The sequence below is a fragment of the Luteibacter sp. 22Crub2.1 genome, assembly GCF_900167995.1.
Classification (GTDB): Bacteria; Pseudomonadota; Gammaproteobacteria; order Xanthomonadales; family Rhodanobacteraceae; genus Luteibacter; species Luteibacter mycovicinus.
The window spans coordinates 113,832-171,502 of the sequence record NZ_FUYT01000006.1; the positions used below are offsets into that span (position 1 = coordinate 113,832).

Below are 57,671 nucleotides of genomic sequence, written 5' to 3' on the forward strand. Positions count from 1 at the left end.
GTAAGCCGATTCCGGCCAACTTCGCCTTCATGGAGATCGGTGAGCCGATCAAGCCGGCCGGCAACGTCACCCCGCATCTGGCCTGGACCGAAGTGCCGTCGACGGCGAAGTCCTTTGCCATCGCGGTGATCGACACCGATGTGCCCTCGAAGCCGGACGACGTCAACGTCGAGGGCCGCGAAGTGCGTCGCGACCTGGCTCGCGTCGAGTTCGTCCACTGGCTGATGGCGAACATTCCGCTCGAGTGCCGGGAACTGGGCGAAGGCGCCTGCGGTGAGGGCGTCGTGCCGCGCGGCAAGAAAGATCCGGTCGGTCCTCCCGGTTCGGTTCAGGGCCTGAACGACTACACCGGCTGGTTCAAGGGCGACCGGGACATGGAGGGTCACTACCACGGCTACGACGGCCCATGCCCGCCGTGGAACGACAGCATTCCGCATCACTATCACTTCCACGTCTACGCGCTGGACGTGGAGACGGTCCCGCTCGAGAAAGGGTTCAACCTTGCCGAGCTGCGGGACGTGATCGAGGGGCACGTTGTGGGTGAAGCGGTAATCACCGGGACGTACTCACTGAATCCGAAGGTCAAGGCCTGACCTGGTCGCCGACCGGCCGGCCCCCATCGGAGCCGGCCGGTCGATCACCGATTCCATCAGCCTGAACGGCTTTTGACAGGTTGCCCCAGGCTTCACGCGCCCTGCGCAGCTCCCGGGACTAAATGGCACCGCGTCCTACCTGCCGGAGAATCCCACCATGCTGCATTACGCCCTCGTCTTCCTCGTCATCGCCATCATCGCCGCCGTTTTCGGCTTTGGCGGTATCGCGGGTACGGCGGCAGGTATCGCGAAGATCCTCTTCGTGGTCTTCCTGATCCTCGCCATCATTTCGTTCTTCCGCGGGCGTGGACCGCGCGTCTGACCGGGTGAGACCCCATGCCCTGGCGACCCGCGTGGAAGCCGGTACATCGGCGACACGCTCCCGAGTCCGAGGCGGAGAAAGGCCGGACAGCCCACCTCCGCCTCAATGACCCAACGCTCACTCTCTTTGTCGTACCGTCCCAAATCCAGCCTATCCCGGAGATGCATGCCATGAACAAGCCCGCCGACCATGTCGCCAACGCCGCGACTGCCGCCGCGAACACCGTCTCGGCTGCCGAGCGCATCGACGCACGTGCCGAGCAGGTGAAGCAGGCAACCTCCAGCGCCGTGGACCGCACCAAGGATGCCGTCGATCGCGCGGCGGACAAGGTGGAAGACACGCTGCATAGCGCTACCGACAAGGCCGCGTACGGCGCGACCCGCGCCGCTGAGAAAGCGGAAGAAGCCAAGCTTCGCGGCAAGGAAGCTTATGGTGAAGCGGTCGACACCGCGAACGACTGGCTCGACACCGCCCGCGATTACGTGCGCGAGAAGCCGGTCCAGTCGATCGCGCTGGCGCTTGCCGCCGGTTGGCTCGCGGGCCGTATCCTGCGCAACTGATCCACCACCCGCAGGGGCTTTGACGCATGTTGGAAGACGGTCCCTCGGGGCGAGAAAACATGGACGGACCGGCGCCCGGAGACGAGGCGCCGGCCGGTCCGCGGTTCGCCATGCCGGCGTGGACGGACGACGTCCGTCGCCTCGGCGTCGGTCTGAAGAACCTGTTCGCGGCGCAGATCGCGCTGGCGGGCGCTGAATTCAGCCTGGCCCGCAGTGGCATCGTCATGATGCTGTTCATGGGTCTGGCGGCCATCGTCTTCGCCGTTGCGCTGGGACTGACTTTGCTGGCGCTTGCCGGCTGGGGCCTGGCGCAGTGGTTCGGCTCCTGGGCCTGGGCACTGACCGCACTGGCGGGCGTCCAGCTGGTCCTTTTGATCGTCGCCATCCTCGTGTTCCGGCGTAGCATGCACTGGCTTAGCCTGCCCGGCACCCGTAACGAGCTGGCTCTGCTGGCGAAAGAAGCGGCCAGACAGGGCAAGGCGGAAGGCGAAGCGAAGGTAGGGGGCTGACGACGATGGGTATTTTCCGAAGCATGGCGAAAGTGACCGAGGCGCGCGCACGCGTCGTCGCCGCACGCGCCGAAGTCGTCGAGCCTGCCGCCGCGCTCATCGCGCGCGGCTACGAGAATCCCCTGACGGTGCTCGGCATCGCGGCCGGCGGCGGTTTTTTCCTCAGTAACATCAAGCTCAACCCGCTCGCGGTGCCTGGCGTCAGCGGGCTCGTCGCGGGTGGGACGGCCGATATCATCGGAAAGGTGATATCGATGGCCGCCGGCAGCTTGCTCGGAGATCTGGCCGGCGATGTCGCCGACGTGGCCGACGACGTGTCATGAGCGACTTTCCCAGTCCACTCCCTACGCCGTTGCCATCGACGACGGCGCCGGGGGCCGCCGTGTCCACGCTGATCACGCGCGGGCGGCGTAAACCCGGCAGCAGTCGCAGCACCCGGCGTATCTCCCGCCACCTTCGCGCCATACGTATTTCATTGACCGGCATGATCCTGCTGGCGGTGCTCTATACCGTCGTTCTGGGCAAGTCGTTGCTGGTCCCGCTCGTACTCGCGGCCTTTATCGGCCTTGCACTGAACCCGATCGTCGTCGCCGCGGCGCGGGTGCGTTTTCCACGCTGGCTGGCCGCGGTCATCGTGATGGTGACGCTTAACGTGGGGCTCGTTTCAGCGATCGCGACGCTGTCGACGCCCGCGTTGAACTGGTTCCACGAAGCACCGACGGCGATGCGTGCGTTCGCGCCCAAGATCAAGCCGATGACGCAGCAGATCGAAGCGGCGAGCCGGGCGACACAGAATCTGGTTGGCGGCGCCGTGACGCGTAACGCGCCTCAGGCGAACGCGGGTTTCGCGTTCACCGCATGGGATATCGTGGCCGGTGCGCCGAAGGTTCTGGCAAGCGTGCTAACCGTTGCCCTGCTGGTGTTTTTCTTTCTGGTGTACGGCGACGAGATCCTCCGCCGCGCGGTGGAGATATCGCCCACCTTCGCGTACAAGCGGCACACGGTGAGCATCGTGCGCAGCATCCAGGTCGAGGTGTCGAGCTACCTGCTGCTCACCGCCGCGATCAACGTCACGCTTGGCCTCGTCACCGCTGGCATGCTCTATCTGTACGGCGTGCCCGATCCGCTGCTCTGGGGCACGGTTGCGACTGTCGCCAACTTCATTCCCTATGTGGGTGCGATCACGACAACCACGGTGCTTGCCGTCGTCGGCGTCCTTCATTTTCAGGAAGTCGGCCCGGCGCTGCTTCCCGCCGCGACCTTTGCTGGCATCACCGCCATCGAAGGCAACCTGCTGACCCCGATGTTGCAGGGGCGCCGGTCACGGCTCAGCCCCGTGGCCATTCTTCTCTGGCTGCTGATCTGGGGCTGGCTGTGGGGTATTCCCGGCGCGCTGCTGGCCGTACCGATGCTGACCTGCGTGAAACTCGTCACCGCCAAACTGCGCGGATGGGAGTGGTTCGCGCACATCATTTCCCGGTGAATCGCAGCCGGTGCTGAAGGGTTTTGTTTCGACAGGTGGCATACGCTCCGCCGGATTTTTAGCCGACGCTTTTCTCGACAAAGGGGCGGCTACCAGGCGATCCTGAGCTTGTCGCGAAAAAACTGTCCGTGCGCGGCGTCGCGCTCAGACAGCAGTGCCGCCCACACGATACCCTCGGCGCTCTCCGCTACCGGTCGACCGCCGCTTCCGCCCATGGCCGTCGCCGTCCATCCGGGGGAGACCGCATTGATGAGCACGCCGCTGCCTTCGAGTTCGCGCGCGGCGACCTGCGTATATGCATTCAACGCCGCCTTGGAAATGCGATACGCCGGTGCGTTGTCGCCGCACATCTCATGCGTCGCGCATTCGCTCGACACATTGACGATCCGGCCGTAACCATGGCGACGCATCAGGGGAAGCGCGGCGGCCGTGAGACACCATGCCCCGAGTAGATTCACGTCGAGCGCGCCACGGATGTCATCGATGTCGGGCTTCGACGTGCGAGCTCGCACGTCGAAATGCCCGCCCGCGTTATTGATGAGAATGTCGAGCCGACCGAAGCGGCCATCGATGGTCGCGATCGTCGCTTCGATATCGTCGGCACGGGTGACGTCGAGCCGTATGGCGTGGGCGTCTCCGCCCAGTTCGCGTACCGACTTCGCGGCTTTCTCCGCCTTGGCGAGTTCACGCCCGCCGAGAAATACCGTGACACCCAGCGAAGCCAGCTGCTTCGCCACTTCAAAGCCGATCCCGCGATTGGCGCCGCTCACCAGCGCGATGCGCTGGCTGAGCGGCGGTTCCACGGCGGTCGGGTTCATACGCTTCGTCTTTACGGGCAGGCGATGAACCTTCGCGGGGCTCATGGGGCTTTCGCAACCTCGCTGCACGCGTTGTCGCCGCACGCCTGCCATCCACCGCCCAGGGCCTTGTACAGCTGCACGGCACGGGTGTTGATGGCGGCCTCGGCTTCCGCGAGCTGATCTTCGGCGGAGAGCTGGGTGCGCTCCGCGTCGAGCAGTTCGAGGTAGTCGGTGCGGCCCGCGTCATAGCGCAACTTGGCCAGCTCCGCCGCACGACGGCTCTCCGTCGCCTGGACGACCAGCTTTTCGACACGCACGCGCTGCTGGTTGAAACCGACCAGTGAGTTGTCGACGTCTTCCAGCGCGGTGAGCACCGTGCGGTCGTAGTTGGCCTGCGCTTCCTCCGCCTGAGCACGTGCGCCGCGCACGCCGGAAGCGACGCGCTGCACGTTGAGCCCGGACCAGGAGATGCTCGGCGCGACCTGGAACGCGCGCGAATCGGCACCGCCGAAGTCGTTGCTGCGGCCCGCGAGGAAACCGATGAAACCGCCCAGTGAGATATGGGGGAAGTAGTCGGCCTTGGCCACACCGATGCGCGCGTTCGCGGCGGCAAGCTGACGCTCGGCGATCCGGATATCCGGACGGCGCTGCAGCACTTCGTCGGCGCCGCCGATGGCCAGGCTGACGTCGATCGGCCTGAAGGTCGCGGGTGACAGATCGACGTCCAGTTCACCCGGTCGCGAACCGAGAAGCACCGCTATGCGGAAGGTATCGGCCTGTGCCTGGGTCTCGAGCACCGGCAGCTGCGCCTCGACCGCCGCGAGGCGTGCCCTGGCGCTGGCCAGATCCTGCTCGGCACCGGTGCCGACCTCCACGCGTGCGTTGATCACCTTCAGTGAATCGCGCTGGTTGGCGATGTCGCGATTGGCCACATCGATCCGCAGCTGCGTGCCGCGCAGGTCGAAGTAGTTGCGTGCGACTTCGGCGAACAGCGTGACCTGAGCATCCTGCAACGAGGCTTCGCCCGCGGCGGCATCGGCGCGGGCCGCCTCGACCGAGCGCCGAACGCCCCCGAACAGGTCGAGTTCCCACGATGCATCGAAGCCCGCCTGATACTGCGTCACCGTCGTGCGCTGATCGGTGAAGCCCGGCTGCTGCGCACGCGTGCGCTGGTACGAGGCAACGGTTTCCACGTCGGGAATCTGCTGCGACTTCGCGGTACCCAGCGCGGCACGCGCCTGATTCAGCCGGGCCATCGCGATACGCAGGTCCGGCGCGCCCTTCGCCGCGCGGACGATCAGCGCATCGAGCGTCGGATCGCCGAACTGCTTCCACCACTGCGCCTGCACGTCACCATGGTTCTGGTGCGTGGCGTCGACGCCTTGCAGGGTGACCGGCGCTTCCTTCGGCGCGTGGTAATCGGGGCCCACGCTCGCGCACCCGGCGAGAACGAGGGCCGCGAACAGGGCCGTACTACGGAACATGACTTTCATGAATTACGACTCCCGGGCCGCGTTGTCGAGGAGACGACGTTCGCGGCGCGCGTTGCGGCGAGCCTCGGAGCGTTCGTTCCAGGCGCGGATCAGCACATAGAAGAGCGGGGTGAAGATCAGGCCGAAGAAGGTCACGCCCAGCATGCCGGCGAACACCGCCACGCCCATCGCATGACGCATCTCCGCACCCGCGCCGTGCGAGGTCACCAGCGGCACCACGCCCATGATGAAAGCGAACGAGGTCATCAGGATCGGGCGCAGTCGCAGGCGGGCCGCTTCGAGCACCGCGTCCACACGGTTCATGCCACCGATCTCCGCCTCTCGGGCGAACTCGACGATAAGGATCGCGTTCTTACAGGCCAGGCCCACGAGAACGATCAGGCCGATCTGGGTGAAGATGTTGTTGTCACCACCGGTCACGATCACACCGACGATCGCGGACAGCAGCACCATCGGCACGATCAGGATCACGGCCAGCGGCAGGCTGAGGCTTTCGTACAGCGAGGCCAGCACGAGGAAGACGAGCAGGACGGACAGCGGGAACACCAGCACCGCGGTATTGCCGGCGAGGATCTGCTGGTAGGTAAGCTCGGTCCACTCATAGGTCATGCCGTTGGGCAGGTTGGCCTGGACGAGCTTCTCCATTGCGGCCTGAGCCTGACCCGTGCTGTAGCCCGGCGCCGCGCCACCGTTGATTTCGGCGGTGGGATAACCGTTGTAGTGCTGCACACGATCCGGGCCGTTGGTCTGGCGTACGGTGAGGAACGAACCCAGCGGCACGAGGTCGCCCGCGGCGTTGCGCGTCTTCAGCCCCACGATGTCGGATGGCTCATGACGGAACGACGGTTCGGCGGACACGTTCACCTGATAGGTGCGACCGAAGCGGTTGAAGTCGTTGACGTAGAGCGAACCGAGGTACGCCTGCATGGTCTGGAACACGTCGCCAAGGTCGATACCTTCCGACTTCGCCTTCTCGCGATCGATGTCGGCGTCGAACTGCGGCACGCTCACCTGGAAACTGGTGAACAGGTGCGCGAGCTCCGGTGTCTTCTGGCTGGCGGCGATGATGCCCTGGGTCTGCTTGTACAGCTCCTCGAAGCCCAGGTCGCCACGATCCTCGATCTGCATGCGGAAGCCGCCGATCGTGCCGAGGCCGTTGACCGGAGGCGGCGGGAAGATGGCGATGTACGCGTCCTGGATGCCGGCGAACTGGCCGTTCAGACGAGCCGCGATCGCCTCGGCCGACAGATCGGCGGAACGACGTTCCTCGAACGGTTTGAGCGTGACGAACACGATGCCCGCGTTGGTGCTGTTGGTGAAGCCGTTGATCGAAAGGCCGGGGAACTGCACCGCGCTTTCGACGCCCGGATCCTTCAGAGCGATATCGCCCATGCGGCGGATCACGCCTTCGGTACGATCCAGCGAGGAGGCATCCGGCAACTGCGCGAACGACACGAGGTACTGTTTGTCCTGGGTCGGGACGAAACCCGTCGGCGTCTTCGCGAAGCCGAGCACGCCGAGGGCGACGAGACCGGCGTAGAGCACCAGCACGACCGCCGAGAAGCGCAGGATCTTCTGTACACCGCCGACATAGCCGTGCGATGCGCGGTCGAAGCCACGGTTGAACGGCCGGAACAACCAGCCGAGGCTGCGCTCCATCCAGATCGTGAGCTTGTCTTTCGGCTCGTCGCGGCCCTTCAGCAGGATCGCGGAGAGCGCCGGGCTCAGGGTCAGCGAGTTGAAGGCCGAGATCACCGTCGAGATGGCGATGGTCAGGGCGAACTGGCGATAGAACTGTCCGGTCAGACCGCTGATGAAGGCGGCTGGCACGAACACCGCGCAGAGCACGAGCGCCGTCGCCACGATCGGTCCGGTAACTTCGGTCATGGCCTGACGTGTCGCCATCTTCGGGTCGAGACCGTGCTCGATGTGTCGCTCGACGTTCTCCACGACCACGATTGCGTCATCGACGACGATGCCGATTGCCAGCACGAGGCCGAACAACGACAGCGCGTTGAGCGAGAAGCCGACCAGGTACATCACGGCGAAGGTGCCGATCAGCGATACCGGTACCGCCACGAGAGGAATGATCGATGCACGCCAGGTCTGCAGGAACAGGATGACGACGAGCACCACGAGGACGATCGCTTCGAACAGCGTATGCACGACCGCCTCGATGGAGCCGCGCACAAACACGGTCGGATCGTAGACGATCGAATAGTCGACACCCTGCGGGAAATCCTTCTTCAGCGTCGCCATCTCGGCACGCACTTCGTCCGAGATCGCGATCGCGTTCGAGCCCGGACGCTGGAAGATCGGGATCGCGACCGCCTCGCGGTTGTTCAGCAGGCTGCGCAGCGCATAGTTGTTCGAGCCGAGCTCGACGCGGGCGACGTCGCGCAGATGCGTGACCGAGCCCGACGCGTCGCTGCGCACGATGATGTTGAGGAAGTCGTCCTCGGTCACCAGCCGGCCGCGCGTGTTGATGTTGACCTGGAACGCGTTCGAGTTCGGACCGGGCGGCGCATTCAGCGAGCCCGCGGCGACTTCGATGTTCTGCTCGCGTACGGCCTTGATCACGTCACCCGTGGTCAGGTTACGGATGGCCAGCTTTTCCGGGTTCATCCACACGCGCATGCTGTATTCGCCGGCGCCGAACAGCTGGACGTCACCCACGCCGTCGAGACGGGCGAGCTGGTCCTTGATGCGCGTACGCGCATAGTTCGACAGGTAGAGCATGTCATAGCGGTGATCGGGCGAGGTCAGATGCACGACCATGGTCAGGTCGGGCGAGCTCTTCGTCGTCGTCACGCCGAGACGCTGCACTTCTTCCGGCAGACGCGGCAGGGCCTGGGCGACGCGGTTCTGCGTCTGCACCTGCGCGTTGTCGAGGTCGGTACCCAGGGCGAAGGTGACCGTGAGGGTCATCTGGCCGTCGCTGGTCGCCTGCGAGGAGGTGTACAGCATGCCTTCCACGCCGTTGATCTGCTCTTCGAGCGGCGTGGCGACGGTCTCGGCGATGACCTTCGGGTTGGCACCCGGGTAGCTCGCCTTGACCACGACGGTCGGCGGAACGACCTCCGGGTATTCGCTGATCGGCAGTTTGAACACGGCGATACCGCCCGCGATCAGGAACAGCACCGACAGCACGCCCGCGAGGATCGGGCGGTTGACGAAGTATTGGGCGATTTTCATGGTGGATCAGTCCTGGTTCTGCGCCACGCTGTCGACGCCGGCCGGACGGTTGGCGGCGACGTTGCGCATGCCCTCCGGTACCAGCGAGGCCATCGCCACGCGCTTCGCATTCACTTCGACGCCGGGGCGTACGTGCTGGAGGCCGTTGACGATGACGACGTCGTCGGCATTGAGGCCGGTATCGACGACACGCAGGCCGTCGACCAGTGCGCCCGTGGAAATGCGGCGGTACTCGACCTTCTTGTCCTTGCCCAGCACGTAGACGAACTTGTTGCCCAGATCGGTGCCGACCGCCTTGTCGTCGATCAGCGCGCGCGGCTGGGTGTTGCCGCTGCGCAGTTCGACGCGGGCGAACAGGCCGGCCGTATAAGCGCCGTCCGCGTTCGGGAACACCGCACGCAGGCGGATCGTGCCGGCGCCGGCGCGGATCTGGTTGTCGACGAAGTCGATCTTCCCGGCGTGCGGATAGCCGGTCTCGTCGGCCAGCCCCATTTCTACCTCGGGCGCGTGACCGCTCTGGCGGCGCAGGCGATCGAGCTTGAGGAAGGTCTGCTCATCGACATCGAAGTAGACGTACATCGGATCGACGGTAACCACGCTGGTCAGCGTGTCGCTGGGCGTCACGAGGTTGCCGGCGGTGATCTGCGCGTTGCTGACCTTGCCGTCGACCGGGGCGCGAACCTCGGTGAACGACAGGTTGAGGCGGGCGTTATCGAGTGCGGCCTGCACCGAGGCGGCTTGCGCCTTGGCGCTGGCGGCCGCGGTATCGAGACGGTCGGCCTCTTCCTGCGAGACGGCATGCTGCTGGACCAGTTTGGCGCCGCGGGCCGCATTGGCGTCGGCATTCTTGGCTTCGGCGCGGGCCTGCGCGAGGTTCGCGGCCAGACGGTCGGACTCGGCCTTGTAGGGACGAGGGTCGATGGTGAAAAGCAGGTCGCCCTTCTTCACCGAGGTACCTTCGCGGAAATGCACGGTGTCGATATAGCCACTGACGCGCGGCTTGATCTGGATCGAGTCGACCGCCTGCATGCGGCCAGTGAACGCGCTGGCGTCGGACACCGGGCGCAGGAGGACCTGGGCTACCGTGACTTCGGGCGCCGGCATGGCCGGGGCGGGCTCGGCAGCGTGGGAGGGCAGGCCGCCGCTGCTCAGCCACAGCGCGGAGGCGATGGCAACAGCGAGTGCGGACGAACCGAACAGGAGTTTCTTTTTCATGACGGGGTCCTAGAGAGCATCGAAGCGAAGGCTGGAAGTCGTGCGGCGGCGCAGCGTACGACCTCAAGCGCGCTCGAGGTCAAGCCGGTTTCACCCAGGTGACGTAATCTAGGTCTTGACCGTCAAGCGAAAAATGGGTCTACAATCACCTCGCCTGTGACGCACAGTCACGAATGACGGTCCCCGGAGTTGGCGATGGAAGACTTCTCAGCGATCAGCGTTTTCGTCCGCGTGGTGGAAGCCAAGAGCTTTTCTTCTGCGGCGCAGCATCTGGAAATGACCCCTTCGGGCGTTAGCCGGGCGATCTCGCGACTGGAGGAAAGCCTCGGTGCGCGGCTGTTCTTCCGTTCGACACGTTCGCTGCGGTTGACCGACGATGGCTCCGCGTTCTACTCCAGATGTAAGGAGATCCTCGCGGACCTTACCGAAGCCACCGAGGCGCTCGGGTACGCGAAAACCAAGCCGGCCGGCAAGCTCAGGGTGGCGGCGTCGTCGGCCGTGGGCCGGGCCGCGCTGATACCCAATCTGGCCGAGTTCGAGCAGCGTTTCCCGGACATTCGGCTGGAACTGACCATGTGCGACTTTCCCTTCGATCTGAATGAGGAAGGGTTCGATTGCGCGATCCGGATGGGCGAGCTCGCCGATTCCAGCCTGATCGCGCGGAAGATCGGGCACTTCAGCAACGTGTTGTGCGCGGCGCCGTCGTATCTGGCGCGCCACGGGACGCCGACCAGCATCGAGGATCTCAAGGCCCATCGCACGGTCAACTTCGTGCATCCCAGCACGGGCAAGCCGTACCAGTGGCAGTTCGATTCGCCGAGTGGCCGGGTCGCCGTCGATGTCGATGCGCACATGCTCATCAATGACGGCGAGTCGGTGATTCAGGCGGCGGTCGCGGGCCTCGGCATCATCCAGGCACCGCATTGCCTGGCGGCCACCGCCCTGCAGAAGGGCGCGCTCGAAATCATCATGACGGACACGATCTCCACCGGTTCCAACCTGTGGATCGTGTACCCGCAGAAGCGCCACCTCTCCGCGCGCGTGCAGGCCTTCATCGAGTGGACCAGCGAGCTGTTCCAGCGGACCAGCACGCCGCAGTGCAAGCTGCTAGAACAGCAGGAAGCCGAACTGGCGCGTTTGCGTGCGGCCCCGCCGGTGGAGCGTATCGCGGCTGTTGCGTGAGGTTTTCTTGCGGGAAAGCATCACCGGCGGGGCTGGCTCCTACGGGATTCGCGGACCCGGCGGGCGTGCCGCAGCGCTGTAGGAGCCAGCCCTGCTGGCGAAAAGCCAACGAAGCGGCATAGCCATGCCCCGGCTAGCCGTTAACCTCCAGCCGGCAGAAACAGCAACAGCGCAATCCCCAGCACGATCCGGTAAATCGAGAACACCGTAAACCGGTGTGAGCGGATATACCCCAGCAGCCACTTCACCGCGACGAACGCGACAATCGTCGACACGACGAAAGCCACCGCCAGCCCGGTCCAGTCCTCGCCGGCCGCGCCGCCGTGCGTGAAGGTCTTCAGCAACTCGTAGCCGGTCGCCGCATACATGGTCGGGATGCCGACGAGGAACGCGAACTCGGTAGCGGCCGCGCGATTGGTGGTGCCGCCCAGCATGGCCACGAAGATGGTGGATGCCGAACGTGACGTACCGGGGAAAATGCCGGCGACCATCTGCGCCAAGCCGACCAGGATGGCGACACGCCAGCTGACGAACACCTGATCGGGCCGATTGGCAGCCACTTTCTCGGCCACCATCATCCAGATGCCGCCGATGATCAGCGCCCATGCGATCGGCGTGATCGTCTCGGGGAGCTTGAAGCCGAGCTTGGTGACGATCAGGCCAAGCACCGCGGTGATCAGGAAGGCCACACCCAGCTTCATGACGTAATCGCGCGTTTCCGGGCGACGCCAGTTGGTCAGCAGATTCCAGATCGTCCGCCAGTAGATGAACGTTACGGCGAGGATCGCACCGGCCTGAATGGCGACATTGAACAGGTCGGAGCGCGCGCCGAGCCAGCGTTCGGCGATGAGCAGGTGACCGGTGCTGGAGATGGGCAGAAATTCGGTGATCCCCTCGACGATGCCGAGGAGGATGTCGCTGATCAGGTCATTCACGGGCGGGGAAATCCGGTGGTCGAGCAGGTCCCCTAGCTTAGCCGCACCGCAGCACGAATCCGTGCGACTTGCTTCACTCAATGAACCGTCACGCGTTGCCCACGTCAACCACTGTTAATTTTCGGCGACGCAGCAAGGGCATGTCATCGCCTCTCGCAAGAAATTTCACACGGATTCGACATGCACACATTCCTCCGGCTCCGCCGTCGAACCGGCGGGCTACGCATTGGCGTACTTGTCGCGGCGCTTGCGGTCGCCGCCTGCGCGCCCGCCGTGCGTCCTCCGGCCTTCGTTCCGCGCGACGAAGTACCTGTCGCCGGGCTGCCCACGTCCCAGGCGGGATGGCCGCAGCCTGAGTGGTGGAAACGGTACGACGACGCGCAGCTCGATCGTATCGTCGACCTCGCCATGCGCGGCTCGCCCAACATGGAGCAGGCCGAAGCCCGGTATCGGGCGGCGCTCCGCGCCGTGGATGCCTCGAAGGCGGAACTGAACCCGCAGGTACGCGGGCTTCTGAATGGCGGGCACGGGTACAACGACGTGTCCCTGCAGGGTCAGGCACCCGGTGCCGCCGGTAGCGCCCAGGGGTTTCAGCTGAATCCCGGCAAGAGCTGGAGCAACAGCGGCGCCGCAGGGGCGCTCGCGACGTGGGACCTCGACCTGTGGGGCAAGCAGAAGGCTGCGGTCGAGGCAGCCGTCGGCCAGGCCCGTGCCGCCGAGGCCGAGCGGGCCTCCGCGGCGACGTCGCTGCAGTACAACGTCGTCAACACCTACTTCGACTGGCAGGCGCAGCAGGCGCGCCTCGCCGTCGCCCGCCATGCATCCGACAGTTCGTCGCAGTACCGCGAGCTGGTCGAATTGCGTGTGCATGGCGGTCTTGACGATCCGACCACCCTCGATCAGGCCGATGGGCAGCTCGCGCAGACGCGGCAGAACGTGGCGCAGCTGGAAGGCGCCGCAAGCCTGGATCTCGTCCAGCTCGCCGCGCTGGCCGGCGTATCGCCGAAGGACCTGGGTAGCCTCACGCCGTCGCCGCTGCCCACACCCGATACGCGGCTGCCCGACGACGCCCGGCTGGGTCTGCTCGCACGGCGGCCCGATATCGCAGCGGCGCGATGGCAGATCGAAGCCTCGTCGAAGAACATCGACCAGGCGCGCAAGGCCTATTACCCCGACGTGAGCCTGATGGCGCTGGGTGCCTTCCTGCGTACCTATCCGGATCTCGGCTCGGGAACGCGGACCGACCTGACGCTGGGCAACATCGGCGCGTCGGTACAGTTGCCGATCTTCAGTGGCGGCCGCCTGCGTGCGCAGTTCGAGAATGCGCAGGCCCAGCTCGACAGCGCCGTGGCGCAGTACGACGGGGCAGTGGTGCAAGCGGCCGGCGATATCGCGCAAGGTGTCGCCACGCTGCAGATGCTGGATAACCAGCGCGTGCAGGTCGACCGGCAGTACGACGCCAGCGCCGCGCAGAAGGCCAAAGCCGCTGACCGTCGGTCGAAAGGCCTGATCGACGACCGCACCTGGCTCAATGCCGATATGCAGCTGGACCAGCAGCGCGATGCGCGCCTGCAGCTCACCAGCCAGATGCTTTCCGCCAATCTTTCCCTCATCCACGCGCTCGGCGGCGGTTATCACGCCGACGACCTGCCCGATCTTCCGGCCGCCGCCGCCGGCAAGGACTCCCCGCGATGACCATTGAAAACGACGATCAGCGCGAAGGCGCCGAAGGCGGCCTGACGCCGCAGCCGTACAAGTACCGCTACAAGTACCTGCACAAGTACGGTGACGAATCGCCGCGTGGCGAGCGCGACGACGATGGTCGTCACGACGGCGACGATGACGAGAAGAAGCCTCAGGACAAGCCCGACGGCAAGGACGACGAGAAGAAGGACGCCGACAAGAAAGACGGCGACAAGGACGGTAAGGACAAGGACGGTAAGGACAAGAAGGACGAGGACCCGAAGGCGAAGCGCAAGAAGGTCATCATCCTTTCCATCATCGCCGCGGTCTTCATCCTCGCCGGCCTGGCATGGCTGCTTCTCTACATCTTCGTGCTGTCACAGCGCGAGACGACCGACGATGCCTATGTGAAGGGCGATATGGTCACGATCTCCTCGCGCATCGCCGGCACGGTGGTGGAGGTGGGCGTGGAAGAAACCGAGCGCGTCCATCAGGGTCAGGTGCTGATCAGGCTCGACCCCGTCGATGCGAAGGTCGCCCTGATGAACGCCGAAGGCCAGCTCGCCCAGGCTGTGCGCGAAGCACAGGCCAGGATGCAGCAGGCCAACCAGGCCGACGCCGCGATTCCGCAGCGCCGTGCGCAGTATGAGCAGGCACGTGACGACTACAACCGTCGCCATCCGCTGCTCGAGCGTCGCGCCGTATCGGCCGAAGAAGTCGACACGGGCAAGCGCCAGATGCAGCAGGCCAAGGCCGCACTGGATGCCGCGGAGCGCGAGGCCGCAGCCGCTCATGCGCAGGTCGATGGCACCACGATCGAGAACTATCCCGCGGTGATTCAGGCGCGTTCGCAGTTCCGTAACGCATGGGTCAACAATGGGCGCAACGCGATCGTCTCCCCGATCGAAGGCTATGCCGCCCGTCGTCAGGTACAGGTCGGCCAGCGTATTCAGCCGGGCCAGGATCTGCTTACGGTCGTGCCGCTCGCCGACCTCTGGGTGGATGCGAACTTCAAGGAGACGCAGCTCGAACACATCCGCATCGGCCAGCCGGTGAAGCTGACGACCGACATGTACTCGGACGTGGAATATCACGGCAAGGTCGTCGGTCTCAATGCCGGCACCGGCAGCGCGTTCTCGCTGCTGCCCGCCGAGAACGCGACCGGCAACTGGATCAAGGTCGTACAGCGTCTGCCCGTGCGCGTGGCGATCGATGCGGAAGACCTCCGCAAGCATCCGCTGCGGATCGGTCTGTCGACCGACGTGAACGTCGATACGCACGACCGCGATGGCCGTGTGCTGTCCGACACGATCCGCAGCAAGCCTCTGGCCAGCACCAACGTCTATGAGGAGGAGATGGGCGAAGCCGACCAGCGCGCCGAACAGATCATCCGCGAGAACACCGTGGATACGACGCCTAAGCCGGTCCCGGCGAAGCGCGGCGGCTGATCGATGGCTGGGCAGAACGGCAACGGCGCATCCCGGCCGCCGCTCACCGGCGGTGCGCTGGTCCTGCTCACCGCGGGCGTGGCGCTCGCCACGTTCATGGAGGTGCTCGACATCTCCATCGTCAACGTGTCGGTGCGCACCATCGCCGGCAACGTAGGCGTGAGCAGCAACGAGGGCACGATGGCGATCAGCGCCTACTCCATGGCCAGCGCGGTGATGCAGCCGCTGACCGGCTGGGTGGCACGTCGCTTCGGTGAAGTGCGGACCTTCATGGTGTCGGTGATGCTGTTCGTCGTGTTTTCCGCACTCTGCGGATTTTCCACGTCGATGCCGATGCTGATTGTCTTCCGCCTCCTGCAGGGCGCGGTGTCGGGTCCGATGGTCCCGCTTTCGCAGACGCTGCTGCTCAACAACTACCCCGTGGCGAAGCGACCTATCGCGCTGGCGCTATGGGCGATGACCGTGGTCGTCGCGCCGGTCTTCGGCCCGATCCTCGGCGGCTGGATTACCGACAATTACCACTGGTCGTGGATCTTCTTCATCAACATCCCGGTCGGCATCTTCGCGGTCGTCGTCACCTATGCGCTGCTTCGCGACCGTGAGTCGAAAGTCACGAAGATGCCTATCGACGCGATCGGCCTGTTCCTGCTGGCCGTCGGCGTGGGCTGCCTGCAGTTCATGCTCGACAACGGCAACGACGACGACTGGTTCAGTTCAACGACCATCGTGGTGCTCGCCATCGTGTCGCTGGTCTGCATCACCTTCCTGGTCGCATGGGAGCTGATGCACAAGCATCCGGTGGTGGAGCTTCGCCTGCTGGGCCGACGAAACTTCTTCGTGGGCGTGCTGTGCCTCTCGCTGGGCATGTTCGCCTTCTTCGGCGGTACGGTGGTCATGCCGATGTGGGTTCAGGAGGTACTCGGCTACACGGCCACCTGGGCAGGCTTCGTCGTCGCTCCCATCGGCATCCTGGCTATCGTGCTGTCGCCCATCGTCGGCGTGTTCCAGAGCAAATTCGACCTGCGTCTGCTCAATACGATCGGCTTCGCGGTGTTCGCTGCCGCATCGTTCTATATGTCGACGCTCAGCACGAACGCGCCGTACAGCGAGCTGGCCATCCCGCGGCTCTGCATGGGTGCGGGCATCGCGTTGTTCTTCGTGCCGGTGAACCAGATCATCCTCTCGGGCATGCCCGATGAGGAGGTCGCGAGCGCATCCGGGTTGTCGAACTTCTTCCGCACGCTGGCAGGCAGTATCGCGACGGCCGTGAGTACGACGATGTACTCCCATCGCACGACGTATCACCACGCGGTGCTGTCGGAGAACGTCGTCGAGGGCAGCCGCACGACGACAGAGTACCTCGATCGCTTCCAGGCACTTGGCGTGCAGGGCCCGACCGCCAACGCGGCGCTCAACCGCATCGTCGACATGCAGGCGGCGACTCTGGCGGTCAATGACGTGTTCTGGATCTTTGGCCTGATCTTCGGACTGGCGATGATCGCCATCTGGTTTGCCAAGCCGCCGTTCGCGTCGGGCGGTACTCCCGGACACTGAGGGTCCGGGCTGTCGCCAGCAGGCTGGCTCCTACGAGCAGACTGGCTCCCACCGCTGCCGGCGTCCCGAGGTCGGGGCTGCGGGAGATGGTCCGGTGGGAGCCCACCCTGTTGGCGATATCAAGTCGCCGAAAAGTCGAGCGTTTCGGTAAGATCGCCCGCCGCCGGCCCACCCGCCGCCACCATCGCATCCTCACGGATCTTCAGCCCCGGCAGCTTTTCCAGCTTGAACCGGCGCGTCAGGAAGCGCGCGATGGATCCGGTGTCGTAGATCGTGTGCTCGACGTGGCCCTTCTTCGCATAGGGCGAGACGACCAGCGCAGGGATGCGCGTACCCGGCCCCCAGCGGTCGCCCTTCGGCGGAGCGACGTGATCCCACCAGCCGCCGTTCTCATCGAACGTGATCACCACCAGCATGTTCTTCCACTGCGGGCTCTTGCGCAGCGCATGTACGACGTTGGCGATATGACGATCGCCGGCTTCCACGTCGGAGTAGCCGGCGTGCATGTTGAGGTCGCCTTGCGGCTTGTAGAACGCCACCGGCGGCAGCTTCCCAGCCGCGATGTCCGCAAGAAAATGATTCGTCGCCGCCGTCTCGCCAAGACCGCCATCGCGCAAATGCTTCTTGCGCGCTTCGGTTCCCGGAGCCAGCGTCACGAAGTAATTGAGCGGCTGGTGATGTGGCTGGAAGTTCGGCGTCTGCGGGAAGCTGGCGTCGTCACCGTCGCCCTTACCGTCGAGCGCGGCCTGGAAACCGCCGCCATACCAGGCCCAGTCGACATCCTTCGCCGAGAGCACGTCGCCGATGTGTTTATGCTTCTGCGGCACCAGCGTGTTGGCGCTGGTGGCGTCGGCAAGCAGCGGATTCCTGCGATCGACGTTGAAGCCCGGCGAATAGGGCGGACCGATGGTGTTCACCGCCCAGAAGTCCGGGGTCAGCGTATTGTGGTGCGCGAACTTGGGTTTGCCGTCCATGGCGCTCTTCGGCGATTCCTCGTCCATCTTCAGGCGATGGTCCAGCGGATCGCCGCTTTCGGTCACCGCGATGTTGAACTGCGCGGGGCTCTTGTCGGCGTCCGGATAGAACGGCGGTTGCGCGGCGACGAGGTACTGGTGGTTGAGGAACGAACCGCCAAAGGCCCCCATGAAGAAGTTGTCGCACAAGGTGAATTGCGAGGCGATATTCCACAGGCGCAGGTGCACGGGTGCGCTGGCGTAGTGCCCCATGGTCAGCGCGCCGTTGTCACCCCACGCGACGAAGCCGTCGTTCTTGCCGCCGTTGATCTGCAGCTGGTTGTTATAGAACGCGTGGACGAGATCGCGCGTGACCAGACCGTGCGGCAGCGGGGTGCCGTCGCCGGTGTGCAGTGCCCACGGCGCGTTCGGCAGGCCGGTAATGTCCTTTTCGCCGATCTTGTACGTTTTATGGTCGACGACCTGCTCGTGCGGCACGAGCCCGCCCCAGATGGGTGGCAGGGTCTTCAGCGGGGTGCCGTCGCGATCCCGCTGGATCAGACGTTCTGGCGGAACTTCGCTCAGCGGCTGCTGCAGACCGGGGAAGTCCCCGAACAGATTGTTGAAGCTGCGGTTTTCCGCGTAGATCACGACCACGTTGTCGATGTGTCTTTCGAGCAACGCATCCAGTGCGGCACCGGTCGGCGCTGGGCCAGCCGCCTTCTTGCCGGCTGCGGTCACCTCGCTTGCGCCACCCAGCGCGAGCATGGCGCCGGTCGTGGCCATGCCGCCCAGCAACCGGCGTCGCGCGGCGTCGGGGGTGTCGTTATCGGTTTTCTTGGTCATGGAGCGGCTCTGCGTGCGCCGGCCCGGGGAAAGGCGGCGGTGTGGGAGGGGCGAGGCCCCGCTAGGGACCGAAGCGTAAACGATGTGGGTGGCTCGGGAAAACGCGACGGCATCGGGAACGAGGCGTCAACGCTCGCGGACCTATTTACTGCGGCATGCGCGAGTCGGATGATGGCGCCGGCGCAAGGTTGCGCGACAGGGGAAATCGCGATGGCTATCAGATCTGGCCTCGGCATCGCCGTGGCTGTCGTACGGGGACATGGGCGGACGCTTTGCGCGGTCGGCGTCTTCGTATTGTCGATGACGCTCGCTGCTTGCTCCGGCAATCGGCGGCCAACAACGCCCCCGCCTCCGATGCCCGTTGAGCCGCTCCTTCCCGTCCCGCCCGAAGCGACGGATGTCACCGGACCCGCGGTCGTCGATCACCGTCCGCCGGCGGACCGGGCATACGACATCCACTCGTTGCTGATCACCAGCTGTGATTACGGGATTTATACGGTGCCCCAGAAACCGGCTTCCCTGTCGGCTGTCGCGTTGCTTCGCAACGAAATGGCTACCGCGCCAGGCGACCCATGGCACGGGCACACCATCGAGGTACGCCGTTACGCTGCCTATCTCAACGCCAAGCGCGCGTTGAAAGGCAGCGTAGGGTCGATGTATGGGGGCCTGCTTCCGATGCTCATGCTTCGAGCCGGCGAGAAATGCTCCGAGACGGAGATGCATGGCGGATGGTATGCGGGATCGGAGATTGTGAATGCGCTGTCGCCACTGATCGTCGAAATGATCGTCAGTGTCGACGGCAAGGTCTACAACGTGCGCTCGGTGTATTCGCCGCGCGTCGGCGTCACGCCCAAGCTCAAGCAGCCGACCGATGACAGCGAACTGACGCAGGCGATGATCAAGGCGGATCGCGCATTGCTCGCGCGGATGGGAACCGCGGTGCCGACAGCGCAGCCGGTGACTCCCGGTCCGGTCGCGCCGCCGACCTCGACGGCGCCCGCAAAGTCGTCGGACGACGATGGCTTTGTGAACTTTCCTTCCCACCAGCCTTGAGCGACGACGCTGGCGGATCGGCCGAAATGGTGCGTGAGCGAGAACGATGCACCATGATGGTGCATTTGCACATCTTCCTCACACCCGTTCTATGATGGGAGAGCTTGATTCCGGCGCCCCGTCGATGGCGGATACGCTGGCATAGCGATTGCTACACGCATTCCGCCCACACCCATTTCGAGGTTTGTATGTCCGCCGCTTCCAAAGTGCTGAACCTGATCCAGGACGAGGAAATCGAGTTCGTCGACCTGCGCTTCGCCGACATGCTCGGCAAGCACCACCACGTCACGTTCCCCGCCCACGCCATCGACGAGAGCACGTTCGAAGACGGCAAGATGTTCGACGGCTCGTCGATCGCCGGCTGGAAGGGCATCAACGAGTCCGACATGGTTCTCATGCCGGATCCGGAGACCGCCCACCTCGACCCGTTCAGCGCCCACAAGCAGCTGATCGTGCATTGCGACGTGCTCGAGCCGAGCACCATGCAGGCTTACGGTCGCGACCCGCGCTCCATCGCCAAGCGCGGCGAAGCCTTCCTGAAGTCGACCGGCATCGCCGATACCGCCTTCTTCGGCCCGGAACCCGAGTTCTTCATCTTCGACTCGGTCCGCTGGCAGAACGACATGGGACGCGTGTTCTACGAGATCGGCTCCGAAGAAGCGGCCTGGTCGTCGCGTTACAAGTACGACGGCACCAACAGCGGTCACCGTCCGGGCGTTAAGGGCGGCTATTTCCCGGTCAGCCCGGTCGACAGCCTGGGTGACCTGCGCGCCGACATGTGCAAGGTGCTCGAGTCGCTCGGCCAGGTGGTCGAAGTGCATCACCACGAAGTCGCCAACGCGGGCCAGTGCGAGATCGGCACGCGCTTCAACACCCTGGTGAAGAAGGCCGACGAACTGATGACGATGAAGTACGTCATCAAGAACGTCGCCCACCAGCAGGGCAAGACCGTGACCTTCATGCCGAAGCCGATCGTCGGCGACAACGGCTCGGGCATGCACGTGCATCAGTCGCTGTCGAAAAACGGCGAGAACCTCTTCGCGGGCGACCTCTACGGTGGCCTGTCGCAGACGGCGCTGTGGTACATCGGCGGTATCTTCAAGCACGCCAAGGCCATCAACGCGTTCGCGAATTCGACGACCAACAGCTACAAGCGTCTGGTCCCGGGCTTCGAAGCGCCGGTCATGCTCGCCTACTCGGCGCGTAACCGTTCGGCATCCTGCCGTATCCCGTACGTGTCGAGCCCGAAGGGCCGTCGTATCGAGATCCGTTTCCCCGATCCGATGCAGTCGGGCTACCTGACCTTCACCGTGCTGATGATGGCCGGCCTCGACGGCATCCTGAACAAGATCGACCCGGGTGCACCGGCCGACAAGGATCTCTACGATCTGCCGCCGGAAGAAGAGAAGAACATCCCGCAGGTCTGCGCCAGCCTCGACGAAGCGCTCGCCGCGCTCGACAAGGATCGCGACTTCCTCAAGGCCGGTGGCGTGTTCACCGACGACTTCATCGACGCGTACATCGCGCTGAAGATGCAGGAAGTGACCCGCTACCGCGCGAGCACCCACCCGCTCGAGTTCCAGATGTACTACGCGATCTGATTGCGAGAGCGATCATCGGGTAAAAGAAAGGGGCGCTTCGGCGCCCCTTTTTCTTTGGTTCTCTCGCCGTGTTCAGCGCGTCATTCCCAAAGGCCCGGCGTCCAGTCGGCGCTGATCTTCCCGATTCTTTTCCGACGTCTGTATCTCGTTGCGCTTCCGCTCGTAAAAGGCCTCTATTCGCGCCATGGTTGCCGCATCGGAGCATCGGGTCGTATCGGCCAACATGAATCCACCGATGTTCACTAAGCGTCGTCCCGTCTTACCTGTATCTCCGCAATCGACATAGTCGAAGGTGGATGAGGGATCGTAGACGATGGTCTCACCGAGAAAGGCCCCGGTGCTCGCTTCGTATGCGCGATCAAAGACAGCGGCGTGCCACCGCTTCGCAAAGCCAACTTGCAGCGATGGATCGGGATGAGGAATACGGTGAAAAACTGAGGGCAGTACGCGGAAAGCGCTGTACGTGTCGACTCGGATACAGCCGTTCGGGCTGATCTCTGATGACACATACGTAGCGAAGGCTCGCTCCTACCAAACTGACCCGCTAAGGAGCACAACGGAGGCGGAAACCACGAGAGCAATAAGGAATCCTTGCGATCTCATTGCTCCGGTGCCGAGAGGGTACGCCTGATCGGGCGCCCGTTTTTCCACTCCGTCTGTATTCGTTGGCTCTCCTCCCGCTCTCGCTCGTAGAACGCTTCTAGCTTAGCGAGAGTGGCTTCGTCAGAGCAGCGGTCGGTATCCGTGAGTGAAAACTGATTGGCAACTACAACACGCCGCCCGGGTGTTCTCGTGTCACCCCAGTACATGATGCTCGTGGACGCCGATGGATCGAAAACGACAGTCTCTCCCAGGAAAGTGCCAGTGCTGGCTTCGTAAGCGCGTTTGAATATCTCGTCTTCCCACGACCTCCCGAGCGCATACCTAATCGTCGGATCAGGATCCGGAATACGGTGAAATACTGACGGAAGTACGCGGAACGCAGAGTACGTGTCGATGCGCAGACAGCCGTCTGGACTCGTCTCTGAAGATACGAGGGTTGCATATGCGCGTTCCCAGCAGTTCGACGCATGATAGAGCGTGACTCCGGCCGCGACCGCCATAACGAACACGACTGTCTTCGTCTCCATTAACACAGGTCCAGAAGAAGGCTCACAGGTTCCCAATGAACATCGGAATAGATGATGAAATCACCGCCATAGCCGGTCTGACAACGATAAGTATCGAAGTCCTTGTTGAATATGTTTCCGATCGGTTCGCCGCCCCAACGAAAGACCATGCCGTTCGACGCCGCATTCATGAGCATCTGGCCCTTGCTGAGAACGCCATCCTTAGTCCATGTGCCGAGGTATTGAAAGCCCTCAAAATCATAAGTGTCGCGTATGTAGTAGCCGGCGTGCGTAACCTGTAAGGAAATTCTTCCTGTTCTAGCGTCGCGCGTAGCTTCGCCAATGAGTACGACTTTCATGGCGGCCTTTCCCAGGCTTCCATACAGATCGTCCATCGTGCCCAGGTTGTCCCCAAAAAGTTCGATATTCGACTGGCAAGTAGCCTCGAGCTGGATAGCTGTGTGATCCTTACTTCCAAACGCGACTCGATTGCTTGTGCCCCATGCAGCTCCACTCAGACGCTTGCGAAGCAGTTCTCTGGCCGGACCATTCGCCATTTTCGCGCGCAATCTGGTCATGGCCATGGCTACATGCCCGTGCGAAAGCGCCCAGCTCATGCGAACGGCGTGCGTGTTCACTTGACTAGGCGACAGGGTTCGCGGATCTGGTGGGTTGATCGATTTCCATTCGTGCGGAAGCACCCACGCCGCACCATGCAGCCAATGTTCCATCAATTCGGCGGAAACTGCCCATCCCATGTGACGCATCGCTCGGGGAATCGACTCGATCTTGTCTCTGATGCCAATGACCCTCTGGCAAGACGATGTGTTCTCAATCATGGTGACGCTCCTTGTTAGTTCGCGTGAGCGATCGCGCGTTCCGTAGCGCGCGATGCTTCCTTCTCCAATCATGCCTCGGTCTTGGGCCTGACCATCCGGCGCGGATAGTAGTCGTACCGGCAATCGCCATGTACCAAACGCGCGCCACGCATTCAGCAAGCGAAGCATCTTCATGAACGAACGATGTGCGGGAAATTGCGCTGTCCCTCAGTCTCAAACATTCGTCGACGAATTCCGGTACAACGCATGCCCGCACGCCGATGCGAGGCTGCGGATCGACATTATCGACATCATCAAGGAATCCGATGAAAAGCATCTATCTGAAACTGAGTGGCCCTGACATCGCGGGCGTCCACTGACAAAGAACATGCGCAGTGGATCGAGTTGAGTCGGCTACATCACCAGATGCAGCAGCCCGCGTCCCCGGTAGCCTCGACTGCAGGCGGGCATGCCGTAGGCCGTACCTCGCACGGTGACTTCCTCGTCGTGAAAGAGATCGACTTGTCGAGTCCCGTGATGTACCAGGCTTTGTCCGGCGGGACGACCTTTCAGTCCGCGCAGATAGACCTCTACAGGGACGCGGGGGATGGACGACGCGTCAAGTATCTCGAGGTGCAACTTAAGAATGTTCTGATATCGAGCATCACCCTCAATGTTGACGGGGCCCCGCTACCCACCGAAACCATCGCTTTGCGATATGCGGCGATCCAGTGGAAGTATCAAAAGCAGAACACCGATGGCGGTCAGGGCGGGATGACGCTGGGAGCATGGAGCCTGACGAAAAACGACAAAACCTTCAGTGTTTAAGCGAGAATAAAGGTCAGACTAGATCGTCACTCATTTCCGGCTGATTCCTGCGAACTTTACGGGACGCCTGAGCGCTGTCGAACAGTGCACTGACGGTAGCGAAGTCTTCGGTGGGGTAATGCGTAAAGAATCGGTACGCTTTGCACATTGTCGTCTCGATCATGCCCGCCCCGGTGCCGGAAGGTAGCCTCACTCATGGGGGCGGCAGTCTGGACACGGCCGCCCGGACGCATCGCGACAGCGTGAACCGTCAACGGCGACCGGTTCCTTCTCGACCTGACGGTGCCGTCTGGCAGCAGTGCCGACGCCACGTTGCCGGACCCGACCTATCGCACCCTCGGCTCCCGCAGCCACGGGGTGGGTGCGATCTTGCGAGCCGCCGTCGCCCCTTGATCGTGGCGAAACTGCCGTTAGGATGCCTGCAATTCACACACAGGTATCCCGGCATGACAACCTCTCCGATTCGCGTGGCGGTCCTGGCCGCGTTTGCGTGGCTGGTCGGGTGTGGCAGTGTCGCGACGGCCTCCGATATTCCCGTGTACGGCTACACGGTGGTGCGCACCTACCCGCACGACCCGAAGGCTTTTACGGAAGGGCTGTTCTACGACGGCGGTTTTCTCTACGAGAGCACGGGCGAATACATGGGCTCGGGCGTGCGCAAGGTCCGGCTCGATACCGGTGAGGTCGCGCAGCATCTCGACACCCCGCCCGGATACTTCGGCGAAGGCATCATCGTCTCGGGCGACCACCTGTTGCAGCTGACCTGGCGCGATGGTGTCGGCTTCATCTACGACCGCAAGACCTTCGCGCCCGTTGGCAAGTTCAGCTATCCCGGCGAAGGCTGGGCGATGACGCGCGACGCGAAACATCTCTACATGAGCGACGGCACGCCCACCATCCGGGTTCTCGATCCGGTCACCCTGGCGCAGACCGGTCGCATCGACGTGACAGCAGACGGCGTGCCGCTGCGCATGATCAATGAACTGGAGTGGGTGAAAGGGGAGATCCTCGCCAATGTCTGGCAGACCGAACGCATCGCTCGTATCGATCCGAAAACCGGACACGTGACCGGCTGGATCGACCTCTCGGGGCTCGTCGACACGAGCCGCATGGATGACCCGGCCGATGACGTCCTCAACGGCATCGCCTACGACGCGGCCCACGATCGCCTGTTCGTGACCGGCAAGCGCTGGCCCACCCTCTTCGAGATTCGACTGAAACCGAAACGTCCCCGCTGAGTGGCAGCGCGGTAAACAGCGACCGCCTTCAAGTAAATGCGATTCAGGCCGATCATGTTCGCAAGATCTGAGGATATTCTTATATCCGTTGTATAGTCTTACGAATAACGCCCGGCTGTCCGCCGGGAGCCTCGGGAGGGGACCCGCTTGAAGACCATCATCCTCGGCGCGCTGGCGCTGATCGCTCCCGCGTATGCGCTTGCCGCCGACGTACCCGCCACCAGCTACGACTGGCGAAGCAACTGGCCGACTCATCACGTGTTCGCCGATGGCACGGATCTCGGCCTCACGCTGAAATACCAGTTCGACCTCGACCGCTTTTCGCACGATGAAGGCACCTACGAAGACGCGCAGACCAATCGCCGGAAAGAGTTCGGGTTCTTCGTACGCAAAAAAGGTGTCTACGACGCGACGGTCGTCTTCGACTTTCAGGCGAAGACGTGGCTGGATACGTTTTTTCGCGTACAGAGCAAGGCGCTGCTCGGCGACGACTACGGCGCGCTACGCGTCGGTTTCATGAAAACGCCCGTCGGTTTCGAGGGCAACACCAGCACGGGAACGACGTCGTTTCTGGAATCCTCGCTGCCGATGCAGGCGGTGTACGCGAACCGACGCCTCGGTATCGACTGGGCTCTGACCCGCAAGCAGTACCTGATACAACTCGGTTACTACCACGGCGGCAACCTGCAAGGCGATCTCGACGGCCGCATGGTGGCAGGGCGCGCCGCATGGACGCCGCACAACTCGCCGGGCGACGTGGTGCACCTTGGCCTGTCCCTTTCGCGCGAGACACCTGACGGCACGACGGATGGACGCGGGCGCTACACCCCGCCGAACATCCGCCTGCGCGCCTTGCCCGAGGCCGGCCTGATCACCCAGCGACTCATCGATTCCGGCACGCTCAGCGTGGCCGACCATGTCGATCGCCGCGGTCTCGAAGGCCTGTGGATCGGAGGGCCGTGGTCGGTTCAGAGCGAATACCTCGACGCCCGCGTCAAGCTGGTCGACAAGCCCGCCTTCATCGCACACGGCTGGTACGCGTTCGGCAGCTGGGTGGTCACCGGCGAATCGCGCACCTATAACAGCGGCAACGTCGCCGATGTCGTCCCGAAGGGGCCCTGGGGCGCACTCGAATTCCTCGTTCGTTACAGCACGCTCGACCTCGACGACGGCCCGGTGCTGGGCGGCACCGAGCACGACTGGACGTTCGGTGCGAACTGGTACATCACGAAATACCTGAAACTCCAGGGCAACTACGTCAGGGCGACCAGTGACCGGCGCGATCTGCGCATCGACCCGCACATCGTCGAGGTGCGCGCTCAGATCATGTTCTGAGCGCGCTTTCCCGATCAGAGCCGTGCGTCATCCCACTCATACGACGCCGTGAGATCTTGGTAAGGCTCGCCGGGCACGAAAGCGCATGCCGTTTCCCTGTCCGGGCCTTCGGGGAGGCGGCCCTCCAGGAGATAGGCCATGGCGGCTTTCTCCACACATGGTGTCGCGGACTGAGCCAGCAGGCCGTGCTGTGAGCTGCCCTTCGCGACGACGAGCCGACTGGAAGGGAATCGGTCGAGCATGGCGCGCGCACCGACCAGTGGCGTCGATGCATCATGCTCGGACTGGATCAGCAGGAAGGGAGCACGCGTTTCGAGCACGCCGAAGTCGGGGCTGCGCGCGACCCGCGACGGCCACGCCGCACAGGTCAGCTGGTCGAAAATCTGCGAGCCGTCAGCCTGGGTGTAAGTGAATGCATCGCGGTCCGCGCGGGCGCGAATCTTCTCCTGCATCGGCTCCCAGGATTCGTCGTTGCACATCACCGCGAGGTTGAGCCACTCGCCGTGACGGTCGACCAGCGAGTCATGCCGATGTGCGTTGCCGTGGCGCCGCCGGACCTGGCCCGCCACGGTGCTCGCACCACGCTGGGTGAGCTCCAGCGCGGCCTGTCGTATCGCACCGTCTGTCGCGGCATCGAGGCTGAACCGGTTGGCAGCCGCCAGACTCTGCAGGCTTCGCCAGTTGCGCCAGCCGGATGCCTTGACCCACCTGTCCATCGTCATCGCGGCGGCGAGATGGGCGGGACTGATCAGCGCATCGTGCCATGCGGGCCTCAGCTCGTCGGCGAAGCCACGGATCGCGCCCTGGAGTTCGCCGGCATCGCTTACCTGCCCATAGCGCCATGGCTCGTGCAGGATGGGAGCCAGCACGCGTTTTTCGAAGGCGTCCTGCTGCGCGTCATTCGTCAGCTCCATGGCGGTGCGGTAGCCGCGGTGAAACATCAGAGACGAGTCGAGCAGCATCCTGCCCATGCGCTCCGGGTAAAGTGCCGCATACGTCGCACCCACCCGGCCCCCGTACGAGATCCCGTAAAAGTTCAGCGTGTCGTCGCCCAGCGAAGCGCGGACGGCGTCCATGTCCCTTACGTGCTGCTCCGTACTGAGGTACGCGGTTTCGGCGTGCACCGAACACGCGTTGGCTTGCGCGCGGGCATCGGCGATGGCGCGCTTCCAGTTGGCGTCGTCGCGATGTGCCGGCAGGAAGTGACGTGTCGGTGCGACCGCGTCGCACTCGTAGGTCCAGCCGCCCCGGAGTCCGCGAGGAATCACCGCGATGAGATCGAAGCGTTCCACAAGTCGCCTTCGGTCGCCGTGCAACGGATCGGACGCTTCAACCGCGCCGAATGCCGCGGCCATCGACGCGACGAAGGCCGCCGGTTGCCCGCCGGGACCACCCACGTTGACGAAGAGCGCTCCTTCGCGTTTGAACTGATCCCCGGCGGCGATCCTTACGACGCCGACTTCGATGGTGCGTCCATCCGGCCTGAGATGATCGAACGGCATTCGCGCCTTCCCGCAGTGCAGCCGCTCACCCAGTTCGGGCCACGTGCCGCCGGTAAGTTCGGCCGGACAGCTGGCCCACGTGATGAACGGCACGCGCGCCAGCAGGGAAGGCGACGCGACGGCGCCGAGCAGCGCCAACGTCAGAGGTAGCAGGGTTTTCATGATCGTCCTTGATCCGTCATCGGAATTCGTCGTGCGTCGCGGGCGTGGCTGGCGTCGACGCGGGCGCCGGCGTGTGTGGCAGCGCGGACAGGGGATTCTCGTTGGTACCCTCGCAATACGACTCGCGCGACTCACTGTCGGGGAGGCTGCCGTCGAGGAGATACCGGGCCACCGTTCGCTCGATGCATTGCGATGTCGTGAAGTTGAACACGCCGTGCACCGATGAGCCGCGAGCCGTCAGAAGCCGGGCATTGGGATAGCGGTCGAGGAGATTTCTCGAACCCTCCGCCGGCGTCGCCACGTCATGCTCGGACTGGAGCAGGAGAAACGGCGGTGCCTGCTCCACACGCGTGAGGTCCGGCAATCGTGCGGTGGCATGGGGCCAGCGGGAGCACACCAGTTCCTCGAGAATGTCGTCACCGTTCGAGTGCAGGTATCGCGCGGCGCCGTTTACAGCGCGTGCGCGGATCTGGTCATCGGAGAACGCCCATCGCGAGTCGTTGCAGCCGACGGCAAGACGGACGGAGTCGCCGTCCTGTCCGGCGTCGAAGCGGGGGACGGTGGGTGTCGGCGCGAAGTAATGTGCCGCCAGTTGCATCGCGGCCCAACGGATGCCGCGATCCAGCGAGGCGTCCGCGCTGAAGGTCTGGCGGCGGATACGGCCTTCGAGCTTCGACTGCGACTCAGGCTCCGCTTCGCGGATCCAGCCCGCGATCCACAACGCGGCCGCCAGCCGTGGCGTCGAGTCGAGGAAGGGATACCACATTTCCCTCGTGCGTCCCGGAAGGTCGTCGAACGACGAGGTGATCGCGGACGGGTCGTCCGGAAGGCCATAAAGAACGGGATCGGCGACGATGGGCGCGAGTGCCTTCTGGAATTGCTTTCGCCGCGCCGTCTGCGTCATCTCCATCGCCGCACGGAAGTCATGGGTGAAAAGCATGGTCGAGTCGAGCAGCATGCGACCGATACGCGTCGGGTACATGGCGGCATACCAGCCACCGACCCTCCCGCCATACGAGATGCCGTAGAAGTTCAGTGAGTCGTCACCCAACGCACGGCGGACCATGTCCATGTCGTGGACGTGTTGTTCGGTACTGATGAAGCGTGCTTCGGGTGGCGCGGCGCACGCCGACGATTGTTCGCTGGCCTCCTCGATGACTTTCCGCCAGTTGTCGTCGTCCAGGTGGCTGGGCAGGAACGCATAGCGGGGTGGTAACCCGGTGAGGCACCGGTACTCCGTCCCACCGCGAAGCCCGCGGGGAATGACGGCGATCATGTCGAAGCGCTGCGCCAGGCGATATTTGTCTGCGGTGTCGGGATCTTCAGGGTCTTCCTGGCTCCACCCGCGGGCGATGGCTAGGAGGAGCCTTCCCGGATGGGCTCCGGGCCCGCCGGTGTTTACGAACAGCGAACCTTGCCGCTGGTCGGCGGCGGCGGCGCGTATGCGCACGACGCCGACATCGAAAAACCGGCCATCCGGTGCCATGTGGTCCAGAGGCGCCCGCAGCGTGCCGCACTGCAGCCGATCACCCAGGGCCGTTCCGCCGGATCCCACCAGATCGGTGGTGCAATCGGTCCAGGCGATCTGCGGGTTCGCGAAGCTGGCCAGCGGAAGCAGGGCCAGTGCGAAGGCCGTGAATCGATGTTTCATCGTGGTCGTCCTTTACGGATGGAAAACGGGCCGTCATGGCCTTCAGTGAGATGTCGTGCGCAGGGACGGGTAGAGTCTCGGCTTCTGCCCGAACAGGCGATCGAGCCGGTCACGCCACTGCTGTACGCGAGCGGTGTCCGTGAACCTCGTCACCTGTGGGGTCGCGGAGGTCGGCGCCGGCGCGCTCGCGCCATCCACCTGGCATTCGGTCAGCTGTTCGGTGGGCTTTCGCCCATCCAGCAGAAAGCGGGCTCCGGTACGCTCGATGCAGGCTTCGTCGGTCAGCGTGAATACCGAATGGCGGTCGCTGCCTCGCAGTACCAGCAACGAAGCATTGGGCAGAGCGTTGACCATCCGCAGTGCGCCGGACACCGGCGTCACCGTATCGTGCTCGGAAGCGATGATGAGGATCTGGCCCGCGCGCGCCAGTCGCTCGACCGGGGGCTTCACCGCATTGGGACCTGGCCAGAACACGCATGCGTTGACCAGGTCGCCACTGCGCGCGGCGGGGTAATCGCGCGCGTAGCGCGCAATGGTCTCGTGCCAGATACCGGCGTCGCGCGTTCCAGGCGTGTCATTGCAAGGCACGGCGACGAGCATCGCGGACATGGCCGTAAGTGGGGAAGGCGTGTCGTCGGCCACGGGGGTGTAGAGCGCCGCCAGCATGCGCGACGCTTCGGCGCGGATTCGCTGGTCGACCTCCGCGTCCCGATGAAGCACGTCCGTCGCGATTCGCGTGGCCATCGAGTCGCGGTCGAGCTCAGGCTGGACACGCAGCCACTCGGACATGGCCAGCGCCGCTTTAAGGCTTTCAGGCGAGCGGTATTCTCCCGTCCATGTCCGCTGTACGCGATAGGGCATCGTCGCGAGAACGCCGCGGACGGCGGCCTGGTCCTCGCCCAGGCCGTAGAGCGCGGACGCGGCCACCGCGGGTTTGACGACGAGCCGGTCGAAGCGCTCCTGTTCCGCCTGCGCGGTAAGCAGGAAGTTTTCCTCCATGGATGAGGTGTAATCCATGGACGAGTCCAGCAACATCCGACCCACCTTGTCGGGATAAGTCGCTCCGTACCACGCGCCAAGCCACGTGCCGTACGACATGCCAAGGTAGTTGAACGTACGCTCGCCCAGGGCCCGACGAACGAGGTCGAGGTCGTACACGGTCTGTTCGGTACTGATGTACGGGTGGAGAGGGTCAGCGCGACACGCGTCCGCGAGCCGGCGTTGCAACAGGTCCCACCGGGCGATGTTGCGCGTCGTGCGGTCGAGCAGGATGGAGCGGGCGTCGGGAAATTCTCCCGCGCAGGTCAGAGGCGCACTGCCCGGCATTCCCCGGGGCACGACGGCGACCAGGTCGAACGCATCGGCCATGCGTCTCTTCTCGCCGTGCACGCGGTCGTCCGGCTTCGCGTGCATCCAGATCGCGGCCAGCATGGCGGCGAATTGCCTGGGATCGCCGCCGGGACCGCCCGGATTGACGAAGAGCGTGCCCTGGCGTTTCGCGGCGTCCGCCGCCGCGACGCGGAAAACGCGAAGATGGATGCTGCCGTCGGCAGGACGGTGGTGATCGCGGGGAGCGCTCACCGTACCGCAGCGCAGCCGCTCGCCGAGAAGGGTCTGGATCGCCGGGTCCGCATCCTGATCCGTGCATGCCGACCACGTGATGCCCTGGGTGGCGACCGACGGCACCTGATAGACCGGTGACGGGGCGACTTGTGCGGCGGCCGGGAGCACGAACGCGGCGAGCATGCCGGCCGATGAAGCCAGCGAGCGTAATGGTGTCATGAGGACGTCCTTGGCCTGGATGGCGGAAAAGGACGCTCACGTTAGTAAAGCGGGGTGTCGGGTCGTATCAGCCTCATGCCTGCATGGGGCCGGTGCTTCCCGACGGATCATGTGGTTGCCGGCCGTCGTTCCGCTTACTGCATATGCCAGCCGTGCGAGACGAGGAGCGACTGACCGGTCAGCGCATTCGACCCGAAGCCCGCAAGGAACAGTGCGGTGTCGGCGATATCTTCCAGCGTCGTGAATTCACCATCCACCGTGTCGCGGAGCATGACATCGCGAATGACGGCGTCTTCGCCGATGCCCAGTTCCTTCGCCTGCTCGGGGATCTGCTTTTCGACCAGCGGCGTGCGCACGAAGCCCGGACAGAGGACGTTGGCACGGATGCCGTGGGTGGCGCCTTCCTTCGCGACGACACGCGCAAGCCCGAGCAGGCCATGTTTTGCCGCCACGTAAGGTGCTTTGAATTTCGAGGCGACATGCGAGTGAGCCGATCCCATCAGGATGATGGATCCGCCGCGGCCGGCATCGATCATGTGGCGCATGGCCGCGCGCGTGGTGAGAAACGCACCGTCCATGTGGATGGCGAGCATCCGCTTCCAGTCGGCGAATGCAAAGTCGACGATCGGCGCGATGATCTGCACGCCCGCGTTGCTGACCAGGATATCGACCGGACCCAGTTCACGCCGCGTGCGCGCGAAGCCCTCGTCGACCTGTGCCTCATCGGTGACATCCATGGCCATGCCGATGGCGCCGTGGCCCATCGCGTCGGCCGTCTCGGCCGCCTTGTCGGCGGCGATATCGGCGACCACGACACGCGCCCCCGCGTTGGCATACGCCGTGGCGATGGCGCGACCTATACCGCTGGCGGCGCCGGTGACGAGGGCGATCTTGCCGGTAAGGTCGTGCATGGCGCGCTCCGCTTCGAGGAAGAGGGCGCCATTATGCCGATCAGGCTGGGTCGAGCATGAACGTGGCCGGTTCGCCCTGGGCGGACGAGCCCGCGATCCAGACGTGGAACTCACCCGGCTCCGCTTCGAACGTCGTGCCGTCGCGATGGGTGAAAGCGAGATCGCGGCGGGTCAGCTCGAAGGAGACTTCTTCGGAGGCACCTGGAGCGAGCAGGATCTTGCGGAACGCCTTCAGTTCACGCACGGGCCGCACGCGACTGGCGACACGATCGTGGATGTAAAGCTGCACCACCTCTTCGCCGGTGACGCCACCGGTATTGGTCACCGTGGCGGAGACGACGATGGTTTCGTCCCAGCGCACGCGGGCCTTCACGCGTGGCGCGTCGTAACCGAAGGAGGTATAGCTGAGCCCGTGGCCGAAGGGGTACAGCGCTTCGAAGGTGACTTCGCGATAGCGCGCCTTGAACGCGGGCGGCTGATCCGCCAGTTCCGGGCGGCCGGTGCGCAGGTGATTGTAAAAGTACGGCTGCTGGCCCGCGTCCTGCGGGAAACTCACCGGAAGACGCCCCGCCGGGTTGTAATCGCCGAACACGACATCGGCGATCGCCGGGCCGGTCTGCGTACCGAGGAACCACGTCACCAGAATGGCCGAGGCGCTGCGCACGGCACCGGTAAGGGCCAGCGCGCGACCGTTCTTCAGCAGGACGACGACCGGTGTGCCGGTGGCGGCGACGGCCTCGGCCAGCGCCTGCTGGGCGGGCGGGACGATGATCTGCGTGCGCGACTGCGCTTCACCGGAATAGACCTGCGGTTCGCCGATGGCGAGGAGAACGACGTCGGCACGTTTCGCCGCCGCGACGGCGGCATCGATCCCGCCGTCGATCGCATCTTCGATGCCGCTGCCGGCGACCACCTCGAGCGAGCCCGCATCGTCGAGAGCGGCACGCAGGCCGGCCTCGATGGTCACGTATCGCGTCTTGTCGCCGAACAACGTCCAGCAGCCTTCGATGTTGTCGACATCGGTACCGAACGGACCGATGAGGGCGATCTTCTGGCCCGCCTTGCGCAACGGCAACACGCCGTCGTTCTTCAGCATCACGATCGAGCGACGCGACGCCTCGCGCGCCAGCTCGTCGTGCCCGGCCCGCTTCGACGTATCCGCTTCGGCCACGGCATCGAGCGAGCGGTAGGGATTGTCGAACAGGCCGATCGCCTGTTTCACGGTGAGCACCCGACGGACGCCTTCATCCAGCACGTCCATCGGCACGTCGCCCTTCGCGACGAGGTCGGGCAGGTTGGCCGCGTAGAAGCCGCTCTGCATGCTCATGTCGACACCCGCGACGAAGGCAAGGCGCGTGGCGTCGCGCTCGTCGGCGGCAAAGCCGTGCGCGATCAGTTCCATGTCGGCGGTGTAATCGGAAACGACGAGGCCTTCGAAACCCCATTCCCCGCGCAGGATATCGGTCATCAGTTCGCGGTTGGCCGATGCGGGTACACCGTTGATGTCGTTGAACGCGCTCATGAAGGTCAGCGCACCGGCATCGACCGCCGCCTTGAACGGCGGCAGATGCACGTCGCGCAGCGTCTGCGGGGAGATATCGACGGCGTTGTATTCCATGCCGCCCGCGACCGCGCCGTAGGCGGCGAAGTGCTTCGGCGTGGCGAGCAGCGAATCGTCGGCCTTGAGGTCGGCGCCCTGAAAACCCCGCACACGCGCGGCGGAGAACGCCGAGCCCAGCACCACGTCTTCACCCGCGCCCTCGGCCACACGTCCCCAGCGCTGGTCGCGTGCGATGTCCACGGCGGGAGCGAAGGTCCAGTGGATGCCGGCGGCGGTGGCCTCGACGGCCGTCACGCGCGCGGTGCGCTCGGCGAGGTCCGGCTCGAACGTCGATGCCTCACCCAGGGGAATGGGAAACACGGTGCGCATGCCATGAATGACATCGGCTCCCAGCAGCAGCGGAATACCGAGGCGGCTTTCTTCCACGGCGATGCGCTGCGCCTCGCGGCCCTCGGCCGCGCCGACGCCGTTGAACAGCGAGCCCACGCGGCCCGCGCGGATCTGTTCGCGAACCTCCGCCGCACCCAGCGCATTCGCTTCCGGGTTGATGTCGGGCGCGAACGGACGCAGGGCATCCGCAAAGCACCCGAGCTGGCCGACCTTCTCTTCGACGGTCATGCGGGCGATCAGGTCTTCGATGCGGGGATCACGATTCATGGGTTCTGCCTTGAAAGCGGAGTGGACGCGTGAGGGCGCGTCAGGCGGGCAAGGATACCGGCATCGGCCCCGGATGTGGGCACGTAAATGCCGTTACATGTAAACGATTACGTCGTTGCGCCACAATGCGTTGAGGTGCACGGATCGGACCGCTCAGCGCACCGGAAACAGGCGGCTGACCGCCCTGGTCAGTGCCTCCGAGCCGTACGGTTTGGACAGCACGACACTGCGCTCATCGTCGGGGAGGCCGGCCGTACCAGCGTGGCCCGTGGCGAAGATCACCGCCAGGTCCGGAAAGCGCTGGCGCAGCGTCGCGGCGAGTTCGATGCCGGAAATGCCCGGTAGCCCGACATCCGTGATGACCAGATCCGCCGCTTCCTGATCGAGCAAGGCGGCGGCCCGCGTGCCGTCCCCCGCCTCGCGGACGTCGTGGCCGCGCAACTGCAACATCTCCACGACCGTGGTGCGTACCAGCCAGTCGTCTTCGACGACGAGGATGCGCAGAGCCTTCGCAGGTGGCGGTGTGGGCGTCGCGACCGAAGGCGTCGCCGGATCGGCGGCATCGCGCTGCGCCTGCGCGGCCAGGATCTGGCGCAGCTTGCGACCCAGCGTTTCCCGCGTATAGGGTTTGCTCAAGAGCTCGACCCCTTCGTCGAGGCGGCCGCCGTGCACGATCGAATTCTCGGTGTAGCCCGAGGTGAACAGCACAGCCAGCCCGGGAAGACGCTCGCGCGCCTTGCGGGCCAGTTCCGGGCTTTTCAGCGGGCCGGGCATCACCACGTCGGTAAACAGCAGATCGATCGGAATACCGCTGTCGACGATCGACAATGCGCTCTGCGCGTCGCGCGCCTTGAGTACGCGGTAGCCCAGGTTTGCGAGCAGAGCGACGACGGTATCGCGTACCGCTTCGTCATCCTCGGCGACGAGGATGGTCTCATGACCACCCGTCACCGGACCGGCATCGATGTCGACGATGATGTCCTCCGACTGCGTGGTTCGCGGCAGATAGAGCTTCACTGTCGTGCCTTCGCCCGGCTCGCTGTAGACCTTGATGTGGCCGCCGGACTGTTTGACGAAGCCATAGACCATGGAAAGGCCGAGACCGGTGCCGCGACCTTCCGGTTTGGTGGTGAAAAACGGTTCGAACACCTTGTCGACGATGGTCGCGTCGATGCCATGGCCCGTGTCGGTCACCGCAAGCAGCACGTACTGGCCCGCGGTGACTTCGCCGTCGTCGAGCGAGCTGACGTAGTGCGCGTCGAGATAGGCGTTGCCGGCTTCGATCGTGAGCCTGCCCTGGCCGTCCATCGCGTCGCGCGCGTTGATCGCCAGGTTGAGCAGGGCGTTCTCCACGTTGCCCGGGTCGATCAGGGTATTCCACAGGCCGCCGGCGACGATCGTCTCGACCTCGATGGCTTCGCCCAGCGTCCGCCGCAGCAGGTCGTCCATGTTGCGGATGAAACGGCCGATGTTGACCACCTTGGGCGCGAGCGGCTGCCGCCGGCCGAACGACAGCAGCTGCGATGCGAGTTTCGAGCCTCGCGCCACGCCCGCCAGGGCGTGCCGGACGCGTCGCTCCGCACGCTCGTTGCCACCGACATCCTCGGCCAGCAGCTGGAGATTGCCGCTGATCACCTGCAGGAGGTTGTTGAAGTCATGGGCAACGCCGCCGGTCAGGTTGCCGATCGCTTCCATCTTCTGGCTCTGGCGCAGCGCGTCCTGGGTGCGCAGCAGCTCGGCGGTGCGCTGGGCGACGCGCTCCTGCAGCGTCGCGGCGAACGCGGCGAGCTCGGTTTCGGCCGCTTTCCGCGCGGTGATATCCATGACGATGCCGATGAAGCGGCGGCGCGCCTGACCCGGGTGCGCGATGACTTCCCCCCGCCGTGCGATCCAGCGGACCTCGCCCGTGAGGGGATCGATGCGCCGGTACTCGGTGTAGTCGAGCGGATTCGCCCGGTCCAGCCGTTGCGGCGCGGCCTCGTGGCGATCGTCGGGATGAAGCAGTTCGCCCAGCATCGCGTCGGTGACGACGCCTTCGGCGGGAAGGCCCCAGATGCGGCGGTATTCCTCGGACACTTCGAGGCGGCCGGTCTCCGGAAACCACTCGAACGAACCGACGCCGCCGGCCTGCTGGGCGATGCGCAGACGCTCTTCGACCTCCACGCGCCGGGTCGTTTCCTTGATCACCACCAACACGCCACCGGCAACGCCGGAGGTATCCACGAGCGGGCTGAAGTCGAAGTGCAGCCAGGCGTCCTCCGATTCACCGGAGCGATCGAGCACGACATGCTGATCGCGATAGGCGAGCGTGCCGCCGGCCAGCACGACGTCGAGGACGTTCCGGTTGAACTCCGCCAGTTCGGGCCATGCCTGCATGATCGGCCGGCCCAGAACCTCGGGGTGTCGCACGCCGGCAATGGCGCGATAGGCATCGTTGTAGAGAAAAACACCTTCCGGTCCCTGGAAGATCGCCATCGGCGCGTCGGCGCGAAGCATCGCGGCGAGCGCATGCCGAAGGGTCGGCGGCCATCCGTCGATGGGCCCGAGCGCGGTCGCCGACCAGTCCAGATCGCGGATCAGCCGCCCCAGTTCACGGTCGAGCGGAAGAAACCAGGACGAATCGGTCGAGGGGACAGCCATGCGGCGAACCTTGGAAGGAGATCGGGGCGACGCCGGATGGTAACGCGCCGGCGCACTCAGGTCGTGGCGCGCTGGACCACGGCCATCATTGCCAGCCACATGTCGCAGTCCCCGTCGCTGGCCAGATCGACGATGAACGCACCGATCGCCAGCAGTGCGAAGCCTTTGCGCATGGCGCCGATCGCGCCCGCCATGGCGGCCGTCTTGCGACCGAGCAGGCGTCCGGCACGCTCCAGAAAGCTCAGACGCTGGGCGATGCGGCGCACTTCGGAGGCCACGGCGGGTTCCATCGCGACCGCCTCGTCATGGATCAGGCCCGTAAGGACATCCATACGACCCGTGAAATACGGACCTACGCCGGTAGTGAACATCACCCAGTCACGTGCCTGTGCCTGCGACAGGCTCATGATCTCGCTGGGATCTTCCTCGAAGTCGATGAAACCGACGCCCGAGTCGCCCACGGTGATGTTGCGCGCGAACGCCTGACCGAGATAGCCGCCGTGCCGATGGAGCTCGCCGATGGCCCGCGCGGTCTGCCTGACCAGTACATCGGCATCGTTGGCACTGGTGAGGCGCTTCAGCCGGTGCGCGAGCGTAGGACCCATATCGCTGAGGATCAGGCTGCGCGGGCCCTCGCCCAGGATGCGGGGCACCGGTGCGCCGCAGGCGCTGAGCGTCTGCAGCCGCCGGGCCTCCACGGCTTTGGCCGCCTCACCCGCGTGGCGGGGCGGCGAACGCAGTGCCTGGAGATCCAGGCGGGTGACCAGGCCGTTCCACAATGTGACGAGCGCCGGCCGCAGCCAGCCATCCGGGTCGTAGCGCTTGAGCCAGGCGACACGGCCACCAAGAGAAAAACGTTGAACCATCGAGAGAACTCCGTACCCGCGCCGTCGGGCCGCCCCGCTGACGACCCCGCGCATTCCGATTGCCGCGGAACAGACTTCCGCGTTCCTCCCCATAAGCCAATTCTAAGCTTTGTCATAAAGGAGGGCTACCAGCCCCGGGTATGAGCAGCCATTACCAAAGGCTGAGGGAGGTCGTGTCCCGTCTCGGGATCACCATGCAAATCCGGCAATACGCCCGCCATCGCTTCCATCGCACGGCTCGGTGACACGACAACGTGAAGTTGGCGCGCTAGTCTCGAAGTCCCCCGCAGGAACGCAGGAAACGCGTTATGGAACCGCGTGCGAACTCCCCCGTGATCGCTATGCGCGGCATCGCCAAGGTGTTTCGTGCCGGAAGCATCGAACACCATGCGCTCACCGACATTCACCTCGACGTCCGCCCCGGGGAGTTCCTCGCCATCGCCGGCCCGTCGGGATGCGGCAAAACGACGCTGCTTTCGCTTATGGGACTTCTGGACCATCCCAGCGGGGGTGAAGTGCGTTTTGAAGGCGTGGAGGCAGGGCAGCTTGGCAGGGCGGCACGGTCGAGGCTGCGCAACGAGCGGATCGGCTATGTCTTCCAGGCGTTCAACCTGATCAGCGCCATGGATGTCTTCGACAATGTGGCCTTGCCACTGACCTATCGCAGCGGCATCGGTCGGCGGGAGCGTCGCGAGCGGGTCCTGCGGGCACTCGAAGACGTCGGCATGTCGCACCGCGTGCGTCATTACCCGGCCCAGTTGTCGGGTGGCCAGCAACAGCGGGTCGCGGTGGCGCGGGCCCTTGCCGGGGATCCCGCCATTCTGCTGGCTGACGAACCCACGGGAAGCCTCGATCTTGCCAGCGGCGAACAGATCATGGCGCTGCTGGGACGCCTGCATGCCGAAGGCCGGACCATCTGCGTGGTGACTCATGAGGAGCGGTTTCGTGGAGCCGCCGACCGCATCGTCAGGCTGCTCGACGGCCGACTGGTCGATGCGACGAGCTACGCCGAGTGGCAGAGAGAGGCGGGGTCCGGACTCGACGAGCGGCAGCTTGCGGGCTCGCTCCCGTGAACGGCGAAAGTGGGGCGCGCGTCGGCTTTCTCGCGCTTGCGGCGATCACCCTGTCCATAGGGATCGCCGCCTTCATCGCGGCGCTCACCCTGGTCGATTCCCTGCTGTGGCGGCCGCCGCCTTTCGCGGACGTCGACCGTCTTGCCGTGTACGGTGCCAGCTACCGCGGCGATCCGACGCGCGTCGCGTCGCCGCGATTCGTCGGGGCGATGGGCGGCCTTGCCAGTGTCGAATCGCGCGGCGCGACGCGTCTGCCCCGCGCCGTGAATCTCGTCATGGGTGAGCAGCGATGGTTGCTGCAGGGCCAGCGTGTGGACCCGGGCTTTCTCTCAACGCTCGGGATCGTGCCTGCCGCGGGGAGGAATCTCGCCGCCGGCGTGGGCGTCATGGTGTCCTTTGATTTCTGGCGTCGCCACGGGGGCGGTCTCCCGTCGATACTCGGCAGGGAGGTTATCGTCGACGGGCGCCGGATGCCGGTGATCGGCGTCCTGCCGGAGGGATATCGGTTTTTCCACGATGTGGACGTGGTCCTGCCGATGCGTGTGTCCAGTTCGGCAGACGACGCGGCCGACAACCTGATCGCTGTGGCGCGTCTCCGGCCGGACGCCACGATCGACGCCCTGTCGTCCGAGGTCGCCGGGCGCACGGCCCGGGAAGCGAGTCGTCGCGATCTGGACACCGGCGCCGATGCCGACGTCGGTGCGACGCCGCTGGCGCTCGTTCTCGTGAGAAATGCCAGGCCTCCATTGCTCGGCTTGATGGCATGCGCGGGAGGCGTTCTCGCGGCGGCGGGCATCGCGCTGTCGAACCTCATGCTCGGGAGAGGTCTCACCCGGTCGCGCGATACCGCGATACGAATGGCGCTCGGAGCGCGTGGGCTTTCACCCTGGTCGTCCACCGTAAAGGAAGCGCTCGCCATCGGTGTGCTTGCCGCGGGCATCGGCCTCCCGGCCGGCGCACTTCTCGTGCAGGTATTCAAGGACGTCGTCCCGGCCACGTGGTTGAGCAGCGCCCTGCCGATCGAGACGTCGCCGCGTGTGTATCTGACCGCCATGGCGGTGGACGTGACTATGGTGCTGATGGCCGCGGTTTCCGGCATGGTGCACGACAGCCTCGCCGATCTCCTGCGTGAGCGTATCGCGGTGGACGGACGTCATGGGCTGGGAAGGCTGGCGCGGGCGACCCGTATCGCCTTGATTCTGGTTCAGTCCGCCTTTGCCGGTGCGCTGCTGGTTTTTGCGACGGTGGCGGTCGCTCGCCTCGTCAGCCTCGAAAAAGTCGCACCGGGCTTCGATGCGAAAGGCGGTACGTTTGTCCCGATGCACCTCGACGTCTCCTCCTATCCGACGCGCGACCACGTGCTCGCCATGCTTGACGACCTCCGCCGGGACACGAATGGAACGCCGCTGAGCGGGCCACCCGGCTTCACCAACCTGCTGCCCCGAGGTGACGGTCTGGTCATGCCCTTCCTCGATGCGACGGGTCACCGCCGCTTCGTCCGCTTCGCCGTCGTGACGCCGGGCACGACGGAAGCGCTGGGCCTCACGCGCCTCGCGGGCCGTGCCATCGACGATACCGACCGGGCCGGCGCCATGCCGGTCGCCGTCGTGAACACGACGTTCGTGCAGACCATGGGCGGGACGCTCGGCGGCTTCGTCCGGTCCGATTCCCGCCTGGCGGTGACACCACCGATGCGCATCGTCGGCATCGTCGCGGACACACGCGTGGCGGGACCGTCGGAGCGCGCGGTCGCCACGGTGTTCGTCCCGCTCAGCCAGGTCGATCCTGCCATCTATGCGTTCATTCGCCGCCTGATGCCGATGTACGCGGTGTGGCGGGTGCCGGCCGCCGAGGAGCGACGCAGCGAAGAGGCGTTCGCGTCCCGACTGCGCGAGGTGGCGCCTTTTGTCGCGGCAGGCGCGTACCGGCGGCTCGCCGACCTCGTGGGTGAACCGACGGCGGAGGCGCGGCGCAACGCTAACCTGCTCGCCGCCGCGGCACTTGCCGCCCTGGTCCTGGCGACCGTGGGTCTGTATTCGAGTCAGTCCGTCGATCTGGCTGTACGCCACCGCGAGTTCGCCCTGCGTACGGCGCTGGGCGAACCGCGACGGCGACTGGTCCATGGCGCCGTCACCGGCTATTTCCTGGCGGCGGTCGCCGGCGCGGCGTTCGGGTCTGCCGCGGCCGCGCTGACGCGTACCTGGCCTCAGGTCGAGTGTGTCGACGCCGTGGCGGCGACAGCCGCCGTGCTCGTATTCATCGCCGCCGCGCTCGTCGCGATCGCACGTCCCGCATGGTGGGCGGCTCATCTTCAACCACTCCCTATCCTGCGTGGCGGCTGAGTGTGGCAACGCCGTGTCATGCATCTCAGGAGCATCGAGCGCCATGTCCGAAAGTCATCATGCCTTGCCCGTCCTGATCGTTGACGACCACCCGGACATCCGGTTGTCCCTGCGCCTGCTGATGCGTGCCGAAGGCATTCCCTCGGTGGAAGCGGAATCGCCCGCTGGCGCCTGCGACGTCGTCAACCGGACGGCCGTGGCCTGCGCGATCCTGGATCTGAACTACGGTGCCGATACGACCTCGGGCACGGAGGGGCTCGACCTGGTGGCACGCCTGCGTCATGAGTGCCCGGACCTGCCGCTCATCGTGATGACGGCGTGGGGCAGCATCGACCTGGCCGTGCGTGCGATGCGCATAGGCGCCGCGGACTTCGTCGAAAAACCCTGGAACAACGCGCGCATGGTGCACACCGTGCGTGCGCAGATCGCCCTGCGGACGATGCGTGAGGAGAACCTTCGCCTGCGCACGGAAACCGCGCTCGCACGCCGGTCGGCCGACGCGACGCGGATCTGCGAGTCGACGTCGATGCGGCGGGTGGTGGACCTCGCGCATCGCATCGCCGCCAGCGACGCCAGCGTGCTGGTGATGGGCGAAAATGGCAGCGGCAAGTCGTTGCTGGCGCGGGAAATCCACGCCATGTCACCCCGTGCCGACCAACCACTGATCCGCGTCGACATGGCCAGTCTGTCGGACATGCGTTTTTCGGAGGAGATGTTCGGGGACGACGAGCCGTCGCCCCGACCCGGGCGTTTCGAACTGGCGCACGGCGGCAGTCTGATCATGGAGGAGGTCGGCAACATGACGCTGCAGCAGCAGGCGAAGCTGCTTCGCGTACTCGACGAAGGAGAGTTCGAGCGAAGCGGTTCGATGCGCACACGGCGCGCGGATGTGCGGGTGATCTCGACGAGCCATACCGACTTCGATGCCGCGGTAAGGGACGGCCGGTTCCGTCGCGACCTGCTCTACCGCCTGAATGCGATGCAGATCAGGCTCCCGGCCCTGCGCGATCGCGGGGAGGATATCGTGCCGCTCGCCCGCCATTTCCTCCTGCGCGAATGTGCCCGTCTGCGACGCGGCGCGATGAACCTCAAGCCATCCGCCGAGCGTGCCCTGCGTGCCTACGGATGGCCGGGCAACGTGCGCGAACTCGAGCATGTCATCGAGCGCGCCGTCCTGCTCGCCCCGCGTGACGACATCGATGCGGAGACGCTGGCGCTTCTTCCCCCGTCCGGCGCACCGCTGGTGCTGGATCGACTCACCTTGCCCGAAGCGGAGGAGATGCTCATCCGGCAAGCGCTCGAACGCAACGACAACAACCTGCAAAGGGCCGCCGACGCACTGGGTATTTCGCGGCAGTCCTTGTACCGTCGCATCGACAAGCACCGTGCCAAGGGCGGGTTCGACCAGGTCAACTGACAGGGATGGACATGGCGATGCTGTTCGCGCTCGGAATGGGTCTCGGTGCGGTCGCCATCGCGGGCTTCGCGTGGCGCATGCTGACGGCCTGGCGCACGCTGGGAAGCCTGCTCGCCGCACTGCGCGAGGGCGATTATGGCGTGCGCGGCAGCCTGCCTTCGCGGCATCACCCGCTCAGAGGCATGATCGCGGACATCAACGCCGTCTCGGACGCCCTGCGCGAAGGGCGGCGAAAACGCACCGAAAGCCTGCGCTTCCTGGGCAAGACGCTCACCGCCCTGCAGGACCCGATCTTCGTTGTCGACCGCGAGCAGCGCCTGGTCATGATCAATCCTGCCGCGCGTGAGCTGATCGGCGCGGCTCACGACAGCGTCATCGGGCGCGACGCCGATGCCATGGGCCTGATGCCGGTGGTCGTCGCGTCGGACAACGCGATTCTCTCATGGGAGTTTCCTGCCCGAACCGGGCGCTGGATCGTCCGCCGCGCTGTCTGGTACAGCGAAGGCTACGAGAACACGATGGTGATGCTGCACGATGTAAGTGCAGCCCTTGGGGACGAGGAGCGTAACGCATGGCAGCGACTGATTCGCGTGCTCAGCCACGAGCTCAACAATTCGCTCGCACCGATCGGCTCGCTGGCGGGCAGCCTGTCGGCCCTGCTCGATCAGCACGGTGGGGACGCCGTCGAGGACGACTTGCGTGAAGGCCTGGAGGTTATCGAGCGGCGTTCGGATTCGCTGGCACGTTTCCTGGCGGGCTACGGGCGCCTTGCTCGTTTGCCACCCCTGCGCGCCCAGGCGTTCCGGCTCGACCTTTCCTTGCGTCGGCTCGCACGTCTGGAAGACCGGATGCAGATCGGCGTCGAAGGTTCGGCCGAGGTCGTGGTCAACGGTGACGAGGCCCAGCTCGATCAGGCCTTCATCAACCTGCTGCGCAACGCGGTGGAGTCGGCGCTGGCGTCGGGAGGCGGCGTCCGTGTGAACTGGATGGTGGCAGGTGCGCAGGTTCGCGTGACGATCGAAGACGAAGGCGGTGGCCTGCCCGAACGATCCTCACTGTTCGTGCCTTTTTTCACCACCAAGCCAACCGGCTCGGGTATCGGCCTGAGCCTTACCCGGCTGATCGTCGAAGCGCACGCGGGAAGCGTCGACCTGCGTAACCGGTCCGACGGTCCGGGTGCGACGGCGATCGTGGTGCTCCCTCTCGGCACCTGACCCTGAACCTGACGTTGTCCGTTTCCGGACGCGCTGTCCGATTCCGGACAGGCGGCTCGACCGGTTTCGAACGGGACGGCCATTTATCTGCCCACCGCGCGAAAAAAAGGCGAGCCGGCACGTCTCTCCCGCTGTTTTCGATCGCGCTGCCCTCCTAGATTGGCTTACGCGCTTCTCCATGGGGGGGAGGCAGCACGTCGATATCGCCAGGAGAATCACATGGACCACGTCCTCCGCTTGCAGATGCTCGAAGCCGATCCGCTGACCGCGGGAGAAGCCGATACGCCCACCAGCTCATGCAGCAACGGCGCCTGCTCGTTCGCCAACGTCGACGGTATCGACGGCCAGTAACTCCTGCCGTGATCCGGCTGGGGCGAAGGCATGCGGTGCGACGTCCGGGTCGCACCGCATGCCGGTTTTTCAGCGTGCCATTCCAAGGACAGTCATGCCCGCCGAACGACGGACCGAACTGCTGTACTACACCGCGGTGGACCGCGAATTCTTCGAAACGCATGGCAGTCGCGTCATCGACGAGCGGGATTTCGTCGAGCCGGTGCGCCGGATCGTTCCGGCCAGCTGGCGCATGCACCGCTCTGGGGTCTGGATGCATTGCCTGCCGCCGGATACGCCGTTGCCGGCACAGGGCTGGAAGATTCACGTCTCATCGGTGACGCCGACCGCACCGATCGTGCTCTCGATCGTGGCGGCGACGCTCAGCTCGCTGGGCGTCGCGTTCAAATTCGCCGCCGACGCGCGCATGCATGCCGCGATGAATGGCAAACGGTGGCCGCGCGGAGGCTCCGGAAAGTTCATCACGATCTACCCGGCGGATCCGAAAGCCTTCCGCTACGTCATGGAAGAGTTGCAGGCCGTTCTGACCGGTTATGAGGGACCGCACATTCTCAGCGACCGGCGCCTTCCGGGATCGCGCATCCTGCATTATCGTTTCGGTGGCATTCGTGGCGAATACGAGGTGTCGGCGGGTGGGCAGCGCGAATATTTCCTGCGCAACCCGTCAGGCGAGAAGGAACCGGATATACGCGCCGCATACGTGCACCTGCCGCCGTGGGTCCGCGACCCGTTTCCGCAGGATACCGATGCCGGCGATTCATCGGTACTGCGCCTGGACGGCGGACGCTATGAGGTTCGCGGCGCGCTTACATTTTCCTCGGCCGGGGGCATCTATCTGGCGTTGAATCGCGACTCGGGACGCCACGTCGTCATCAAGGAGGCCCGTCCCCACATCGGCGGCACGCAGTCGGCCACCACTCTGCTGCTCAAGGAGTACCGCCTGCTGGGCAAGCTCGCTCCACTTGGCGTCACGCCGTCGCCCGTCGCCTACTTCACCGAATGGGAGCACCAGTATCTGGTGGAGGAGTACATCGACGGTCAGACCCTGCGCCGGTGGCTCGCCGAGCGCTACCCGTGGCTGAAGACACGAGCGACGCAAGCCCACGTCGCGAGCTTCCTGCGTGAGCTGTGCGACGTGTTCCAGCGCATAGCGGACGCGCTGGAGGCCATCCACGCGACAGGCGTCACGCTGGGCGATTTCTCGTTCCACAACATCATGATCGCGACGGACGGGCGTGTTCGCATCATCGACCTCGAAGCGGCCGTCGATCGTGGGCTCGACCGCCCCTCGGGTCTGTGCACGCCGGGGTTCGCGTCGCGATCGCCACAGCGTGACGACCACGCCAGCGCGTGCGCGGAGGATCGCTACGCCTTCGGCGCCAACCTTTTCGCCGCCATGCTTCCGGTCAATGCGATGCTGCCGCTCGATCCCCGCGCCGCCATGCGCATCACGCATCGCCTGTGCGAAGACATGGGGTATCCGGCGCTCGTCGCCACGACCATCGCCGCGCTCATGGACAACGAGCCGACCAAGCGGCCGTCGCCTGTCGCCGCGATGAAAAAGGTGCGCGGTGCGCTCACGCATCTCGCCGATGACCGGCTTCTGGTCCCGCATCTGCGGCGCACCGTTGCACCCGTCGCGAACGCCGCGGGCGATCTGTTCCGTTACATCGACACACTGTCGGCAGGCGCGCGGCCCGATCGCTACGTGCCGGCGGACCCGCAGGTCTTCGAGCGCCATCCCTGGGGCGTCGCGTACGGCGCGGCAGGCATCGTGCACGCCTGCCAGCGCGGAGGCCGGCCCGTCCCCGACCGCCTGATGGATTACCTGCTCGCAGGCGTGCACGAGGGACGACATCGGGGGTGCGACCTGATGCACGGTGACGCGGGCATCGCATGGGTCCTGCTCGATGCGGGCAGGGAAGACCTCGCGCTGTCGCTGCTGGGCGCGTCGACCCTCGACGGGCCCATTCGCGAGCGCTATGGGTTGTACGACGGGATCGCCGGCTGGGGCCTTGCGCGGATCGCGGTCTGGCGGCGTACGCAGGATGACGCGATGCTGGCGGCGGCGATCGCGGCGGGTGACGCGCTGCTGGCGGCAGGGCCGTGCGTGCACGGCAAGCGCGGCTGGCACCACGGCGAAGCCATGCAAGCGGTGGGGCTGGGCTACGGTGCCGCCGGTATCGCGTTGTTTCTGCTGCACCTGTTCAGGGCGACGGACGAGTCCCGCTTCTTCGACGCGGCGCGCGAAGGGCTCGCCTTCGACCTCGATCACTACGGATTCAACGCGGACGGGGATCGCACCTGGCGTCGCGCCGTGGAGGGCGGCGCCCTGGTGCCTTACCTGCGCCATGGCACGGCCGGCGTCCTTGCCGTCGTGGCGCGCTTCCTTGCGGCCACCGGCGACGGCCGTTACCGGGACATGCTGCTGACCAGCGAGGCGGACCTGATGCGTAGCCACGCCATCTCACCGGGACTGTGCGACGGCCTCGCCGGGATCGGTGAGACCTTGCTCGATCTGGCCGCGGTGTTGCCCGAGCGTGCCGCGCACTATCTGACGCAGGCCCATCGCGTCGCCGGCGGCATCGAACTGTTCCTGGTCCGGCGGCCTGAAGGACTCGCCGTCCCCGGGACGGAACTGCTTCGTTTCACCTGCGATCTGGCCACCGGCAACGCGGGTGTCGCCGCGTTCTTCGACAGGCTCTGGAACGGCGGCCCGGCATCGTTCATGCTCGACGAGCATCTGACGATGGCGCAGCATCGCCGCGGGGCAGCCATGGCCTAGAGCCGGAACTTCGCCTCCACCATGTACGTGCGTGAGGGGTAAGGGTAGTAGACGTAATAGCGCCGGTCGGTGAGGTTATCCACGCCGATACCCAGGTTCACGTGCTCACTGGCCTGCCACTGCACCTTGGCGTCGAAGGTGAGGAACGCGCTGGCTCCGCCGAAGGTGTCGGGGTCGATGTCACTGTGGTCGAGCGTGTTGTACTGCCGCCCGGAATAACGACCGGCCAGCGTCAGTGCCACCGTTTCGCTCGCATGCCAGGTGGCGATCAGGTTCGCACGCCATCGCGGCACGCGATAGAACTGCTTGCCCTCCGACGAGGGGTTACGATGGTTCCGAACCGTGGTCGCCTGCGTATACGCCGCGTTCGCCGTGAGATCGAGCGCATCCCAGACCACGCCACGTCCGTCATAGCTTGCCTCGGCACCGCGCGTGCGTACGAGGTCGATGTTCTGCACGCTGGTGACGCTCGGAAAGACGGTCGTATCGGTCTGGCTCAGGAGCGTGTCGCGTGTATCGCTGCGGAACACCGTGAACCGCGCGACGCCATGGGCCTGGTACCACTCGGCCGACAGCTCGCGGGAGAGGTCGTTTTCCGGCTTCAGATTCGGATCGTTGTTGACGATCGCGATACCGTTGAACGTGCCCTGGAAAAGCTCGTTCACCGTGGGGAAGCGCCAGGCGCGTGCTCCGGACAGACGCAGCAACAGGTTGTCGCTCGCGGCATACGTCAATGACAGCTTGGGAGAGGTATGGGACTCCTTGCGCTCCGGATACCCGACGGTTGCGCTGGCGGTGGAACGCGAGCCACCGAACGCGCGCCACTGCTCGTAGCGCGCACCGGCGGTAAGGCGCCAGCGCTCGTCGAGTTGCCAGGCGTCCTGCACATAGAGCGCCTGCGTCTGCGTGCTGCCGCCGTTGGCCGCGGTGAGTGCGCCGGCGCCGCCGTTACGCCATGCGGAGAGCAGATTCGTGACGTTATCGAGGCGGTAGCCGTCGAAGTGGTAACCGAAGCTCACCGTGTGCGAGTTGGCGTCCAGCGAGTCCGGGGTATGGCTGACCCGCAGGTCGAAAGTCCGCCAGCGACTGCCGTCGCCTGCTGTCAACAGGCCGCTGCCGTTGTAGGTCACGGCGTCGGCCACACGGTCGCGGTTGCGGTCCATGTCGAAGTACGACGCGTTGCCTTCGATATTCCACCCGCTGTCCCGGTGCGTGCCGAGCGAAACGCCGTAGAGATAGTTGCGGCTCTGCCGCGTGCTGGGGGCGAAGAAACTGGCCGGTAGCGTGTACTGGCGGCCATCGATGCTCACCGGACCGGACCAGACCGGCTGGCCGTTGGCGTCACGCAGGTACGTCGTCGTGCGATGGGAGAGATCCTGGTTCCAGTAGCCCGCGGTGATGCCGCCGGTCAGCTCCGGGGTGAAGTCGTAGGTCAGGCGCACATGGGCCTCGTCCTGGCTGGTCGCTTCCTGGCCTTCGCTGTTGATGCCGAGGACCTCACGCGGAAGCCCCGTGGCGCCCGTGTCACCGATGGCTCCCGTCACCGGGTTCGTCGTCCCGGCGCGGGTGGCGCGGTTCTGCACGGCGTAGACCAGCGGCTGCCCGTTGGATTGCAGATGCGCGACGCCGATCAGGAACGCGAACCTGCCCGAACGATCGCCGAGGGTCGCGCTCTGCCGGCTGCCGCCGTAGTTGCGGTCCGTGCCATAGGTATCGACATGCTGGGTGAAGGCCTGGACGTCGCCGGTCACCTCGAGTTTGTCGGGCATGCGCGTGGTCATCAGCACCGTGGCGCCGATGGCGTTGCCCGGGTACAGCACGGAATACGCGCCATAAAGAACTTCGACACGATCGAGGTTCTCCGGAAAGGCCATCGACCAGCGTGGCGGATTCGACCAGCTGTTGCCCAGCAGGTTCGACAGCAGCAAGCCGTCCAGGTAGACGAGGCCGCGCGCGCTCTGCTGGTTGCTGGTGCCGCGCACGGAGAACGTGGCGTTTTCGTCGCCGACGAATCGCTTGCGGATACCGAAGGAGGGCAGGTACTTCAGCGCGTCTTCCGCGTTGATCACGTTGAGGCGGTCGAGCCTGGCGGCGTCGACGGTCTCGACCGCCGAAGGCATGTCGGGATCGACATGGGTTCCCTTGCTGACGGCGGAAACGCGCACCTCGCGAAGGTTGGTGGTCTGGGGGGCGTCCGGCGTGTCGGCCGCATGGGCGGCAAGCGCGGAGGCACCGATGGCGCAGGCGACGGCGCGCGCGAGCGCGCGTCCATCGAGAGGAAGCAGGGTCATGGCGATAGTCCGTGGGTCGTTGGCGTACGGCGGGATCGGAAACGATCAGGCGTGCGCGGCGACCGGCGGACCTCGGGAGGGAGCGTGATGGCGGACCAGTGATGGTGCGGCACGCCGGGCCGGCAGCGTCGCGTCGACGTAGCCGGCCAGCGGGAGCCACCGGGCGACGAAGAAGTCGCCGCCGAGGGCAGGCGTCTGTGCGAACAGGGCGCAATAGCCGCACGCGTCGTCGGCGTCCTGATCGCCGCCCATGTCGTGACCGTGGTCCGGCATACCGTGGTGCGCCGTGACAGCTTCCCTGTCGCACCAGGCGCCGAGATCGGGGAAGGCGAACGCGGGCAGCGCCCTGGACACGGTGGGCGCAAGCACGGTGAGCCAGACGGCGATCGTCGCCATCCATCCCAGCCAACGCATGTGTCCCTGTGTTCGACGCAACGCGGCGTCCCCTCGATCAACCCTGGATGCGGGTCCAGGGATGATGCCACGTCCGGGTGTAAAGGCGCTGCGGCGCGGTGTCGCTGAGGTATGTCGGCCAGGAGGCGCCCTCACGTTTTCCTGTCGTGCGCTGGGTCATCGTGCGCCACCCCCACGAGGACGCCGCCATGCCCGATCGCCGTTACGACTCCGCCTCCCCCGTCCGCGAGGGTTCGCCGTTTCCGCGCGGAGCGACCTGGGATGGAAAAGGCACCAACTTCGCCCTGTTCACCGCCCATGGCACGCGGGTCGAGGTCTGCTTCTACGACGAAGCGGGTAACGAAACGGGCCGCATCGACCTGCCCGAGTACACCGATGAGGTCTGGCACGGTTACGTGCCGGGCGTCGGTCCGGGACAGCTTTACGGATACCGCGTCCACGGCCCTTACGAGCCGGAGAACGGGCACCGCTTCAACCCGAACAAGCTGCTCCTCGATCCCTATGCCCGGCACATCGTCGGTGAGCTGATCTGGGCCGACGAACTCTACGGATACACCGTGGGCCACGCCGACGGCGACCTCAGTTTCGATGAGCGCGACAGCGCGCCGTTCATGCCCAAGGCGATGGTCGTCGATCCGACGTACAAGTGGATCGAACACGGCAAGCCGCACATTCCCTGGAACCGTACCGTCATCCAGGAAACGCACGTGCGTGGCTACACCATGCAGCACCCGTCGGTGCCGGAAGACAAGCGCGGCACGTTCGCCGGCCTGGCGACGGAAGAGGTGATCGACTACGTGCGCCAGCTGGGTGTCACGTCGATCGAGTTGCTGCCCGTGCATGCCTACCTCGACGACCAGCACCTGCTGGAACAGGGCCTGCGCAACTACTGGGGTTACAACACCATCGGCTTCTTCGCGCTGAAGACGCGCTACATGTCGAGCGGCGACCCCCGCGAATTCAAGGACATGGTGGCGGCGTATCACCGCGCCGGTCTCGAGGTCATCCTCGATGTGGTCTACAACCACACGGCCGAAGGCAACGAAATGGGCCCGACGCTCTCGTTCAAGGGCATCGATAACGCCAGCTACTACCGACTGGCGGAAGACAAGCGCTATTACATCAACGACACGGGCACCGGTAATACGGTCAACCTGAGTCACGCCCGCGTGCTGCAGATGGTCACCGACTCGCTGCGCTACTGGGCCACGGACATGAACGTGGACGGTTTCCGTTTCGACCTCGCCACCATCCTCGGTCGCGAGCCGTACGGATTCGACGAGAACGGCGGCTTCCTCGACGCCTGCACCCAGGACCCCGTGCTCAACCAGACCAAGCTGATCGCCGAGCCGTGGGATTGTGGTCCCGGCGGCTATCAGGTGGGTGAGTTTCCGCCGGGCTGGGTGGAGTGGAACGACAAGTTCCGCGACACGGTGCGCGCGTTCTGGATCGGTGAGGAAGGCAAGTTGCCGGAGTTCGCACGGCGTTTCACGGGCTCCGCCGATCTGTTCGACAAGCGTGGACGTCGCCCGTACGCGTCGCTGAACTTCATCACCGCGCACGACGGGTTCACGCTGCGCGATCTGCTGAGCTACAACGGCAAGCACAACGATGCCAACGGCGAAGACAATCGCGACGGCTCGGACAACAACCATTCGTTCAATCACGGTGCCGAAGGCCCGACGGACGACATGGGCATCCGCGCCATGCGGCAGCGCCAGTCGCGCAACCTGCTGGCCACCCTGCTCCTGGCGCAGGGGACGCCGATGCTGCTCTCCGGCGATGAGCGCGGCAACACGCAGAACGGCAACAACAACGTCTACGGTCAGGACAACGAGCTGAGCTGGATCGACTGGAATGACGATCCGACCGAGGGCAGCCTGGCCCAGTCGGTGCGTGAATTGCTCGCCTTGCGCGAGCGTTATCCGATCCTGCGTCGCGGTCGCTTTCTCAACGGTCGTTACGACGAGGAATCGGGCATCCGCGACATCGTCTGGCTCAACCCCGGCGGTGGCGAGATGCAGCCTGAGCACTGGGACGATCCGCGTGCGCGTTCCATCGGTATCCTGCTCGACGGGCGCAGCCAGGCCTCCGGCGTGCGAGAGCATGCGGCGGATCAGACGGTGCTGATCCTGATCAACGCCTTCGATGGCGGGGTGGAGTTCGCGTTGCCCGAGGGTGCCTGGAGCGTGGCGTTCTCGAGCGATCTGGATCTCGCGGTGGATACCGTGGCCGAAGGCGGCAAGATGATTGCGCCACCGCGCAGCTTCGTGGTGCTGGCGGCGGGCTGAGGCGCATCGGCAGCGGGGATGGCCCGACCGGGAGGCGGTGACCGTGGAGGTCCCGCTCCCCGCTCCCCGGTTCGCGCCAGCCAGCGCATTTGACCCCCCGCCATATACCTTCCTATATTGCCCAACCTCTCCTTGCCGGACTGACGCCATGCGCCTCCGCCCTCTCGTCGCGCTGTGCCTTTTTATCGGTCCCGGCATGGCTTCCGCCGCCGATCTCGTCGTCTCGGCGGCTTCCAGCCTCACCGACGCCTTCCAGTCCGTCGGCAAGGCCTACGAAGCGAAACACCCCGGTACCCACGTCGTCCTCAACTTCGCGGCGTCCGACGTGCTGCTGCGCCAGATCGCCAGTGGCGCCCCGGCGGACGTGTTCGCCTCGGCCGACCAGGCCGCGATGGACAAGGCGGTCGAAGCGAAAGCCATCGACGTGTCGACGCGGCAGGACTTCGCGACCAACCGTCTGGTTCTGATCGTGCCTAAGGACGCGACGGTCAGGGTTACTTCACCGGCTGATCTGAAAAACGCGGCGGTGAAGCGCGTCGCTTATGGTGACCCCGCCTCTGTTCCTGTCGGCCGTTACACGAAAGCCGCCCTGGAGCAGCAAGGCCTCTGGGATGCTGTTTCAGCGAAGGGCGTGCTCGCGCAGAACGTGCGCCAGAGCCTCGACTACGTCGCCCGCGGTGAAGTCGAAGCGGGTTTCGTTTTCGCTACCGATGCCGCGATCGCGAAAGACAAGGTCTCCGTCGCCGCCACCGTGCCGACCCCGAAGCCGATCAGCTATCCGATCGCCGTGGTCGCGGCCTCGAAGCAGGTGACCGAGGCGAAGTCGTTCGAAGCCTTCGTGCAATCCGCCGAAGGACGCGGAATTCTCGCCCGCTTCGGCTTCGAAGCACCCTGAGCCGGCGTGGGCGACGTCTGGGTTCCGCTCGCGCTGTCGCTCAAGGTCGCCTTGTGGGCGACCGCGATCAACCTCGTGCTCGGCGTCGCGGTAGCCTTCGCCCTGTCGCGCTGGCGCTCCCCTGCGCGCGAGCTCGTCGATTCGATCCTGACCTTGCCGCTGGTGCTGCCGCCGACGGTCCTCGGCTATTACCTGCTCGTCCTGCTCGGTCGCAAGGGCACCTTCGGCGGCTGGCTCGACCGCCACGGGATCGAACTCGTTTTCACCTGGCAGGGCGCGGTCATCGCCTCGACGCTGGTCGCCTTTCCGCTCGTGCAGAAGGCGGCACGTGCCGCCTTCGAAGCGGTCGATCCTCAGCTGGAAAGTGCCGCGCGCGTCCTGGGTCTGCGCGAAGTCGCGGTGTTTTTTCGTGTGTCGCTGCCACTCGCCGCGCGCGGCATTACCGCGGGTGCGTTGCTCGCCTTCGCCCGCGCACTCGGTGAGTTCGGCGCGACGTTGATGATCGCGGGTAATCTGCCCGGGCGTACGCAGACCCTGTCCGTCGCGATCTATGCGGCCGTGCAGGCTGGCCACGACGATACCGCTGCAATCATGGTCGTCGTGACGTCGGTGACCTGCGTGGTAGCACTCCTGCTCGCCGGCTGGCTGTCGCCGGATCACACGCGGCGGTCGCGGCCATGAGTGTCGATGTGGCGGTCCGCAAAACGCTGCACGCCGACGACCGCCGCTTCGAGCTGGACGTCGCCTTCGCCTCGGAGCATCGTCGCGTCGTGCTCTACGGACCCTCGGGTGCCGGCAAGAGTCTGACGCTGCGCGCGATGGCCGGACTGATCTCTCCGGACGCAGGGCACGTGCGTGTCGACGGGCGGACACTGCTCGACACGCAGGCGCGGGTGGATGTTCCCTCGCGGGAACGCGGCGTAGCGTATCTGTTTCAGGATTACGCGCTGTTTCCTCACCTGACGGTCGCGCAGAACGTCGGTTTCGGACTGTCGCGTGGCTGGTTGAACCCGGCGCGGCGTCGCCATGGCGAACGGGTCGGTCGGTGGCTCGAGACGTTCGAACTCACGGCGGTCGCGGATAGCTACCCGTCACGCATCTCCGGCGGGCAGCGCCAGCGTGTCGCACTGGCGCGCGCGCTGGTTTCCGAGCCGCGCCTGCTCCTGCTCGACGAGCCGTTCGCCGCGCTGGATCCCGCCTTGCGCGGCCGCATGCGTGGCGAGCTGCTGGCGCTGCAAACCCGTCTCGATCTGCAACTGCTGGTGATCACCCATGATCCGGCCGATGTCGACGCGCTGGACGGCCATACCATCGAAATTCGCGACGGCAAGGTCAGTCGGTGACCCCGACAATCACCGACGATGCATCGAAGATCGCCAGCACGGCTGTGCCCTCCGCCAGTTCCATTCCCTCAGCGCTCTCCTTCGTCACGATCGCCGCGATCGTCCCGCCGCCGTCCAGCGCGATCGTCACTTCCGTATTCACCGCACCGGGAAAGACCTCCGTCACCCGCCCGGGCAGCTGATTGGCCGCGGACAGACGCCCGGCGCCCGGCATACCCACCATGACCCAGCTCGCCTTCACCAGCGCCACGACCGGCCGTCCAGGCGAAAGCGCGAGGCTGGCGGTGCTCTCACGCGTAACGGTGGCGACGACGGTCGCCCCCCCGGCCAGCGCGATATCGATACGGTCGTTGACCGCTCCTTCGGTAACGGCGCTGACCGTGCCGGCCAGCTGGTTGCGTGCACTCGTGCGCATCGTGAAACGTCTCAGCAGATGAATGTCGTCGGTAGCATCCTCGCCGAGCGACGCCAGCCGCTCCACGAATCGCTTGTGCTCGGTCTCGATGCCACGGAACGAGGCGATCAGTCGTTCGGCCCGCGCCGTCAACCGCGCCCCGCCGCCGCCCTTGCCGCCCGTGGAACGGACCACGAGATCCTCGCCCGCCAGGTTGTTCATGGCGGCGATGGCATCCCACGCGCCCTTGTAGCTCATGCCCACCGCCTTCGCCGCCGCCGTGATGGAACCGGTCTGTCCCACCTGGGCGAGGAGCTCGATGCGGTCGGGGCCGCCCCAGCGGCGGGTGCCGTCGGTCAGCCAGAGAGAGCCGTCGTAATGAAGCATGCGTCCACCGCAGAGGAATCGGTCCCCCAGTCTATCCCCCGCGCCGCTCGCCGTCGTGGGATGATGCCCGCCTTTCTCGGGCGAGGCCCGACGGTCAGAGTGATGCGGTGACGGACAAACACGCCCAGCCAACCCTGAAAGCCCTCGCGAGCCGTGCGACGAAATATCTGCTGGCGGCGGCCTTCGTGGGCGTGGCGATCTTTCTGCTGCATCGCTATATCGCGCGCATGTCCTGGCAGGACATCCGTGCGGCCATCGACCGCATTCCGCGCTGGCATGTCCTCGCGTCCATCGGCGCGACGCTGGTCAGCTGGTCCTGCCTCACGGCCTACGATGTCTTCGCCGTGGAGACCGTCGTGCCAGGCAAGGTCTCGATGCGCATGAAGATCTTCTCCGGTGCGACCACGCACGCGATCTGCAACGCGCTGGGTTTTCATGCGATTACGGGTACCGCGCTGCGTTACCGCATGCTGTCGACACGCGGTGTGAGTGCCCCCGATGTGGCCCGCGTGGTCGGGCTGGTCGGCTTCGCGGTGGCGCTCGGTTTCGCCTCGGTCACGGCGATCGCGTTGCTGCTCGAACCGTCGATCGCGCATGGGTGGGGGCGCTGGCCCGGCGTCGCTCTGGTGATCCTGTTCGTCCTGCTCCTGCGCTGGCTGGCCGGCAAGCACGATGAACTGCGGATCTGGAAGTTCTCCACGCCGGTGCCTTCGGCGCGTTCGGCGGCCGCACAGGTCGCGATCGGCACCGTGGAGATGATCGGCGCAATCGCCGCCATGTATTTCCTGTTGCCTGCGGACGTCGCCGGCAGCTTTCTCGATTTCGCGCCGATCTACGTCGGCGCCATCCTCGCCGGCATCATCAGCAACACCCCCGGTGGCATTGGCGCGTTCGAAGCGCTGACCCTCGCGGCGTTCCCGCAGGAACAGCGCGCGCAGGTCCTCGCCGCACTGCTCGCCTATCGTGTCATCTACGGCCTCGGACCCTTCGCCATCGCGTCGCTGGCGCTGGGCGCGTTCGAAATCCGCCGCCGCACCAGGACATCCCGATGAACACGCATCGCCCATCGAACCTGCCATGGCGGGAGCCGGCCCTGCTGGCGAAAGCGTTCTGCCTCGTCCTCACCTTGAGCCTCCTCACGGCCTGCGCCACGCCCCACGCCCGCCGCACCGACGTGCTCTTCTGGAACCAGTCGCAGCGCGAAGCGAACTTCCGCGCGATGGAAACCCAGTACGCCAGCAACGTCGTCCGTCACGGCGTCGCTCACCCGTTATCCGCCGGCACGCCGCTGACGCCGCACTTCGCCGATGGCACCACGCTCGACAGCTACATGGCCGAGCACCGCGTGGCTGGCGTCATGGTGCTTCAGCACGGCAAGGTGCGCCTCGAACGCTACGGCCTCGGCGCCACGCCGTCGACGCGATGGAGTTCCTTCTCGGTCGCCAAGTCGTTCACGTCCACCCTTGTCGGCGCCGCGCTGCGTGACGGCTCGATCCACAGCCTCGACGACAAGGTCACGCGCTACATCCCTGAACTCGCCGCAGGTGCCTACCGCGATGTCACCGTACGCCAGCTGCTGACGATGACCTCCGGCGTCCGCTGGAACGAGGACTATGTCGATCCGACATCGGATGTCGCGCAGATGTATGAGGGGGCGCGTCAGCCCGGCGTGCCGCTGCTCGTCTCGTACATGTCGAAGCTTCCGCGCGAATTCGCGCCGGGCGAACGCTGGGTCTACAAGACCGGCGAGACCGATCTGATCGGCATTCTCGTCGAGCGCGCCACCGGCACGTCGCTGGCGGCGTATCTCTCGGAGAAGGTCTGGAAGCCCTACGGCATGGCCGCCGACGCGATCTGGCTCAAGGACGGGGTCGATGGCACCGAAGCCGGAGGTTCCGGCGTGTCGGCCACGCTGGGCGACTACGCGCGCCTCGGCCAGTTCCTCCTCGATGCCGGCGTGGCCGACGGCAAACCGGTCCTCGCCGACGG

At 65.4% G+C, this 57,671-nt stretch carries 45 protein-coding genes (2 of these 45 cut by a window edge); 27 read left to right on the forward strand and 18 right to left on the reverse strand.

Annotated elements, in window-relative coordinates:
- The 6 genes from B5X73_RS07765 to B5X73_RS07790 form a co-directional block, all read left to right on the forward strand.
- Positions 1-593: the 3' portion of a YbhB/YbcL family Raf kinase inhibitor-like protein gene (locus tag B5X73_RS07765; protein WP_079521207.1), read on the forward strand. Its footprint begins 31 nt before the window's first position; the window shows 593 of its 624 coding nt (coding positions 32-624); the start codon falls outside the window, past its left edge; its stop codon occupies positions 591-593.
- Positions 594-750: 157 nt separating this feature from the next.
- Positions 751-915, forward strand: coding sequence for a DUF1328 domain-containing protein (locus tag B5X73_RS07770; RefSeq protein ID WP_036109241.1), 165 nt, complete (start codon positions 751-753; stop codon positions 913-915).
- A 170-nt stretch (positions 916-1,085) separates the two neighbouring features.
- Complete coding sequence (locus B5X73_RS07775) at positions 1,086-1,475, forward strand: DUF883 family protein (protein WP_036109244.1); 390 nt, start codon at positions 1,086-1,088, stop codon at positions 1,473-1,475.
- A 26-nt stretch (positions 1,476-1,501) separates the two neighbouring features.
- On the forward strand, positions 1,502-1,984 hold the full coding sequence (locus B5X73_RS07780; RefSeq protein WP_090353264.1) for a hypothetical protein: 483 nt from the start codon (positions 1,502-1,504) through the stop codon (positions 1,982-1,984).
- Positions 1,985-2,007: 23 nt separating this feature from the next.
- The gene (locus B5X73_RS07785; protein ID WP_176167771.1) at positions 2,008-2,307 is read left to right on the forward strand and encodes a hypothetical protein; all 300 of its coding nucleotides are present in this window, start codon (positions 2,008-2,010) and stop codon (positions 2,305-2,307) included.
- Positions 2,304-3,467 (forward strand): AI-2E family transporter, encoded by a 1,164-nt coding sequence (locus B5X73_RS07790; protein WP_079521208.1) that lies wholly within the window; start codon positions 2,304-2,306, stop codon positions 3,465-3,467. Before B5X73_RS07785 ends, B5X73_RS07790 begins: the two co-directional genes overlap by 4 nt.
- A gap of 89 nt (positions 3,468-3,556) precedes the next feature.
- Here B5X73_RS07790 and B5X73_RS07795 read toward each other — a convergent pair whose 3' ends face one another.
- Genes B5X73_RS07795 through B5X73_RS07810 form a run of 4 tightly spaced genes read right to left on the reverse strand, consistent with a single transcriptional unit; the run spans position 3,557 to position 10,170 of the window.
- Positions 3,557-4,330 carry an SDR family NAD(P)-dependent oxidoreductase gene (locus B5X73_RS07795; protein ID WP_079521209.1) on the reverse strand — a complete coding sequence of 258 codons (774 nt, stop codon included), beginning with the start codon at positions 4,328-4,330 and terminating at the stop codon, positions 3,557-3,559.
- Positions 4,327-5,760 carry an efflux transporter outer membrane subunit gene (locus tag B5X73_RS07800; RefSeq protein WP_079521210.1) on the reverse strand — a complete coding sequence of 478 codons (1,434 nt, stop codon included), beginning with the start codon at positions 5,758-5,760 and terminating at the stop codon, positions 4,327-4,329. The genes B5X73_RS07795 and B5X73_RS07800 overlap by 4 nt, the downstream gene beginning before the upstream one ends.
- Before the next feature lie 3 nt (positions 5,761-5,763).
- Positions 5,764-8,955 (reverse strand): efflux RND transporter permease subunit, encoded by a 3,192-nt coding sequence (locus B5X73_RS07805; RefSeq protein WP_043696638.1) that lies wholly within the window; start codon positions 8,953-8,955, stop codon positions 5,764-5,766.
- A gap of 6 nt (positions 8,956-8,961) precedes the next feature.
- Entirely contained in the window at positions 8,962-10,170 is a 1,209-nt protein-coding gene (locus B5X73_RS07810) for an efflux RND transporter periplasmic adaptor subunit (RefSeq protein ID WP_079521211.1), read from the reverse strand.
- Positions 10,171-10,365: 195 nt separating this feature from the next.
- Here B5X73_RS07810 and B5X73_RS07815 point away from each other — a divergent pair, with 195 nt between their 5' ends.
- Positions 10,366-11,352 (forward strand): LysR family transcriptional regulator, encoded by a 987-nt coding sequence (locus B5X73_RS07815; protein WP_079521212.1) that lies wholly within the window; start codon positions 10,366-10,368, stop codon positions 11,350-11,352.
- A 140-nt stretch (positions 11,353-11,492) separates the two neighbouring features.
- Here the strand turns inward: B5X73_RS07815 and B5X73_RS07820 are convergent, their stop codons facing one another.
- On the reverse strand, positions 11,493-12,287 hold the full coding sequence (locus tag B5X73_RS07820; protein WP_079521213.1) for an undecaprenyl-diphosphate phosphatase: 795 nt from the start codon (positions 12,285-12,287) through the stop codon (positions 11,493-11,495).
- 180 nt (positions 12,288-12,467) lie between these two features.
- Here B5X73_RS07820 and B5X73_RS07825 point away from each other — a divergent pair, with 180 nt between their 5' ends.
- The 3 genes from B5X73_RS07825 to B5X73_RS07835 are packed head-to-tail and all read left to right on the forward strand — an operon-like array spanning position 12,468 to position 16,972.
- Entirely contained in the window at positions 12,468-13,982 is a 1,515-nt protein-coding gene (locus tag B5X73_RS07825; RefSeq protein WP_079521214.1) for an efflux transporter outer membrane subunit, read from the forward strand.
- A complete protein-coding gene (locus tag B5X73_RS07830; RefSeq protein ID WP_079521215.1) occupies positions 13,979-15,418 on the forward strand; it encodes an HlyD/EmrA/EmrK family protein in 1,440 nt (479 codons plus the stop codon). Before B5X73_RS07825 ends, B5X73_RS07830 begins: the two co-directional genes overlap by 4 nt.
- Before the next feature lie 3 nt (positions 15,419-15,421).
- Positions 15,422-16,972, forward strand: a complete 1,551-nt coding sequence (locus B5X73_RS07835) for a DHA2 family efflux MFS transporter permease subunit (RefSeq protein WP_079521216.1) — start codon at positions 15,422-15,424, stop codon at positions 16,970-16,972.
- A gap of 119 nt (positions 16,973-17,091) precedes the next feature.
- Here the strand turns inward: B5X73_RS07835 and acpA are convergent, their stop codons facing one another.
- Positions 17,092-18,771 carry an acid phosphatase gene (gene acpA / locus B5X73_RS07840; RefSeq protein WP_079521217.1) on the reverse strand — a complete coding sequence of 560 codons (1,680 nt, stop codon included), beginning with the start codon at positions 18,769-18,771 and terminating at the stop codon, positions 17,092-17,094.
- A 354-nt stretch (positions 18,772-19,125) separates the two neighbouring features.
- Here acpA and B5X73_RS07845 point away from each other — a divergent pair, with 354 nt between their 5' ends.
- Positions 19,126-19,824 carry a hypothetical protein gene (locus tag B5X73_RS07845; protein ID WP_079521218.1) on the forward strand — a complete coding sequence of 233 codons (699 nt, stop codon included), beginning with the start codon at positions 19,126-19,128 and terminating at the stop codon, positions 19,822-19,824.
- A gap of 188 nt (positions 19,825-20,012) precedes the next feature.
- Positions 20,013-21,425 carry a type I glutamate--ammonia ligase gene (gene glnA / locus B5X73_RS07850; protein ID WP_036109277.1) on the forward strand — a complete coding sequence of 471 codons (1,413 nt, stop codon included), beginning with the start codon at positions 20,013-20,015 and terminating at the stop codon, positions 21,423-21,425.
- Positions 21,426-21,497: 72 nt separating this feature from the next.
- Here the strand turns inward: glnA and B5X73_RS20595 are convergent, their stop codons facing one another.
- On the reverse strand, positions 21,498-21,932 hold the full coding sequence (locus B5X73_RS20595; protein ID WP_139382701.1) for a hypothetical protein: 435 nt from the start codon (positions 21,930-21,932) through the stop codon (positions 21,498-21,500).
- A gap of 622 nt (positions 21,933-22,554) precedes the next feature.
- Positions 22,555-23,373 carry a DUF6402 family protein gene (locus tag B5X73_RS07860; RefSeq protein ID WP_079521220.1) on the reverse strand — a complete coding sequence of 273 codons (819 nt, stop codon included), beginning with the start codon at positions 23,371-23,373 and terminating at the stop codon, positions 22,555-22,557.
- Positions 23,374-23,778: 405 nt separating this feature from the next.
- On the opposite strand from B5X73_RS07860, the gene B5X73_RS07865 reads away from it, so the two are divergent.
- From B5X73_RS07865 to B5X73_RS07875, 3 genes are all read left to right on the forward strand, one after another.
- Positions 23,779-24,180, forward strand: a complete 402-nt coding sequence (locus B5X73_RS07865; protein WP_254857257.1) for an Hcp family type VI secretion system effector — start codon at positions 23,779-23,781, stop codon at positions 24,178-24,180.
- A gap of 446 nt (positions 24,181-24,626) precedes the next feature.
- On the forward strand, positions 24,627-25,418 hold the full coding sequence (locus B5X73_RS07870) for a glutaminyl-peptide cyclotransferase (protein ID WP_079521221.1): 792 nt from the start codon (positions 24,627-24,629) through the stop codon (positions 25,416-25,418).
- A gap of 147 nt (positions 25,419-25,565) precedes the next feature.
- Entirely contained in the window at positions 25,566-26,753 is a 1,188-nt protein-coding gene (locus B5X73_RS07875; protein WP_079521222.1) for an OprO/OprP family phosphate-selective porin, read from the forward strand.
- Positions 26,754-26,767: 14 nt separating this feature from the next.
- Here B5X73_RS07875 and B5X73_RS07880 read toward each other — a convergent pair whose 3' ends face one another.
- The 7 genes from B5X73_RS07880 to B5X73_RS07910 form a co-directional block, all read right to left on the reverse strand.
- Positions 26,768-28,417, reverse strand: coding sequence for an alpha/beta hydrolase (locus tag B5X73_RS07880; RefSeq protein WP_079521223.1), 1,650 nt, complete (start codon positions 28,415-28,417; stop codon positions 26,768-26,770).
- A 16-nt stretch (positions 28,418-28,433) separates the two neighbouring features.
- Positions 28,434-30,068, reverse strand: coding sequence for an alpha/beta hydrolase (locus tag B5X73_RS07885; RefSeq protein WP_079521224.1), 1,635 nt, complete (start codon positions 30,066-30,068; stop codon positions 28,434-28,436).
- Positions 30,069-30,110: 42 nt separating this feature from the next.
- Positions 30,111-31,850 carry an alpha/beta fold hydrolase gene (locus tag B5X73_RS07890; RefSeq protein WP_079521225.1) on the reverse strand — a complete coding sequence of 580 codons (1,740 nt, stop codon included), beginning with the start codon at positions 31,848-31,850 and terminating at the stop codon, positions 30,111-30,113.
- Positions 31,851-31,984: 134 nt separating this feature from the next.
- On the reverse strand, positions 31,985-32,761 hold the full coding sequence (locus tag B5X73_RS07895; RefSeq protein WP_079521226.1) for a 3-hydroxybutyrate dehydrogenase: 777 nt from the start codon (positions 32,759-32,761) through the stop codon (positions 31,985-31,987).
- A 40-nt stretch (positions 32,762-32,801) separates the two neighbouring features.
- On the reverse strand, positions 32,802-34,979 hold the full coding sequence (locus tag B5X73_RS07900) for a glycoside hydrolase family 3 N-terminal domain-containing protein (RefSeq protein ID WP_079521227.1): 2,178 nt from the start codon (positions 34,977-34,979) through the stop codon (positions 32,802-32,804).
- A gap of 153 nt (positions 34,980-35,132) precedes the next feature.
- Positions 35,133-37,619, reverse strand: a complete 2,487-nt coding sequence (locus B5X73_RS07905; RefSeq protein WP_079521228.1) for a response regulator — start codon at positions 37,617-37,619, stop codon at positions 35,133-35,135.
- 56 nt (positions 37,620-37,675) lie between these two features.
- A complete protein-coding gene (locus B5X73_RS07910) occupies positions 37,676-38,485 on the reverse strand; it encodes a BUD32 family EKC/KEOPS complex subunit (RefSeq protein ID WP_079521229.1) in 810 nt (269 codons plus the stop codon).
- 308 nt (positions 38,486-38,793) lie between these two features.
- On the opposite strand from B5X73_RS07910, the gene B5X73_RS07915 reads away from it, so the two are divergent.
- From B5X73_RS07915 to lanKC, 6 genes are all read left to right on the forward strand, one after another.
- Positions 38,794-39,558, forward strand: coding sequence for an ABC transporter ATP-binding protein (locus B5X73_RS07915; protein WP_079521230.1), 765 nt, complete (start codon positions 38,794-38,796; stop codon positions 39,556-39,558).
- Positions 39,555-41,900, forward strand: a complete 2,346-nt coding sequence (locus B5X73_RS07920) for an ABC transporter permease (protein ID WP_176167772.1) — start codon at positions 39,555-39,557, stop codon at positions 41,898-41,900. Before B5X73_RS07915 ends, B5X73_RS07920 begins: the two co-directional genes overlap by 4 nt.
- Positions 41,901-41,943: 43 nt before the next feature.
- A complete protein-coding gene (locus tag B5X73_RS07925) occupies positions 41,944-43,317 on the forward strand; it encodes a sigma-54-dependent transcriptional regulator (RefSeq protein WP_079521232.1) in 1,374 nt (457 codons plus the stop codon).
- 11 nt (positions 43,318-43,328) lie between these two features.
- A complete protein-coding gene (locus B5X73_RS07930) occupies positions 43,329-44,531 on the forward strand; it encodes a sensor histidine kinase (protein WP_176167773.1) in 1,203 nt (400 codons plus the stop codon).
- Between the two features lie 219 nt (positions 44,532-44,750).
- Complete coding sequence (locus B5X73_RS21505) at positions 44,751-44,882, forward strand: hypothetical protein (protein WP_255349726.1); 132 nt, start codon at positions 44,751-44,753, stop codon at positions 44,880-44,882.
- 94 nt (positions 44,883-44,976) lie between these two features.
- Positions 44,977-47,667, forward strand: coding sequence for a class III lanthionine synthetase LanKC (lanKC, locus tag B5X73_RS07935; protein ID WP_176167774.1), 2,691 nt, complete (start codon positions 44,977-44,979; stop codon positions 47,665-47,667).
- On the opposite strand, the gene B5X73_RS07940 is transcribed toward lanKC, so the two are convergent.
- Both B5X73_RS07940 and B5X73_RS07945 read right to left on the reverse strand, forming a co-directional pair.
- Positions 47,664-49,958 (reverse strand): TonB-dependent receptor, encoded by a 2,295-nt coding sequence (locus B5X73_RS07940; RefSeq protein WP_079521235.1) that lies wholly within the window; start codon positions 49,956-49,958, stop codon positions 47,664-47,666. The two genes, lanKC and B5X73_RS07940, sit on opposite strands and share 4 nt — an antisense overlap.
- 45 nt (positions 49,959-50,003) lie before the next feature.
- Positions 50,004-50,372 carry a DUF2946 domain-containing protein gene (locus tag B5X73_RS07945; RefSeq protein ID WP_079521236.1) on the reverse strand — a complete coding sequence of 123 codons (369 nt, stop codon included), beginning with the start codon at positions 50,370-50,372 and terminating at the stop codon, positions 50,004-50,006.
- A gap of 188 nt (positions 50,373-50,560) precedes the next feature.
- On the opposite strand from B5X73_RS07945, the gene glgX reads away from it, so the two are divergent.
- The 4 genes from glgX to B5X73_RS07965 all read left to right on the forward strand — a co-directional run bounded on the left by glgX (position 50,561) and on the right by B5X73_RS07965 (position 54,901).
- The gene (glgX, locus tag B5X73_RS07950) at positions 50,561-52,663 is read left to right on the forward strand and encodes a glycogen debranching protein GlgX (protein WP_079521324.1); all 2,103 of its coding nucleotides are present in this window, start codon (positions 50,561-50,563) and stop codon (positions 52,661-52,663) included.
- Positions 52,664-52,811: 148 nt separating this feature from the next.
- Positions 52,812-53,558 carry a molybdate ABC transporter substrate-binding protein gene (gene modA / locus B5X73_RS07955; protein ID WP_079521237.1) on the forward strand — a complete coding sequence of 249 codons (747 nt, stop codon included), beginning with the start codon at positions 52,812-52,814 and terminating at the stop codon, positions 53,556-53,558.
- 6 nt (positions 53,559-53,564) lie between these two features.
- Complete coding sequence (modB, locus tag B5X73_RS07960; protein ID WP_079521238.1) at positions 53,565-54,239, forward strand: molybdate ABC transporter permease subunit; 675 nt, start codon at positions 53,565-53,567, stop codon at positions 54,237-54,239.
- On the forward strand, positions 54,236-54,901 hold the full coding sequence (locus B5X73_RS07965; protein WP_079521239.1) for an ABC transporter ATP-binding protein: 666 nt from the start codon (positions 54,236-54,238) through the stop codon (positions 54,899-54,901). Before modB ends, B5X73_RS07965 begins: the two co-directional genes overlap by 4 nt.
- Here B5X73_RS07965 and B5X73_RS07970 read toward each other — a convergent pair.
- Positions 54,891-55,682 (reverse strand): TOBE domain-containing protein, encoded by a 792-nt coding sequence (locus tag B5X73_RS07970; protein ID WP_079521240.1) that lies wholly within the window; start codon positions 55,680-55,682, stop codon positions 54,891-54,893. The two genes, B5X73_RS07965 and B5X73_RS07970, sit on opposite strands and share 11 nt — an antisense overlap.
- Positions 55,683-55,789: 107 nt before the next feature.
- Between B5X73_RS07970 and B5X73_RS07975 the strand changes: the two genes are divergently transcribed.
- A complete protein-coding gene (locus B5X73_RS07975; RefSeq protein WP_176167775.1) occupies positions 55,790-56,734 on the forward strand; it encodes a lysylphosphatidylglycerol synthase transmembrane domain-containing protein in 945 nt (314 codons plus the stop codon).
- Positions 56,731-57,671: the 5' portion of a serine hydrolase domain-containing protein gene (locus B5X73_RS07980; protein WP_079521242.1), read on the forward strand. Its footprint extends 250 nt past the window's final position; 941 of the gene's 1,191 nt are visible here — the first part of the coding sequence; the start codon lies at positions 56,731-56,733; its stop codon lies beyond the right edge, outside the window. Before B5X73_RS07975 ends, B5X73_RS07980 begins: the two co-directional genes overlap by 4 nt.

Excerpts from the sequence above, each read along its gene's own strand:
- B5X73_RS07885 (WP_079521224.1), bottom strand. The coding sequence starts at position 30,068 with ATGAAACATCGATTCACGGCCTTCGCACTGGCCCTGCTTCCGCTGGCC.
- B5X73_RS07895 (WP_079521226.1), bottom strand. The coding sequence starts at position 32,761 with ATGCACGACCTTACCGGCAAGATCGCCCTCGTCACCGGCGCCGCCAGC.
- B5X73_RS07965 (WP_079521239.1), top strand. The coding sequence starts at position 54,236 with ATGAGTGTCGATGTGGCGGTCCGCAAAACGCTGCACGCCGACGACCGC.
- B5X73_RS07805 (WP_043696638.1), bottom strand. The coding sequence starts at position 8,955 with ATGAAAATCGCCCAATACTTCGTCAACCGCCCGATCCTCGCGGGCGTG.
- B5X73_RS07940 (WP_079521235.1), bottom strand. The coding sequence starts at position 49,958 with ATGACCCTGCTTCCTCTCGATGGACGCGCGCTCGCGCGCGCCGTCGCC.
- B5X73_RS07910 (WP_079521229.1), bottom strand. The coding sequence starts at position 38,485 with ATGGTTCAACGTTTTTCTCTTGGTGGCCGTGTCGCCTGGCTCAAGCGC.
- glgX (WP_079521324.1), top strand. The coding sequence starts at position 50,561 with ATGCCCGATCGCCGTTACGACTCCGCCTCCCCCGTCCGCGAGGGTTCG.
- B5X73_RS07775 (WP_036109244.1), top strand. The coding sequence starts at position 1,086 with ATGAACAAGCCCGCCGACCATGTCGCCAACGCCGCGACTGCCGCCGCG.
- B5X73_RS07925 (WP_079521232.1), top strand. The coding sequence starts at position 41,944 with ATGTCCGAAAGTCATCATGCCTTGCCCGTCCTGATCGTTGACGACCAC.
- B5X73_RS07930 (WP_176167773.1), top strand. The coding sequence starts at position 43,329 with ATGGCGATGCTGTTCGCGCTCGGAATGGGTCTCGGTGCGGTCGCCATC.
- B5X73_RS07795 (WP_079521209.1), bottom strand. The coding sequence starts at position 4,330 with ATGAGCCCCGCGAAGGTTCATCGCCTGCCCGTAAAGACGAAGCGTATG.
- B5X73_RS07770 (WP_036109241.1), top strand. The coding sequence starts at position 751 with ATGCTGCATTACGCCCTCGTCTTCCTCGTCATCGCCATCATCGCCGCC.
- lanKC (WP_176167774.1), top strand. The coding sequence starts at position 44,977 with ATGCCCGCCGAACGACGGACCGAACTGCTGTACTACACCGCGGTGGAC.
- B5X73_RS07845 (WP_079521218.1), top strand. The coding sequence starts at position 19,126 with ATGCCCGTTGAGCCGCTCCTTCCCGTCCCGCCCGAAGCGACGGATGTC.
- B5X73_RS07815 (WP_079521212.1), top strand. The coding sequence starts at position 10,366 with ATGGAAGACTTCTCAGCGATCAGCGTTTTCGTCCGCGTGGTGGAAGCC.
- B5X73_RS21505 (WP_255349726.1), top strand. The coding sequence starts at position 44,751 with ATGGACCACGTCCTCCGCTTGCAGATGCTCGAAGCCGATCCGCTGACC.
- B5X73_RS07915 (WP_079521230.1), top strand. The coding sequence starts at position 38,794 with ATGGAACCGCGTGCGAACTCCCCCGTGATCGCTATGCGCGGCATCGCC.
- acpA (WP_079521217.1), bottom strand. The coding sequence starts at position 18,771 with ATGACCAAGAAAACCGATAACGACACCCCCGACGCCGCGCGACGCCGG.
- B5X73_RS07865 (WP_254857257.1), top strand. The coding sequence starts at position 23,779 with ATGCAGCAGCCCGCGTCCCCGGTAGCCTCGACTGCAGGCGGGCATGCC.
- modA (WP_079521237.1), top strand. The coding sequence starts at position 52,812 with ATGCGCCTCCGCCCTCTCGTCGCGCTGTGCCTTTTTATCGGTCCCGGC.
- B5X73_RS07945 (WP_079521236.1), bottom strand. The coding sequence starts at position 50,372 with ATGCGTTGGCTGGGATGGATGGCGACGATCGCCGTCTGGCTCACCGTG.
- B5X73_RS07860 (WP_079521220.1), bottom strand. The coding sequence starts at position 23,373 with ATGATTGAGAACACATCGTCTTGCCAGAGGGTCATTGGCATCAGAGAC.
- B5X73_RS07790 (WP_079521208.1), top strand. The coding sequence starts at position 2,304 with ATGAGCGACTTTCCCAGTCCACTCCCTACGCCGTTGCCATCGACGACG.
- B5X73_RS07900 (WP_079521227.1), bottom strand. The coding sequence starts at position 34,979 with ATGAATCGTGATCCCCGCATCGAAGACCTGATCGCCCGCATGACCGTC.
- B5X73_RS07800 (WP_079521210.1), bottom strand. The coding sequence starts at position 5,760 with ATGAAAGTCATGTTCCGTAGTACGGCCCTGTTCGCGGCCCTCGTTCTC.
- B5X73_RS07890 (WP_079521225.1), bottom strand. The coding sequence starts at position 31,850 with ATGACACCATTACGCTCGCTGGCTTCATCGGCCGGCATGCTCGCCGCG.
- B5X73_RS07880 (WP_079521223.1), bottom strand. The coding sequence starts at position 28,417 with ATGAAAACCCTGCTACCTCTGACGTTGGCGCTGCTCGGCGCCGTCGCG.
- B5X73_RS07970 (WP_079521240.1), bottom strand. The coding sequence starts at position 55,682 with ATGCTTCATTACGACGGCTCTCTCTGGCTGACCGACGGCACCCGCCGC.
- glnA (WP_036109277.1), top strand. The coding sequence starts at position 20,013 with ATGTCCGCCGCTTCCAAAGTGCTGAACCTGATCCAGGACGAGGAAATC.
- B5X73_RS07870 (WP_079521221.1), top strand. The coding sequence starts at position 24,627 with ATGACAACCTCTCCGATTCGCGTGGCGGTCCTGGCCGCGTTTGCGTGG.
- B5X73_RS07810 (WP_079521211.1), bottom strand. The coding sequence starts at position 10,170 with ATGAAAAAGAAACTCCTGTTCGGTTCGTCCGCACTCGCTGTTGCCATC.
- B5X73_RS07830 (WP_079521215.1), top strand. The coding sequence starts at position 13,979 with ATGACCATTGAAAACGACGATCAGCGCGAAGGCGCCGAAGGCGGCCTG.
- B5X73_RS07780 (WP_090353264.1), top strand. The coding sequence starts at position 1,502 with ATGTTGGAAGACGGTCCCTCGGGGCGAGAAAACATGGACGGACCGGCG.
- B5X73_RS07905 (WP_079521228.1), bottom strand. The coding sequence starts at position 37,619 with ATGGCTGTCCCCTCGACCGATTCGTCCTGGTTTCTTCCGCTCGACCGT.
- B5X73_RS07785 (WP_176167771.1), top strand. The coding sequence starts at position 2,008 with ATGGCGAAAGTGACCGAGGCGCGCGCACGCGTCGTCGCCGCACGCGCC.
- B5X73_RS07835 (WP_079521216.1), top strand. The coding sequence starts at position 15,422 with ATGGCTGGGCAGAACGGCAACGGCGCATCCCGGCCGCCGCTCACCGGC.
- B5X73_RS07825 (WP_079521214.1), top strand. The coding sequence starts at position 12,468 with ATGCACACATTCCTCCGGCTCCGCCGTCGAACCGGCGGGCTACGCATT.